We start from the raw sequence: 54,150 nt of genomic DNA, 5'->3' as shown, positions 1-54,150 counted from the left end.
TCAGGAGCGCCGACTCGGCGTCACCGTCACTTCTTGTGGCGGGGCTTCTTGGTGCGGGAGTCGCTGTCGCCGTACGTCGACGAGCCGCCGTCCGAGGAGGCGGAGTCGGCGCCGGAGCGGGCCTGCGCGCGGCGAGCCGGAGGGCCGCCGTCCTGGCGGATCTCGATCAGCTTGCCGGAGATCCGGGTGCTCGCGAGGCGGTCGAGGGTGCCCGGGGGCAGGGTGCGCGGCAGCTCGACGAGGGAGAAGTCGGGCCGGATGTCGATGTGTCCGAAGTCCCCACGCGAGAGACCGCCCTCGTTGGCGAGCGCGCCGACGATCTGACGCGGCTCCACCTTGTGGCGCTTCCCGACGGAGATCCGGTAGGACGCCATGTCGACGTCGGTGCGGCCGCGGGGACGACGCTCGGGCTTGCGCCCGCCGCCACGCTCGGGGCGCTGCTCGCGGTTGTCGAACTCGCGGCGGACCGGAGCCGGCTCCGGCTCCATCAGGAGCGGGTTGTCGCCATACATCACGGCGGCGAGCGCTGCGGCGACGTCGACCTCGGGCACGTCGTGCTCGGAGATGTAGTGGGTCACCACGTCGCGGAAGAAGTCGAGCTTGTCGCCGGCGAGCGCCTCGGTGATCGCGTCGTCGAAGCGGGACAGCCGCGTGGAGTTGATGTCCTCGATCGTCGGGATCTGCATCTGGGTCAGCGGCTGGCGGGTCGCCTTCTCGATCGCCCGCAGCAGGTGCTTCTCGCGTGGGGTGACGAAGGCGATCGAGTCGCCCTTGCGACCGGCACGGCCGGTGCGGCCGATGCGGTGGACGTAGGACTCGGTGTCGGTGGGGATGTCGTAGTTGACGACGTGGCTGATCCGCTCGACGTCGAGCCCGCGGGCCGCGACGTCCGTGGCGACCAGGATGTCGAGCTTGCCCGACTTGAGCTGGTTGACGGTCCGCTCGCGCTGGACCTGCGGGACGTCACCGTTGATGGCCATCGCGGAGAAGCCGCGCGCCCGCAGCTTCTCGGCCAGCAGCTCGGTCTCGTTCTTGGTCCGGACGAAGACGATCATCCCCTCGAAGTTCTCGACCTCGAGGATGCGGGTGAGGGCGTCGACCTTCTGCGGGTAGGAGCAGATGAGGTAGCGCTGGGTGATGTTGGCGGCCGTGGTCGTCTTGTTCTTGACGGTGATCTCGACCGGGTCGTGGAGATACTTCTTGGAGATCCGGCGGATCTGGCTGGGCATCGTGGCCGAGAAGAGCGCGACGTGCTTGTCCTCGGGGGTGTCGGACAGGATCGTCTCGACGTCCTCGGCGAAGCCCATCTTGAGCATCTCGTCGGCCTCGTCGAGCACGAGGAAGCGCAGCTGCGAGAGGTCGAGGGTGCCCTTCTCGAGGTGGTCCATGATCCGGCCCGGCGTGCCGACCACGACGTGGACGCCGCGGCGCAGCGCCGAGAGCTGGACGCCGTAGCCCTGGCCGCCATAGATCGGCAGGACGTGGACGCCCTTCATGTGGGCGCCGTACTTCTCGAACGCCTCGGAGACCTGGAGGGCGAGCTCACGCGTGGGCGCCAGCACGAGCGCCTGGGGCGCCTTCTGCGACAGGTCGAGCTGGGACAGGATGGGCAGCGCGAAGGCGGCCGTCTTGCCGGTGCCCGTCTGCGCGAGCCCCACGACGTGGCGCCCCTCGAGAAGCGGTGGGATGGTCTGCGCCTGGATCATCGACGGCGACTCGTAGCCGACGTCGGCGAGCGCCTTCAGCACCGCCGGCGACAGGCCGAGGTCGGCGAAGGTCTGCTCGGGCGCGGCTCCGGAGTCGGCTGGGGAGTCGGTGCGGTCGTTCGGGGAAGGTCACTCACCCTGCAACGGTAGTGCTTCTCGCGCCCGGTGGCTGCTTCGAGGCTCGCGCGATCCGCGTCACCCCGGCTCCTGGAACATGCCCCATCCCCGCTGTTTAGCGCGTATTCTGCCGCCATGCCGATCAGGGTTGCCATCGTCAACGACGACGAGCTCGTCGTTCGTGGGCTCGACACGATGTTGCGCAACTACGCCGATCGCATCCAGATCGTCGAGCTCAACGCCTCCAGGCCGGTCTCGGTCGACGTCGACATCGCCCTCTATGACACGTTCGGGATGGGCCAGGGCAACGGGCCGAGCGTCGCTCGCCTGCTGACCAACCCGCGCGTCGACAAGGTGGTCGTCTACACCTGGAACTTCCAGCCGTGGCTGGCGCGCGAGACGATCGAGCAGGGCGTGTCCGGCTATCTCTCCAAGAGCCTCACCGCCGGTCAGCTCGTCGAGGCGCTGCAGATGATCCACGCCGGTCGCATCGTCCTCTCGCCCTCACCCGGGCGCAAGGCGCTCATCGGTGGCGACTGGCCCGGCCGCGAGGAGGGCCTGACGGCCCGCGAGGCAGAGGTCCTGTCGTTGATCACCATGGGGTTGAGCAACCTCGAGATCGCCGAGCGCACCTCGCTGTCGGTCAACTCCATCAAGTCCTACATCCGCTCCTGCTATCGCAAGATCGACGTCGACAGCCGGTCCAAGGCGGTCCTGTGGGGCATCTCCCACGGGCTCCGCCCCGATCGCGTCCGGGTCAACGGCTCGCCGGCGCAGCGGGCCGAACCCGGTGATCGGACCGCCTACCCGGCGTGACCCGCCGGTGACCTGACTCGTTGCGCCCTCGTCCACCGAGGGAGAAGTCATGCAGCGTCACCGGTCCGTCGCCCCATCGATCGTGCTCGCGCTGGCCGCCAGCGCCCTGGCCGTGGTCGGGCCGGCGCCCGGCGGCCAAGCCCTCGGACCTGCCACGCCCGCGGCCGCTCCCACCGCCGCAATCGCCGCCCCAGCGACGTCGGCGCGCGCGTCGACCCGGGCGGTCAGGCCAGGGCCGCGCCGCACACCCCGCCTTCGGGTGCAGGTGCTTTCCAACCGCGCCGACCTGATCTCGGGGGGCGACGCACTGGTGGCGATCCGGGTCCCCCAGCGGGTCCGGCCCCGCCAGGTCAAGGTCATGGCGGGCAAGCGCGTGGTCACCAAGCGGTTCCGCACCCGACCGGACGGTCGCTTCGTCGGGCTGGTCAACAAGCTGCGCGTGGGCCGGACGACGATCAAGGCCACCGCCCCCGGCGCCCGACGCGGGCGGACGGTCATCGTCAACCACCCCGCCGGCGGGCCGGTCTTCACCGGGCCGCAGCCGGCGCACTACCGCTGCCAGGACACCGCCCGCGACGCCGCCTGCAACGAGCCGGCCCGCTACTCCTGGCTCTACAAGTCGACCGGCTCACCGGGCCTCAAGCCCTACGACCGGGCCAACCCTCCCTCCGACGTCGCCACGACCACGACCGACCAGGGCGTCGAGGTGCCGTTCATCGTCCGGCGCGAGGACGGCTATTCCGACCGTGACCGCTACGCCATCCTCACGCTGTTCCGCCCGGGGAAGGGCTGGAAGGCGTGGCGCCCGCAGGAGCAGTGGAACCACAAGCTGCTGATCACCCACGGCGGGGGGTGCGGCGCGTCGTACACCCCCGGGACCCCACGCCTCGACGACTTCTCCGGGACCCTGCCCGAGGGCTCCCCGGTCGAGAACAGCTATGTCGCGGCGCTCGGGCGCGGGTTCGCCGTCGCGTCGACCGCGCTGTCCAACACCGGCCACAACTGCAACCTCGCAGTCAACGCCGAGTCGCTGATGATGACCAAGGAGCGCCTCGTCGAGCGGTACGGCGCCCTGCGCTACACCATCGGCACGGGCTGCTCGGGCGGCTCGATCGCCCAGCACACGCTCGCCAACTCCTATCCCGGGATCTACCAGGGCCTGGTCACCAGCTGCTCCTACCCCGACGTCCTCACCGCGGGCGCGCAGTTCGCCGACTACCACCTGATGCGCCGCTACTTCGAGCAGCCGCAGCGATGGGCTCCGGGCGTGGTGTGGAGCCCGACCCAGGTCGCCGACGTCGAGGGGCACGTCACCCCCGTCAACGCGGTGGCCGCCGACGAGGGGCTCTTCAAGGAGGCGATCAACCCCGAGCACGCGTGTGACGGGACGGCCACGCCGGTCGCCGGTGACCGCTCCACCCGCTTCGACTCCGAGATCAACCCCGGCGGTGTGCGCTGCTCGATCCTCGACATCTCGGTCAACCTGCTCGGCCGTCGGCCTGCCTCCGCCTGGAGCCCGCAGGAGCAGGCCGCGGGTCACGGGTTCGCGGGGATCCCGTTCGCCAACTCCGGTGTGCAGTACGGGCTCGAGGCACTCCGCGCCGGACGGATCACCCCCGCTCAGTTCGTCGACCTCAACGCCAAGCTCGGCGGTCTCGACGTCAATGCCGACCCCGTCGCGCAGCGCATCCCCGGCGACGCGGGTGCCATCACCAGCGCCTACCGCACGGGCATGGTCAACAACTTCACCCACACCGACGAGGTCGCGATCATCAACCACGGCGGACCGGACCCGGGGGCCGCTCACGACTACGCCCACGCCGTGTGGACCGAGCTGCGCATGCAGCGCTCCCAGGGACACACCGACAACCGGGTCACCTGGTTCGGTCCGACTCCCCTGATCGGCGACGCCTCGTGGGCGATCGAGGGTCTCATCGCGATGGACAAGTGGCTCAGCGCGGTGGAGAAGGACCGGCGCCGGGTCCCCCTGGCGCAGAAGATCGTCGAGGACCGCCCCGCCGGCGTCGCCGACCGCTGTGTCGGGGTCTGCGACGGCGGGGTGCTGCAGACCAACCTCTCCACGCCGCGCCAGGCGGCGGGCGGTCCGGCGGCCAACGACGTGCTGGCCTGCCAGCGGGTGCCGATCGACCGATCGGCATACAAGACCCTCGGGCTGCCTGTGCTCTTCACCGAGGCCGAGTGGGCGACGCTCCAGCGGGTCTTCCCCGACGGCGTCTGCGACTGGTCCCAGCCCGGTCGCGGGCAGGCGCCGACGCAGACCTGGTTGAAGTACGGCGACGCCACGACCCCGCGCTTCGGCGGGGTGAACCTGCCTCGCGCTCCCAAGCGGTCGGGGCGCGACTGGTTCGGCCCGGTGTTCCAGGAGTTCTGGCGCAAGTAGGGGCAGCCGTACGATCCTTCGGTGACTGACCAGCCCGGCATCGACCCCGCCGACTCCGCAGGGATAGATCCTGAGGATCTGGCCACCACGATCCGGGTGCTCCGGCAGACCCACCTGCTCCCCGGCGACCACCCCGACCACGTCGCGGTCAAGCGGGCGGCGTCTCACATGTACAAGGCGATCAAGGCCGAGCGGAAGCTGGCCAAGCGCGCCGAGGAGCTGGCCCACGACCGCGCGATCACCGAGCTCACCGCGACCGGGTCGCCGGTCCGGATCGACGACGAGACGTCCGGCATCCCGCTGGTCTCCAACGCGCCGGGTGCCTTCGCCGGCGAGCTGCTCAACCCGCGCGGCTGCTACATCTGCAAGGAGGACTACACCCTCGTCGACGCGTTCTACCACTGGCTGTGCCCGCGCTGCGCGGCCTTCAGCCACACCAAGCGCGACCAGCGCACCGACCTGACGGGCAAGCGCGCGCTGCTCACGGGCGGGCGGGCCAAGATCGGGATGTACATCGCGCTGCGGCTCCTGCGCGACGGCGCGCACACCACGATCACGACGCGCTTCCCCAAGGACGCCGTGCGCAGGTTCTCCTCCCTCGAGGACAGCGGCGACTGGCTCCACCGGCTCAAGATCGTCGGCATCGACCTGCGCGACCCGACCCAGGTGATCTCGCTGGCCGACGACGTGGCCGCGACCGGCCCGCTCGACATCCTGATCAACAACGCCTGCCAGACCGTACGGCGCTCGCCTGGCGCCTACGCTCCGCTGGTCGAGGCCGAGGCCGCCCCGCTGCCGACCGACCGGGAGCTCCCCGAGATGGTCACCTTCGACGAGATCTCGGCCGCGCACCCGGCCTCCATCGCCGGCGCGCTGGCCGACACGGCGGTGGCCCACCACCTCGGCGAGAGCCCCGAGCACGCGCTGGCCGCCCACAACGCCGCGACGATGACGGCGCTCGCCCTCTCGGCCGGGCACGCCTCGCTCGACGCACACCTCGCGGGCACCGCCGTCGACGCCGGTGGGCTGCTCCCCGACGTACAAGCCAACAACTCCTGGACCCAGACCGTCGGGGAGGTCAACCCGCTGGAGCTGCTCGAGGTCCAGCTGTGCAACTCGATCGCGCCGTTCCTGCTGGTCTCGCGCCTGCGGCCGGCCATGGCGACCGCGGCCGGCGCGGCTTCGTCGGGCCGGGCCTATGTCGTCAACGTCTCGGCGATGGAGGGTCAGTTCTCGCGTCGCTACAAGGGCGCCGGACACCCGCACACCAACATGGCGAAGGCCGCGCTCAACATGCTGACCCGCACCTCGTCCGGGGAGATGTTCGAGACCGACAAGATCCTGATGACGGCCGTCGACACCGGCTGGATCACCGACGAGCGCCCGCACGAGGACAAGCTGCGGATCGCCGCCGAGGGCTGGCACGCGCCGCTCGACCTGGTCGACGGGGCCGCCCGCGTCTATGACCCGATCGTGCTCGGCGAGCGCGGCGAGGACCTCTATGGCTGCTTCGTGAAGGACTTCAAGCCGTCCCCCTGGTGACCTGCAAGACTCCCGGCGTGACCGATCTCGAGACCGCCGAAGAGTTCCACGCCCGAGTCGCCGCGGCGACCGACGAGCAGGGCCGCCTGCCTGTCGCGATCGAGCTGATGCCGGGCTGGGACATCTTCCCCTTCGAGCTCGACGGCCTCCGGGTCAAGCCGCTGGAGCCGTTGGCCGACAGCGACCCGCCGCGCCAAGGGGAGGACCCGGCCGACTGCGGCTGTCGACAGCCGGACAAGCAGGCCCGCCAGGTGGTCTGGAGCAACGAGCGGTGGATCCTGAAGCTCCTCGACATGCGACTGCCGGTCGCGTTGATCCTGATGCCGCGCGAGCACTACGACCTCGCCGACCTGCCCGACGACCTGGCTGCTGAGCTGGGGCGGCTGACGGTTGCCATCACCGCGGCTGTCGAGGAGCTGCCCAGCGTCGGACGCTGCCACGGCGCCCGGATCGGCGACGGCAGCGCCCACCTGCACCCGTTCTTCTTCGGCCGGCCGGCCCGGATGCTGCAGCTGCGCGGCTCCACCCTCCTGGACTGGGAGGAGAACCTGCCGCCGGTGCCCGAGGAGGTGCGCCGCGCCAACGCCGCACACGTCGCGGCCCGGCTCGTCGACAGGCTCGGCGGCGATGGTCCGGCCTGGCAGGACTGACCTCGCCGGCAGCTGTGGGGGATCAGCCCTGCTTGGTCTCCCCGAGGATGTTGACCATCCACAGCACCCCGAACTTGTCGACGAGGTGGCCGTAGTCGTCGCCCCAGGGCTGGCGGGCGAGGGGAACCTCGACGTTGGCTCCCTCGCGAAGCGCAGTCCAGTAGCCGCGGAGCTGTTCGTCGTCGTCGCCGCTGATGCTGATCTGACCGTTGGGGCGGGCCTCCATCCCGGGCGGGGCGTCGGAGGCGAAGATCGTGTAGCCGGCGTCGGTGATCAGCGAGGAGTGCATGATCTGGTCCTTGATGTCGTCGGACCCACCCATGTCGCCGAACGTCGAGAACTCCGGTGTGCCCCGAACACGGCGGCATAGAAGGTCATCGCCTCACGGCAGTGTCCCTTGAAGCTGAGATAGGGATTGAGCTTGGAAGCCATCGGTCCTCCCAGAGAGCAGACCGGCGGGCCGTCCGCCGTCCTTCGAACCTAGCGACCACTCGGCGTACGGCGATAGCCCCGACCGGCGCTCAGCGCGCGATCACGTTCAGCAGGACCGTCAGCAGCACCGAGGCGGCGATCGAGATGGCGATCATGGCGAGGCAACCGGGGGCGCCGCCGAGGGGACGAATTCGCACAGGACTCATGGGGCTCACCGTCGCACGTCTGGACCAGGTCCGGTTCACCCGCAGGGAGCGCGGCGCCGCCGGGGCGTCCTAGCCCTGGGGGCAGGAGCTGTCGATGCGCGGGCGCGAGGCCGCAGTCTCGGGGCCGTCGCCGACGATGAGCTCGAGCTCGGCGAGCCAGCGCTCGAACGAGTCGTGGGCCTCAGGGGTGTCGGGTCGACGGCACCGCACGAAGACGCCCCTCCTGGTCCGGGTGAACGCGAGCTGGACCTCGTCGGTCGTCGCCTGCTGCTCCAGCAGCACGGCCGAGGTCAGGTCGACGAGGTCGTTGCCCGGACGGGCGCGCAGGTCGTGCCAGGCGACGGTGTTGAGGTCGCCCGAGGGCCAGCGCACCGGGAGCGGCACGGCGGACAGCACCCTGGCCACCGACACCCAGCTCATCGACTCGGCGAGCATCCACGCCAGGTCTGCGCGAGGCAGGGTCTCGCGCAGGGTCGCGGCGGCCTCGATCTCCAGCGGCACGACGGTGTCGAACCAGCCCATCGCCTGCTCCCACTCGGGCAGCCGCCGGGTGTCGACCTGGAGCATGGTGGTCAGTCCGGAGGCTGTCCCGGCCCGGCGGTGGGCCATCGCCGCAGCGGCCAGCATGACCGTGGGGGCGGAGGCCCGTCGTCCCAGGCTCGCGGTCAGCCACGAGAGCTGCCCGGGAGTGACCAGCAGGTGCTCGGAGGTGGCGAGGGTCGCCTCCTGCCCGGGGCGCAGACCGGTCTCGAAGCCCGAGCGGGGCACTGTCGCGTCGAAGCGCTCGAGGAAGTCGTGCCAATAGCAGGCTTCCATCGAGTCCGGGTCGAAAGGCGCGGCCTGCTCCTCGACGGCGGCATCGAGGAATGACCCGACCTCCGGAAGCGGGGCCCGGCCCGATGACGGGCGGACGTGGACGAGATAGAGCGCATGCAGGTCACGCAGGGCCGTCAGCAACGACACCTCGTCCACCAGCGATCGATCGAACGCTGCGATGAAGGTGGACGAGCCGCCGCGGTCGATCACGCCGAACCACGACGCCGGCCACGACGTGGGGCGACACGCGTAGCCGATGATCGCCTCCAGCCGGTCGCGCCAGGCCCCGGTGTCGCCGGTCAGGTCGTGCTCCTCCGTGCGGATCCGCACGTCGGGGTCGTAGTCGAGCCGCGAGCTGACCTGGGAGTGGCCACCGATCAGGAGCTCGCTGCGCAGCCCTTCGTGGCGGGCCATGAACTCGGCGACCGCCCGCGACCAGGCCGCGACGTCGGCGTGCCCGAACTGCTCGAACGCCACCGCCCGCCACGACCCCGCGACGCGGTGGATGCGATGTGGAGCCGCTGGTTGAACGTCGACGGGGCGTCGGAGAAGGAGGGCCTGGACGGGGAGTACGGGGTCAGGGCGACGAGCCGACCACCGCGCAGGTCGTGCTCCCGCAACGTCATGACACGCACAGCCGCGGACCCCCTCCGGTCGTCACGCCGACCTCCCGAGCCGTGCGCAGCGGGCTGAGACTAGGGCGAAACGAGGCGAAAGGCAATGCTCCGCCGCGGGTCTGCGCTAGGAGCCCGAGTGCCCCTGGAGCAGGGTCGCGAAGTCGGTGACGGGCGCGAGGTCGTTGCCCGACGTACGCCGACGCGCAGTCGGGTCGGGCGCGAACCCGGCGACGTGGTCGGCGCCGGCGACGACGACGGCGTTGGCCAGCTCGGCCGCAGCACGCGCGACCCGGTCGGAGAGCCCGGTGGAACCGAAGTCCTCGGTCGCGGCGAAGACCCCGGTCGGGAGCACCACGGCCCGCAGATAGCTGAACAGCGGGCGCATGGCGTGGTCGAGCACGAGCGAGTGGCGGGCCGAGCCGGCGGTCGCGGCGATCAGCACCGGCATCGCGTTGAGGGCGTCGGTGTCGAGGGCGTCGACCAACATCTTGAACAGCCCGCTGTAGCTCGCGCTGAAGACCGGCGTGACGGCGATCAGGCCGTCGGCGGCCGACACCTGCTCGCGGACGGCGGCCAGGCGTGCGGTCGTCACTCCCCCGCTGGTCATGAAGGAGGCGAGGTCCTGGGCGAGGTCGCGCACCTCGACATGCTCGAAGCTGACTGCCTCGCCCCGGGCGCCCACGGCGGCCGCAACCGCGTCGGCGAGCTGGTCGCCGAGCATCCGGGTCGAGGACGGGACGGTCAGGCCGGCGGTGAGGACCACGACGGTGCGGCTCATGCGGTCACGCCTTCCTTGGCCTCGGCCGTGGCCCGGGCGGGCTCGACGAGGTGGTGAGCCGCGTCCGGGCCGGCGGCCACCAGCGAGGCGTGGGTGGGCGGGTCGCTCGGCACGTGGGCGGGGCGACGGCGGTCGAACTCGGCGCGCAGCACCGGCACGACCTCGCGCCCGAGGATCTCGAGCTGCTCCAGCACCACGTCGATCGGCAGGCCCGCGTGGTCGATCAGGAACAGCTGGCGCTGGTAGTCGCCGGCGTAGTCGGCGAAGCCGAGGGTGCGCTCGATGACCTGCTCGGGGTGCCGACCGTCAGCGGCGTGGCGGCGGTGAAGTCCTCGAGGGAGGGGCCGTGGCCATAGACCGGTGCGTTGTCGAAGTAGGGCCGGAACTGCTTCTTGGCCTCCGCCTCGCTCGCGCCCAGGAACACCTGGCCGCCGAGGCCGACGATCGCCTCCTCGGCCGCACCGTGGCCGTAGTGCTCGAAGCGCTGCCGATAGAGCCGCACCATCTGCGCGGTGTGCTCGGGGCCCCAGAAGATGTGGTTGTGGAAGAACCCGTCGCCGTAGTAGGCCGCCTGCTCGGCGATCTCGGGGCTGCGGATGGAGCCGTGCCACACGAAGGGCGGGGTGTCGTCGAGCGGGGCCGGCGTCGAGGTGTAGCCCTGCAGCGGGGTGCGGAACTGGCCCTGCCAGTTGACGACCGGCTCGCGCCAGAGCTTGCGCAGGAGATGGTAGTTCTCGATCGCGAGCTTGATCCCGTCGCGGATGTCCTTGCCGAACCATGGATAGACCGGGCCGGTGTTGCCGCGGCCCATCATCAGGTCGACGCGGCCACCGGAGAGGTGCTGGAGGAAGGCGTAGTCCTCGGCGATCTTCACCGGGTCGTTGGTGGTGATCAAGGTGGTGGAGGTGCTCAGGAGCAGCTTCTGGGTCTTGGCCGCTATCCACGCCAGGTGGGTCGTCGGTGAGGAGACGGTGAAGGGCGGGTTGTGGTGCTCCCCGGTCGCGAAGACGTCGAGCCCGACCTCTTCCGCCTTCAGCGCGATCCGGGTCATCGACTCGATGCGCTCGCCCTCGGACGGCGCGACGCCGGTGGTCGGGTCGGGGGTGATGTCGCCGACGCTGAAGATGCCGAACTGCATGGTGCGCCTCCTTGGTTGAAGATTGTACTACTTCTAACGAGGCACCTCGGCGCCCTATTCCCCGCGTCCCGCAGGACCCGGTGTCAGGCGCTGGTGATCGCCGAGGCCTCGTCGTAGCCACCCAGCAGGCTCGCCAACCGCAGGTGCGGGGCAGCCTCGTCGTGCTTGCTCTGGCGCTGGAGCGAACGACCGATGAGCAGGTGGGCATAGGCCTCGCCCGGGTCGCTCGCCAGCACCTCGCGAGCGGCGGCGATGGCTGGGTCGAGCAGCGCGGCGTGGAAATAGGCCCGCGCCAGCAACAGGCGCGCATCGGTCAGGGCGTGGACCTCCGCGCCCTCGGAGAGGTCGATCAGCTCGCGCAGCAGCAGGGCTGCCTCCCGGTAGGCCCGGTCCTCGAACAGCGCCTGCGCGCGCACCCAGCGGTCGTGGACGGAGTCCTCGAGAAGACCCGCGTGGCCGGCCAACAGCTGCTCGAAGGGGGTGAAGTCGCTCATGCCTGCCCAACAGCAGGGCGGCGGGTCCGATTCCCGTGGGCGAGCAGGAGGAGCGTCGTCGACGAAGCCTGGGTGAACAGTGGCCGATCCGGGCCGCGACTCCTGTTCCGGAGCAGCTCTCGGCACCCATGCTGGCTGCCATGAGGTATGGCGAGGACGACGGCCCGCTCGCGATCGCCCACCGCGGCGGCGTCGGGCTCGGCCCGGAGAACACGCTGGCGACCTTCGCGCGGGCCACCGCGCTGGGGCTGCGCTATCTGGAGACCGACGTCCAGACGACCCGCGACGGCGACCTCGTGTGCTTCCACGACGTTGCCCTGCGACGCGTCACCGGGGTCGAGGGCACCGTCGCCGACCACTCGACCCGCTCGCTCCGGCGACTGCGCGTCGACGGCAGCGAACCGATCCCGACGCTCGCCGAGGCGATGGGCTCGTTCCCTGCGACCCGCTTCGCGATCGACCTGAAGGACGAGGCGTCCGGGCGGGCCCTGGTCTCGCTGCTGGTCCAGAACCCGTCGTGGGCCGAGCGGGTCTGCATCGCCGGGGCGTGGTCCAACCGGCTGCTGCGGGTGCAGCGCGCCGTACCGGACGTGACGACCGCTCTCGGGTGGCGAGCCCTGACGACGCTGATCGCCGCCTCGCGCTCCTACGCCCGCCCGCCGGCGCGGGTGGCCTCGGGCACCTTCGCGCACGTGCCGCTGCGCCTGGGCCGGGTGCCGATCTATGCCGAGCGCATCGTCCGCCGCGCCCACGCCCTCGACATCCGCGTCGCGGTGTGGACCGTCAACGACCAGCCCACGATGCACCAGCTCCTCGACGCCGGGGTGGACGCGATCATCACCGACCACCCCGACCTGCTGCGCGAGGTGCTGATCGCCCGCGGACAGTGGGCTCCGCTCGCCGGTCGGCGCACCGCCCCCGCGTGACCCGGTCGGAGTCACCGCCCGAGCGGGGACTTCGCCGCAGGGACGGCCAGCTCAGGCGCCGCGCACGGCCGGCCGCGTGCGGACGAGCCAAGCGACGCCGAGGAAGGGCAGCAGGAGCGGGAGATAGCCATAGCCCTCGCCGTACGTCGACCAGACGGTCGGCTCGGTGAAGAGCTCGGGCTCCAGCACGGTCAGCGTCCCGACCGCCAGGACGCCGACGAGCTCGAACCCGACGGCCGCCCAGGCGAGCCGGCGCGGCGCGGGGCCGACCTCGGCAAGGCCGAGGGTGGCGGCGACGTAGACCAGCGCCGCGACGGCCGAGAGGCCGTAGGCGACCGGCGCAGCGGCGGCGTCCGTGACGAGCTGGAACCCCGACCGCGCGGTCGCGGACAGCGCGAAGACGGCATAGATCGCGACCAGCGCGCGGCCGAGGCCGCTCTTGGTCGACGGCCTGCTGGACGCAGGGGTCGAGGTCCGGGTCGGCTCAGCCATGGAGCTGGATGCTCCGCAGCACGAGGAACGCGGTGGTGAACGCTGCCACGGCGAGCACCGCGGTCGACCCGCGGCTGCGGTCGGCCCACGACCACATCACCCCGAGCGGGAGCACGACCAGCGCGGCCAGCAGGTAGAGCACGAAGGCGGCCGGGCTCACGATCTCGGCATCGCCCACCACCTGGACGATGCCGGTCACGGCCAGGGCGAGCAGTGCCACCTCGAGCACGCCGATCACGCCGAGGAGGAACCTGTCGGGACCGCGGTCGAGGGCGACGTACACCCCGACCACGAGGGTCAGCAGCAGCAGGGCGCCGATCAGGACCGTCTGTAGCTCCAGCACGCAGTGATTCTCGCAACCGTGGGGGTCGTGGCCGGTTGCCGGTGTCGGTGCGTGCTGGCAACGTGTCGCCATGACCGGGACGGCGCGCTGGGTGCTGCACGTCGACATGGACCAGTTCCTGGTCGCCGTCGAGCTGCTCCGCCGCCCCGAGCTCCATGGCCTGCCGGTGATCGTCGGCGGACGCGGCGACCCGACCGAGAGGGCGGTGGTGTCGACGGCGTCCTACGAGGCGCGCGAGCGGGGCGTCCGTTCCGGGCTGGCCCTCAAGCTCGCCGTCCGCCGGTGCCCCGAGGCGGTGCTGCTGCCCGTCGACTTCCCGGTCTACGAGGCCGCCTCGGCGCAGGTGATGGCCACGCTGCGCGCCCACCCCGGCGTCGTGGTCGAGGTCCTCGGCTGGGACGAGGCCTTCGTCGGCGTGGAGACCGACGACCCGCTGACGACCGCGCTCGAGATCCAGGCCGAGGTGCTGGCAGCGACCCGGCTGCACTGCTCGATCGGCATCGGCGACACCCTCGTCCGGGCCAAGGTCGCCACCGACTTCGGCAAGCCGCAGGGCACCTTCTTCCTCCACCGCGACAACTGGCTCGACGTGATGGGGCACCGCCCGACGACCGCGCTGTGGGGAGTCGGCCCCAGGATCGGACAGCGGCTCGCGGCGATCGGGATCGAGACCGTCGCCCAGCTCGCGGCCAGCCCCGACGACCCGTTGGTCGCCGCGTTCGGGCCCAGCACCGGCCCCCACATCGGCCGGCTGGGTCGCGGCGGCGGACGCGCCTGGCCCGACGACACCCCTTGGGTCGCCCGGGCCCACGGCCGCGAGACGACCTACCAGGCCGACCTCCTCACCCGCGACGAGGTCGCCGCCGCCCTGGGCGAGCTCGCCGGCCGGGTGGTCGACGACCTGGCCAGGGAGGGGCGCGCGGCGACCCGGGTCCACCTGAAGGTCCGGTTCGCGCCGTTCTTCACGCACACGAAGGTGCGCAAGCTGGGCGCGCCCACGATGGATCCCGCGGTGCTGGCGGAGACGGCGCTCGCGCTCTTTGACGCGCTCGGTGACGACCGACCCGTCCGGCTGCTGGGGGTGCGCGCAGAGATGCAGCCGCCCGCGGGCGGCTATTGAGCAGTCCCCTCGTCCCACCACCCGAGCACCCGCAACGCGCGCATGGTCGCCCAGCGGCTGGGTCCGGGCTCCTCCATCCTGAACCACTCCCGACCGGGGTGGCCGCGGTGCCTCGGCCAGCGACCGTCCGCCATCCGGGCCCGGCGGACGACAGCCACCGCAGGCTCCAGCCGGACATCGACCGACGCACCCACTCGGGCGAAGTGCTCGAGCCCACGCATCACGTCGAAGTGCCACTGCGGCGGGAAGGGGAACCGCGCGAACGCCGGGTCGACCAGCTCGCCGGTGCGGTGCGAGCGGTAGAGGTGGTGCTCCAGGAAGAACTCACGTCCCCGGCCCGAGGCTCCCCTGACGTCGATGCTCCCGCCGGCCACGGCATATGCCTCCAGAGCTTCCAGTGCGGTGATCGAGGTGTGGAAGGAGCCGTGACTCGAGCCGCTGCGCAGTGACTCGCAGTTCCATCCGCCGTCGTCGAGCTGCTGGTCCAGGAGGAAGCCCACGGCCGCGTCGACTCGTTCGTCGAGCTGGCCGAAGCGGGCCGCAAGGAGCACCAGCATCCCGGTGATGCACGTCTCCGCCATCCAGATCGAACGCGCGAGGTTGAGGCCGCCGTCGAAGGTGTGGGCGCCTTCCCAGACGACGCTGCACCCGCGTCGCGCCTGGCGATTGTCGCCCGGAAGACCCAGTCGCTCGAGCAGGAGAAGCGTGTAGGTCGTCGACGTCCACTTGGGGCTGTACAACGCCCCCGCCCAGCGCCCGTCCTCGTCCTGCGCGGCCAGCAGCCGGGCTCCCCAGCCCTGTGACTCGACCCTGCGACGCAGGGCATCTACCTCGTCCACCCCCGCCGCTGTCAGGGCGTCGAGCGTCTGCCAGGCCACGGCGGGATCCCCGGCCAGCAACCACTCGATGACGTCGTCGGGCGCAGTCCCCATGGGTCGACGATGACATCCAGGGCCGGGCACCGACAGGGGCCGAGGTCCCTCGCCCCTGACCGAGCAATGACTCCGCGACCTCCGGGCTCAGACGTCCGACCATCTCGAACGAGTCGCCCGGATGCAGGTGGGCTTGTCGAGGCGTATGGCGAGGCGCACGCCGCCGGTCGACCCATCGCCGTACGCGAGGAGCCGGCCGCCCTACGGTCACCCGGAGCGGTGAGGCTCAGGCCTGTTCCTGGATCGGGTGCTTGGGCAGCCGCTTGACCTTGCGGCTGCGCTTGCGGCGGGCCGGGATCATCGAGCGCATCTCCTCGAGCTTGCCGAAGCACAGCAGCCGGTCCTCCGACTCGAGCACGACGGTGCCGCCCGGGTTGGGGATGACGTGCGTGCCACGGTGCAGCGTGAGCACCGAGATGTCCTTCTCTCGCAGGCCCGAGTCGCCGAGGTTCTTGCCGACGATGTCGGCGTCACCGTGGACGACGAGCTCCGCGACGCCATACCCCGTCGAGACGCTGAGCCGCTGCCGCACGTCGATCTGCGGGAAGGCCACCTGGTTGTCGATGTAGTCGATGATCTCGCCCGCGATGTCGAGCTTGGTGGCAGCCTCGATGCCCTCCAGGCCGGGCGAGGAGTTGACCTCCATCACCAGCGGACCCGAGCTGCCCTCGAGCATGTCGACACCGGCGACCCGCAGGCCCATGATCTGCGCGGAGCGCACCGCCGCCTCCTCGAACGCCGGCTCGAGCTCGACCGCCTCCACGGAGCCGCCCCGGTGCACGTTGGAGCGGAACTCGTCGCCCTTGGCCACGCGCCGCATCGCCGCCACGACGCGGTCGCCGACGACGAGGGCGCGGATGTCACGGCCGCGGCTCTCCTTGACGAACCGCTGGATCAGGACGTTCTGTCGCGTGCTCTGCAAGGTCTCGATGATGCCCTCGGCGACCTTGATGTCGGGGGCCAGGATCACCCCGATGCCCTGGGTGCCCTCGAGCAGCTTGATCACGACGGGCGCGCCGCCGACGCGCTCGATCGCCGGGATCACGTCGGCCCGGTCGCGGACGAACGTCGTGGCCGGCATCTCGATCGCGTGCTTGGACAGGATCTGGCTGGCCCGCAGCTTGTCGCGGGAGTTGGAGATCCCGTAGGCGGTGTTGGGCGTGTAGACGTCCATCTGCTCGAACTGCCGCACCACGGCGGTGCCGAAGTAGGTGATCGAGTTGCCGATCCGCGGCAGGATCGCGTCGTAGTCGGAGAGCTGCTTGCCGCGGAACTGCAGGTCGGGCTCGTCGCCCGACAGGTCGATCGCGAAGCGGAGGGTGTTGAGCACCTTGACCTGGTGGCCCCGCTGGAGGGCCGCAGTGCGCAGTCGCTGGGTGCTGTAGGAGCGGGGGGCCCGGGACAGGATGGCAAGCTTCACAGAACACACCTGATTGGATAGGGGGGTGGCAGCCACCCATCCAACCAGCCCCGGTCCGGTGACCGCCGGTTGGCGCGAGTGGGTGCAGCTGCCCGGGCACGAGATCGACTGGCTCAAGGCCAAGCTCGACACCGGCGCGCGTTCCAGCGCCCTGCATGCCTTCGACGTCCACGAGTTCGATCGCGAGGGTCATCCGTGGGTTCGGTTCTCGGTCCACCCCTGGCAGCGATCCGACGAGGACGCCGTGGTGGTCGAGCGCCCGGTCCATGACACCCGCGGCGTGCGTTCCTCCACCGGGCACGTGCAGCAGCGCTACGTCGTGCTGCTCGACATCACCCTGGTCGGGCGCATCGTGACGGCCGAGGTGACGTTGGCCAGCCGCGACCAGATGGGCTTCCGGATGCTGGTCGGGCGCGAGGCCCTGCGGCAGGGCTACCTCGTCGACGCCAGGCGCTCCTATCTCGGCGGCCGGCCGCGGCGAGCCGTGCGCCGCCGCAACCGCGGGATTGCCTCCTAGTGGCCCGCGAGTCCTTCGCCATCGGCACCGTTCGCATCCGGCCCGGCACGATCCGCAACCTCGAGCTGCCGATCACCCGGCTGGTGACCGGCGCCGACGTGAGCCTGCCGGTCCGGGTCGTGCACGGGCGCGAGGACGGGCCGACGATCTGGGTGAGCGCCGCGATCCACGGCGACGAGGTCGTCGGCGTCGAGGTGATCCGGCAGGTGCTGGCGACGCTCGACCCCAAGACGTTCCGCGGGACGCTGGTCGCCGTACCCATCGTCAACGTCCTCGGCTTCATGACCGGCGACCGCTATCTCCCCGACCGCCGCGACCTCAACCGCTCGTTCCCAGGCTCCGCGCGCGGATCGCTCGCCGCCAGGATCGCCCACCTCTTCATGGTCGAGGTCGTCGCGAAGTGCGAGGTCGGCCTCGACCTGCACACCGGATCGGACCGGCGCTCCAACCTGCCGCAGATCCGCGCCGACCTCGACGACCCGCTGACCCGAGAGCTCGCGGAGGCTTTCGCCGCGCCGGTGATGCTGCACGCGAAGATCCGCGACGGGTCGCTGCGGCACGCAGCCCGGGAGCGGGGGGCGAAGGTGCTGCTCTATGAGGCTGGAGAGGCGCTGCGCCTCGACAACTACGCCATCGACGCAGGCGTCGCGGGCGTACGCCGGGTGCTGGCCGCGCTGGGGATGACGGACCCGGTCGACGAACCGGCGCCCGGCCCCTCGGTCGAGTCGCGAACCAGCGGCTGGGTGCGGGCCCGGAGCACCGGCATCTTCCACCTCGAGGTCGGGCTCGGCCAGCGGGTCAACGAGGGGGAGCGGCTGGGCGCGCTGCTCGACTCCTTCGGCAAGACGCTGCGGATCGTCCGCGCCAGCTGGACCGGCATCGTGGTCGGCCGGACCGAGCAGCCGCTGGTCAACTCCGGAGACGCGCTGGTCCACATCGCCGAGGTCAACCAGGACTGAGCGCCCGCCGGTCCCCCGGGCCCGGTTCGGCGAGGCCCTCCTGCTCCGCCCTGATCGCGACCAGCTGGAGGGTCGGGCGTCTGACGTCGGCGTCCAGCGGCGTGACGACCTTGACCGCCGCCCGTTCCGCCGCCCGGGCCAGCTGCTTCCTGCCCCGGCCCAGGGACTTGACCCAGGACTGGTAGGCGTCCAGCAACCGCTCGATCCGACGGAGCTCGACGGCGAGGTGCTGCAGGCGGGCGGCGATCCGAGCTCCCACGACCCCCGCCTTCGCTGCGGCGGCAGCGGCCCCCGCCGCCGCCGAGGCGCCGAGCGTCACCAGCCCGGTCACCGCGCTGACCGCGAGGGACACTGCGGCCCACTCGACGAGCTCGCGGACGAGGTCGGCGACGACGAGCTCGGCCTCTCGCACCGCCACGGCGGCCCGGTCGAGCAGGTCCGCGACCTCCCCGGTGCGCTCTGCGAGCTCGTCCAGGTCCTCGACCACCTCGCTGACCGTCCGGTCGAACGCGTCGTGGGCCACGCCCTCCCACTCCCCCACGACGAGCGCCGCCGACACGCGCCCGTCGCGCGCGACCTCGGACACGGCCCGCGACATCGCCCGCCAACGCAACGCAGTGTCGTGGACCTGTTCGTGGTCGCCGGTGACGTCTTCCCACTTCTCCACCAGGGGCGCGAGCAGCGGGCGCATGAGAGCGGCGACCTCCTGGCCGAGCGCTCCGAGCTGGCCCTCGATCCCAGCCGCCGCGCGGCCGCTCATCGACCGACCTCGGACACTGCTGTGCCGAGCGCCTCGAAGCGCCGCGCAGCGTCCTCGTCGACGACTCGGAACGTGTTGCGGACCTCGCGGACGGCATCGCTGAGGTCCTCGCAGCGGTGGGCGAGGTCCCACAGCCCCGCCCGGGTTGCGCGGTCGGCTTCCGCGAAGGTCGCCACGATGTCGCGGGCCGGCAGGATCCGTCCGAGCGAACCGGGAGCGAGGCCGGCGTCGCGGCGCGCCTGCTGGATCCTGATCAGGTCGTTGCGCGACCCGCGCTGGGCTGCGGCGGCCCGGGTCATGGCGGGAAAGATCGCTAGTAGTCGATCGGTCATCGGGTTCCTCCACTGGTCGGCGATCGGTGGAGGAACGCTTCCGCCGTCCCGGCCCGGCGAAACGCCCTCAGCCGTCGACTGTGGACAACCGGCTCGTCAGCGCCAGCGGTGTCGGGCGCTCGGGGCCGAGCCGCTCGGAGGGTCGCCGACCTGGATCTCGCGGCCATAGCCCCAGCCGTCGACCAGTGGGAGGTAGTCGCCGCTCCAGAACGTGCCCGGGTCGAACCACTGGGCTCGCCGGTCGTCGGCCAGCACCCCCATGTCCTGGAGGGTGGTGGCCACGACCTCCGCGCAGTAGGCCTCCTCCGGGCGGACCCGCTGCCCGCGCTTGCGCCGCGCGAGGTAGGCGTCGCGTCCGCGGAACCAGCGGGCAGCGAGCCGGGCGGTGCTCGGGAACGAGACCCCGTCGAGGCGCGCGATCGACCTGAGCAGCGCATCCTCCTCGCGGCGGCCCACCTCCGGCGAGATCTGGCGCAGCCAGGCCTGCTGGCCGTAGGTGTGCGCCCAGCGGTCCACTGCCTGGCGCAGGTCGTGCAGCTGCACCCCGCGGTGGTTGCCGCCCGTCCAGACGTCGGTCAGGACCTTGGACAGCTCGGCATGCCAGATCAGCGGCGGAAGGTCGTCGATCACCACCGCCATACCCACGTGGTTGACCGGCGAGTTGGTCAGGGTCTGGATGGCGCGGTCGGCCGCCGTGCGGCCGCGGAAGAGCCACAGGTCGCCGGTGCGCGTCAGCTCGACCGCCTGGTCGAGGGTCAGTTCCGACCGGGGGGCGTCGCGCATGGCGGTCAGTCTGCCCGAAGCGCCGGTCCTGCGGACTAGGCTCCGGACATGGCAACGAAGTTCGGGTGGTGGAAGTGGCTCGGACTCGCCGGCATCGCCGGTGTCGCTGCGACCAGCGTCGCGATCACGCGCCAGGAACGACGACGCCAGGCCTATTCACCTGACGAGATCCGCGAGCGACTGCACCGACGGCTCGCCGAAGTTGAGGAGCATTCGTGAAGGTCACCGTCCTGGGCACCGGCATGGTCGGGCGCGCGATCGCGCTGGGGTTGGCCGGGCTCGGCCACGACGTCGTGGTCGGCACGCGCGACGCGGCCGCCAGTCTCGCCCGCACCGAGACCGACGACTTCGGCACCTGGGCCTCGATGCACAGCGAGATCGAGGTGGCGCCGTATGCCGAGGCGAGCCGTGGCGCCGAGCTGGTGGTCAACGCCCTCAACGGCCAGGCGGCCATCGCCGGCCTGGAGGCGGCCAGGATCGCCGACGGCACCGTGCTTCTCGACATCTCCAACCCGCTGGACTTCTCGGGCGACCACCTGCGGCTGTTCATGGGCAACGACGACTCGTTGGGCGAGCTCATCCAGCGGGAGTTCGAGACGCTGCGGGTGGTCAAGTCGCTCAACACGATGACCGCGGACGTCATGGTCGACCCGAGCCGGATCGCCGACGGCGACTTCACCACGTTCGTCTCCGGCAACGACGACGCGGCCAAGGCACAGGTCATCTCGCTGCTGACGGCGCTCGGCCACCGTGACGTCATCGACCTCGGCGACATCAGCACCGCGCGCGGGACCGAGGCGCTGATGCTGATCTGGGTCAGGCTGATGGGACCGATCGGCACGCCCTACTTCAGCTTCAAGATCGCGCGCTAGCCCTCTACTCCAGGTGCATGGCCCCGGCCTCGGGGCCGGACTCGGCGTCGGGGTTGGCTGACTCCTGGGCCGTCCGGACCCGGTCCACCTCGGCCACGTCGGGCTCCTCCTGGGCCAGCCGCTGGCTCAGCGTCTCGTCCTCGACCTCGGCCATCTCGGCGCCCCGCGGCTGGCGGTCCGGCGGGGACCACGGCTCGTCGTCGGTCGCGCTGGGCTCGTCGAGGTTGATCTGCGCCCGCGCCTGCTCGTCAGGGTCGAGGTCGGTCTCGCCGAAGTCACTGCCGTGTTGGTTGCTCATGCCTCCACCATGTCCGTCGGACCCGCCCCGGGCAAGGGCGGGTCACCTCTGCGGGCGCCTGCACGTCCTCCGACCCAGGCCTTGACAACCTACAACCAGTTGGTTGTAGGTTAGTCCCGTGAGCAAGCGCATCGACCAGCAGGAGGACGCGGCAGACGCCATGTTCCACGCGCTGGCCGACCGCACCCGGCGCGACATCCTGCGGCGCGTGCTGGCCGGTGAACACTCGGTCTCCGCGCTCGCGGCGTCCTACGACATGAGCTTCGCCGCGGTGCAGAAGCACGTCGCCGTGCTGGAGAAGGCCGGCCTGGTCACCAAGCGGCGCAGCGGCCGGGAGGCGCTGGCCAGTGGCGACGTGGAGGCCGTGCGGTCCGTGCGCTCGATGCTCCTCGAGCTCGAGGCCGTCTGGCGCGGTCGCATCGCCCGGATCGACGAACTGATCGCAGAACCCAACCCACACGAGAGGAACGAGTGACATGCCCGTCACCGACGTCAAGCACGACATGGACAACCTGACCCTGACCATCGTGGCCGACTTCGCGGCCCCGCCGACGCGGATCTGGGAGGTGTATGCCGACCCACGCCAGCTCGAGCGGGTGTGGGGTCCGCCCACCTACCCGGCCACGTTCGTCGACCACTCGCTGACCCCCGGGTCGCGGTGCACCTACTACATGACCTCACCCGAGGGCGAGAAGTACGCCGGCTACTGGGACGTCACCGAGACCAACGAGCCCTCGGACTTCAGCTTCGACGACGGCTTCGCCGACGCGGATCTCAACCCCGACCCGAGCATGCCGGTCGGCAGGAACGTCTACACCTTCACCGAGCACGCGGGCGGCACCCGCGCGACCTACGTCGCCACCTACGCCTCCGCCGAGGCACTGCAGAAGGTGCTCGACATGGGCATGGTCGAGGGCGCCACGTCGGCGATCAACCAGATCGACGACCTCGTCGCGAGCTGAGCCGGCCGCCGCGGACGCGCCCCTAGACCACCCGGGTCCTGGGCGCGTTCTCGGCCGTCTTGCCCGGGTCGCGCTCGACAGTCTCACCGAGCACGTCGTCGATCGCGGCCATGGCGTCGGCATCGAGCTTCACCCCGGCGGCCTTGACGTTCTCACTGACCTGCTCGGGCCGCGAGGCGCCGACCAGCGCGGAGGCGACGTTGTCGTTCTGCAGGACCCAGGCGACCGCGAGCTGGGCCAGGGTCAGGCCGGCGTCGTCGGCGATCGGCTTGAGCTGCTGGACCCGGGTCAGCACGTCGTCGCGCAGGAAGCGCTTGATGAAGTCGGCGCCACCCTTCTCGTCGGTGGCGCGCGAGCCCTCGGGGAGCGGCTGCCCGGGGAGATACTTCCCCGTCAGCACACCCTGGGCGATGGGGCTCCACACGATCTGCGAGACCCCGAGCTCGGAGCACGTCGGGACGACCTCGTCCTCGATCACCCGCCAGAGCATCGAATACTGCGGCTGGCTCGAGATGAGCTGGACGTTGAGGTCGCGGGCCAGCTCGACGCCGGCGCGGATCTGGTCGGCCGTCCACTCCGAGACCCCGATGTAGAGCGCCTTGCCCTGGCGCACGACGTCGGCGAAGGCCTGCATCGTCTCCTCGAGCGGCGTCTCGGTGTCGAACCGGTGGGCCTGGTAGAGGTCGACGTAGTCGGTCTGCAACCGGGTCAGGGAGCCGTTGATCGACTCCATGATGTGCTTGCGGGAGAGACCGGTGTCGTTCTTGCCGCCGGGTCCGGTGGGCCAGTAGACCTTGGTGAAGATCTCCAGCGACTCGCGGCGCTCACCCTTGAGCGCCTCACCGAGCACGGTCTCCGCCGCCGTGTTGGCATAGACGTCGGCGGTGTCGAACGTCGAGATCCCCTCGTCGAGGGCTGCCTGCACGCACTGGGCAGCGACCTCGTTCTCCACCTGAGACCCGTGGGTCAACCAGTTGCCATAGGTGATCTCCGAGATCTTGAGCCCGCTGTTGCCGAGGTATCGAAACTCCATGCCTGCCAACATACGGGCACACTGAGAAGACCCGACCGCCGAGAGAGTCACGACCATGAGCAAGCACGAGCATCGCGCCGACCTGCCCGGCCACCAGCACCAGTCGCCCGTCGAGGCGGACGAGTGGGACGAGCGCTACGGCGAGGACCAGATGTGGAGCGGGATGCCCAACGAGCAGCTGGTGGTCGAGGTCAGTGAGCTGGCGCCCGGCACCGCCCTCGACGTCGGCTGCGGCGAGGGCGCCGACGCGATCTGGCTCGCCGAGCGCGGCTGGCGGGTGACCGCGATCGACGTGTCCGCCAAGGCCCTGGGCCGCGCCACCCGCGCCGCTGCGGCTGCCGGCACGGAGGTCGAGTGGCGACAGGTCGGGCTCGAGGGGGCCGGCGCATCGACGTACGACCTGGTGAGCGTGTTCTATCCCGCACTGCTGCGCGGCGACGGCGCGATCATCACCACGCTGCTCGACGCGGTCGCGCCCGGCGGGACGCTGCTGGTCGTCCACCACGCCCACGTCGACCGGGAGCGGGCCCGCGAGCACGGCTTCGACCCCGACGACTACGTCAGGCACGAGGACCTCGTGGCCGCCCTGACGGATCGGCCCGGCTGGGTGGTGGAGATCGCCGAGCAGCGTGCGCGTACGGCGCCCGACGGCCCTGGCGCGCACCACCACACCGACAGCGTGCTGAGGGCTCGCCGAGCCTGACTCGTCCAAGGGCGAGGACGGCGCCGAGGGGGCCGAGGGGGCCGAGCCTGACTCAGTCGTCGTGCGCCCGCGAGTCGAGGGTGGGCGTGTCGACGGCGTCGCCCTCCTCGGCGTTGCCCTCCGGCATCGCGTCGAGTGCCTCCTGGCGCTCCTCGTCGTCGACGCGCCGGCCCGCGCCGGGGAAGGAGGAGGCCGGGCTGGTGTCGTCGCTGGCGTCCGGGTCGGGGAAGTCGTTGCCGGTCGTGGTGTCCATGACGGCGACCCTACGCCGGGGTCTCGTCGAGCCCGGCCGACTCCTTGAGCCATGCCCAGGCGCGGGCCCGGTCGGGCTCGGAGGCGCGGGTGGTGGGCAGCAGGTGGACCGGTCGAGCACGCCGGTCGTGCCAGAACCGCCCGCTGGCCGGGGCCGGCTCGGCGCCGACGAGCCAGACGCTGGTGTCGGCGCCCTCCTCGTTGTCGCGCAGCAGCGGCCGGGTCAGCGACCGGAAGCGCGGCAGTGACTCCTGCACACCCGGGGTGTCGGCCCAGCCGGGGTGCATGGCGGAGGTGGTGATCGAGTCGAGCGACCAGCGGTCGGCCAGCAGCGGCAGCATCTCCACCTGCATCCGCTTGGACCGCGCATAGGCGGCCGTGGGTGAGTAGTCGCCGCGGCGGAACTCGGGGTCGTCCGCCTCGAGCCGCTGCGAATACATCCCGCCGCTGCTCACCAGCACCACGCGCCCACCGCCGAGGACCGGCAGCAGCTCCTCGGTCATCACCACCGGGCCCAGGACGTGCACGGCCATGCTCAGCTCGTGGCCCTGCGCCGAGTCGCTGCGGGTCGGCGGCATCACACCGGCGTTGTGCACGACGGCGTGCACGGCCGGGAGCTCGGCTGCGACCTCGGCGGCGAATCGGCGTACGTCGACGAGGTCGCCGACGTCGCAGCGCCACACGCGCAGGTCGGCGGTGGGCTGCCGGGCGACGATCTCGTCGCGGACCCGCGCGCCCTTCTCCTCGTCCCGGACGACGAGGTGGACCTGCGCCCCCAGCGCGGCCAGGCCCTCGGCCGTGGCGATCCCCAGGCCGGAGCTCGCTCCCGTCACCAGGCAGTGGCGACCGGTCAGGGCTCCGGGGCGCGGATCGTCCGGCCAGCCGGGGAGCGACCGGCGGACGCCCAGGCCGATCCGGGTGTAGCCGAGGACCAGCGTGCGGTCCATGGCCGTGTCGAGGGCCCGGACAGGGAGGGACCGGCTCATGGGGCTGTCCGGGGCAGGCGGTCCAGGCACTCGCGGAGCTGGTCGATGGTCTTGGTGGCGAGGTGGGGGAGATAGGCAGCGACCAGCGGCGCTGCGAACCGGGCGACGCCGGAGAAGCCGAACTGCGCGGTGTAGGAGATCTCGGCACCGTCGGGGTGTGCCCGGACCCCCAGGACGTCGTGGCCGTCGAACTGCTCGTTCTTGCCGTGCATGTGGATGCGCGTCGGCTCCTCGACCTCCACGGCGGTGTAGTCGACCTCGACCTCGCGGCCCAGGAACGAGGAGACGTTGTGATAGACGGTCCCGACGCCGCCGTCGCCCGAGACCCGGGTGCAGGTCTTGGTCCCCGGGTCCCACTCCTCTGCGTTGCTGAAGTCGGCAAGATAGGCGAAGGCGGCCTCCGGTGAGGCCTTGGTGGTGAACGTGCGCGACACGGTTGGCTTCATGGCTGGCTCCTTGGGGTCCACCGCCACGCTACGCAGCCGTTCAAGGCGTCAGCCCCAGGCAGCCGCGACCTCGTCGAGCACGGCCGCCGCCTGCCGGAGCCCCTCCCGGGCGGCGCCGGGGCGCTTGCTCGCGTCGAGGACGTTGTTGCCGAAGGCCGCGAGCGCCTGCTTGTCGGGCGTGATCACGACCTTGCGCGTGGCGCGGCACTTCCCGAGCTGGGTGGAGATCCGGGTGGCGCGGCTGAAGGCCTGGGCGAGCGGTGCGATGACCACCACGACGTCCTCGGCGTCCCGGGCGACGTCGGCGTTGGTCACCGAGCGCATCCCCCCGTCGATGTAGGGGGTGTCGTCGATCGACACCGGCGGCCACACGATCGGGACGGCGCAGCTCGCGGCCACGGCGTGCACGATGTCGACACCGTCGCCGGGTCCGAAGACGCGGAACTCACCCGTGTCGGCGTTGACGGCCGTGATCCGCAGGTCGCGCTCGGGCCACTGGTCGATCTCGATCCGAGACCGGATGACCTCGACCCGCTCATGACCACCGGCCGGGTGTGCCCTCAGGGCGGCGGCGCCGATCCGCTTGCCCTTCTTGGTGATCGAGCCGGGGAGCACCATCGGCAGCACCAGGCGCAGCATCATGCTGCGGCGGTAGTCGGCACCGAGCTCGCCGGTCGGTTCCTCGACCTGTCTCTCATAGACCTCGTCGAGCGGGTCGGTCGTGACCAGCGCGCCGATGACCGAGCCGGCCGACGTGCCGACGACGGTGTCGGCGGCCGTCAGGTCGACCCCGCGGTCGGCCAGGCCCTTGAGGATCCCGGCCTCCCAGCCGATCCCGGTCAGGCCGCCACCACCGAGGACGAGTGCAGAACGAGGCATGCGCAGACCCTAGGCGGTCAGCCCAGGTCGTCAGCCCAAGTCATCAGCGCAGGCAGCCCGGCCGCTTGGCCACCAGGGTGCGGTCGCGGGTGACGTGGCCGTCGCGGACCACGACGCGGGCGCGGATGCGACCGTCGAGGTGGTCGATCGCGCGCACCCGACGCTTCAGGACGTATGGCGCTGCGCTGTCCCGGCCGACGCGCTTGCCCCCGATACGGACGGTCACCCGCTCGACCAGATCGTCGCCCCGCCGGACAGCGAACCTCACGACGCGCTCGCCCGAGTTGTCGCTCGTGCGGCACCGGGCGGTGAACCGGACCCGGTCGAGCGCCGCGTCGAGCTTCGCCTCGACCACACCGTCGCTCCCCATGGTGGTCATGACGTCGCTCGGGGTGGCTGACGGAGTCGCGGTCGCCGTCGGGGACGGCGTGGTCGTGGTCTCCGAGGGGGCCGGGGTCCGCGGGCCGGACGGGATCGGGTGCTCCGGGTCGGAGTCCCAGGCCTGCTCGACGACCGACCGGACGTGGGCGGCCATCGCCGCCATGCCCGCCGAGGAGGGGTGCAGGGGCGAGCCGTCGTTGTAGGTGTTGATCGCCCGGACCCACTGCTCGGCGGGTGCTGCGCAGGCGGTGTGGTCGAGCGCGCCCGGGAGGTCGCGCATGTCGACGAACAGGGTGCCTTCGTCCGCGGCCACGTCCTCGAGCACGTCGGAGAGGTGGTCGATCACGCCCTGGAGGTAGTCGCTCTCGGCGGCGGTCATCGGCAGCGTCGCGGGACAGCCGCCGGGCGGGAGATAGGTGCCATAGCCGATCACGGCGATCACGGCGTCCGGGGAGCGGAGCTTGGTCTCACGGATGCCGGCGACCAGCGCGTCACGGGTCGCCTCGACCTTGACGTGGTTGGCATCGCCGGGGGTGCCGGCACAGTCGGACGTGATGCAGGAGGTGGCCAGCGAGACCAGGCCGACGTCGTTGCCACCGAGCGTGCCGAAGGTGACCAACGACGTGTCGGCCGCGAGCGCGTCGAGCTGGGGCGGGTTGTCCTTCTGGGGCCTGGACAGGTCGGCGAGGACTGCGCCGCCGCAGCTGGCGTCGGTGAAGGCCTGCACGTCGAGGCCGATCGCCACCAGGGTCGGGAAGTTGCGCTCGCTCCGCGTGCACTGACCCGGGCGCTGGGGAGTGATGCCGGGTCCGGAGACGAAGGAGTCACCCAACGCGACATAGCGCTCACCGCTCGTGCCCTTGTCCCACACCGGCGTGTGCCCGCCCTCCGCTGCTGCGCCTGCGGTGGCGCCCAGGGTCAGCACGGCCGAGAGTGGCACCGCCATCGCCGAGACGGCAGCGACCAGGGACTTCGAACGGCGCATCAGCGCACTCCTCGCACTCGCCGCGTCGGCCCTCCCGGCGACGCGTGATCCGCGCGGACGCTAGCACCGCCCCGGCACGCTTGTCGCGCGTTCGGCTCACAGCTCCTGGAGGTAGCAGAGCATGCGGTAGTCCGCACCCGGCTCGATGTTGACGAACCCGTGGCGCTCATAGAAGCGCCTGGTGTCGACGTCCACCTCGTCGACGTTGATGTGCATCTCCCCGGCACCCCGCTCGCGGGTGAGGCGGACGACGTCGGTGAGCAGCGCCGTACCGATGCCCTGGTCGCGCAGCGACGGCACGACGTAGAGCTCCTCGAGCTGGGCGAGCGGGCCGTCGTAGTAGGGCGTCGGGCGCAGGGTGAGGTAGGCGAACCCGGACCAGTCGTCGCCGGTGCGGGCCAGGATGACGAGCACGTCGTCGCGTCCGAGCAGGCTGCGGAACCGGTCGGTGAAGGTGTCCGCGGTCGGCCCGGGGGTCTCGAACTCGTCGTTGAAGTCGCGCAGGAGCCGGCCCACGACGTCGGCATGCTCCACGCCGGCTGCCAGGACCTGCATCGCTCAGGCGTCGAGCCGGGTGAGCTCGTCGACGCTCAGCTCGAGGTCGGCGGCCGCTGCCGAGTCGCTGATCGACTCGGGCCGCTTGGCGCCGGGGATCGGGATCACGCACGGCGACTGGGCCAGCTCCCAGGCGAGCGCGACCTGCTGGGCGCTGACCCCGCGCGCCTCGGCGACCTCGGCGAAGGCGGGGTGCTTGGTCGCCAGCTCCTTGGCGTCGCCGAGCCCACCCAGGGGGCTCCAGGCCAGGAACGCGAGGCCGAGCTCCTCGCAGACGTCGATCTCGGGGCGGCTGCTGCGGAAGGCGGGGCTGAACTGGTTCTGCACGCTGACCAGCGCGTCCCCGAGCACGGCGTGGGCGGCCCGGATCTGGTCGGGGTCGGCGTTGGAGAGACCGACCTTGGCGACCTTGCCGCTGTCGGCGATCTCCTTGACCGTCGCGATGACCTCGTCATAGGGCACCTGCGAGGAGGGACGGTGGTGCTGCCAGAGCGCGATCTGCTCGACCCCGAGGCGGCGCAGGCTCTCGTCGACGGCGCTGCGGAGGTGGTCGGCGGTGCTGTCGGTCGCCCAGCCCCCGCCCTCGGTGCGGACATGGCCGCCCTTGGTCGCGAGCACGACACGGTCGCGCACGCCGAGCTCGTCGAGGAGCGAGGCGATCAGGCGCTCGTTGGCCCCCTGGGCCTCGGCGCCCAGCTCGTCGCCGGGGCCGTAGGCGTCCGCGGTGTCGAAGAGCGTGACCCCCGCATCGAGGGCCGCCGTGATCGTGTCGAGCAGCTGTTCGCGAGGCTGCTCCCCGCTCTGGTCGAAGGTCATCAGGCCGAGGCCGATCGCGCCGACCAGGTGGTTGCCGAGAACACGTGTCTGCATGGCTTCGACCATAGCCCCGACCCCGGACAGTCCGTATCGATCGGCACCCTGGGGGGTACGCCAAGCAGCCATTTTTGATACGGACCATCGCCCGGCCTCAGTCCTCGGGCAGCTCCGCGAAGGCCTGCTTGGCGTCGCGATACCAACCCAGCGACTTCTTCGGGTGCTTCCAGCGGCCCCTCATGTCCTCGCGCGCCGGCTCATGGGCCGTGTCGCCCGCCTTGACCGCTTCCTTGAGGTGGCGGTCCTGGGCGTTGATCACGTCGTCGGCGCTCTCGCCGCGGTGCTCGAGGTCGCACGGGCCGCCCAGCTGGCGGCAGGTCATGGTCTTCATCTCGGGTGCTCCTTGTCATCCGGTCACACGAGGGCTCTCGTGCTCGTCACAGGAGATGACGGCCCCCGAGATGGAAGTGTGACCGACATGGACCAGACGCAGGTGTTCGAGGCCGAGCGAGCGCGGCTGCTGCGCATCGCCACCAACGTCCTCGGCGACCGCGGTGAGGCCGAGGACGTCGTGCAGACGGCCTGGCTCCGGCTCGACCGCAACGAGGCCGAGATCGACAACCTCCCGGGCTGGCTGACCACCGTCACGACCCGGCTGTGCCTCGACCGGCTGCGCCTGCGGGTGCCGCTGCCGGTCGAGGACGAGGAGGTCGAGCGGGTCAGCGCGGCCGCGAGCCCACCGGTCGATCCCGCGGACCACGTCGTCCTCGCCGACACGGTCGGCGTCGCCCTCCAGGTCGTGCTCGACCGCCTCTCCCCGAGCGAACGGGTCGCCTTCGTCCTGCACGACAGCTTCGGGGTCGACTTCACGACGATCGCCGCGGTCCTGGACACCACCCCCTCCGCCGCCCGCAAGCTCGCGTCCCGCGCGCGCGGCAAGGTCGCCCAGCCCCAGGAGCCCGACCACCGGGCCGACTGGGTGGTCGTCGACGCCTTCCTCGCCGCCGCACGGGAGGGCGACTTCGCCCGCCTGCTGACACTGCTCGCGCCCGACGCCGTCGTCGCCGGCGACCAGGCGGCCGTCGCCCTCGGCACCCCCGCAGCGATCGACGGCCAGCGTGCCGTCGCCGAGTTCTTCAACGGCGCCGCGTCGGCTGCGCTGCCGGTCTTCGTGGCCGACAGACCGGGCGCCGCGTGGTTCGACCGCGGGCAGGCGCGGGTGGTCTTCGACTTCAGCGTCGAGGACGGGGTCGTGCGGCGCATCGACTTCCGCGCCGAGCCCGGGGTGCTTGTCGACGTACGCCGACGCAGGGACGACACGGCAGGCTGAGCCCCGTCGCCTCCAGGCACTCCCATCGTTGAAGAAGCATCCTGTAGTGGGTCTGTGGACCTACAGTGGAATTCGCAGGGGGCAATAGTGAGCGAGGTGGACGGATGCAGCTACAAGCCGTGATCGTCCCGCCGTCGTCGGTGTTGGACGACGCGTTCACGGCCGCGCAGACGATCCACCTGAAGCCCGGCGCCCCCGACGTGGGTGTGGAGAGGGGCAGCGTCCTCCAGCGACTGCGCAAGCGCCAGGTCGATCCGGAGCCCACCGTGACCCCCCTGACCCTCGTCGGGTCAGGCACGGCCTTCGTCCGTCTGGGCCGTTTCGGCAACGTGACGATCGCCGACTCGCTGCACCTGGCGCAGGCCCTGATGGCGGCTGCCGCGACGTGGCCCTCACCCGTGGTCCATGTCAACGAGCTCGACATCGAGCTCACCGACACAAAGCTCTTCGTCAAGGCCAAGCTCGGCGGGGAGACCGACGGTCTGCGATCGATCTTCGGCCAGTTCCACGAGGCGGCCAAGCGGGAGCGTTTCTTCCTCGACCGGCGCAGCTTCCGGCCGGAGTTCGACCTCGCCTCCCTCGACCTGCCCGACGACCCGACGTTCCTCGAGCGCCTCGAGTGGGACGCCGACGACCACCAGGGCCCCGAGTGGCGAGCGACGCACATCTCGCTGTTGAAGGTGCTGTTCGGTGACGACGGGCAGACCTACGAGGAGATCGCCCAGGTTCCGCTGGGTGCGCCCAGCTGACGTCATCGCTAGGTTCTGGGCCATGACTCCCACCGTGCAGCGCGTCGTCGGCGCGCTGGTGCTCCTCGCTGCGGGCATGCTGAGCCTGCCGCTGGCCGCGACGTTCCTCGACGACCCCGGTTCGGAGAACTGGATCATCGTCGCCCAGCTCCTGGTCATGGCCGCCATCGGTGCCGGCGTCGCTGTCGCGCTCCCGGACCTGGCCCGCGCCGGCTCGTCCACGGGTCGACGAGCCCTGACCGGGGTGTGGTGGGGACTGCTCGCAGCGGCCGTGGGCGTGCTGGTCTTCTGGCTGCTGCTCAACGGCTTCCGCGGCGCCTGAGCGCAACCTCTGCCACACTCCGACCGCCCGGGCGCGCTGCCCGCCCATCTGACACACGGAGACAACGTGATCCGCAGCCGAGCCAGTCTCGTCCTCACCCTCGCGGCCGTGGCCGCCACCTCGCTGGTCTCCGCGTCGCCGGTGGCTGCCGCGCCCTCAGACCCTCGCGACCTCGTCGTCGGCCGCGACATCATGCCGGGCTGGGTATGGGCCTCGGGCGGCCCCGACGGGTGCACCTTCTCCACGATGAGCCCGTCGAGCGCCACCTCCCACTTCACCACGGCGTCGACTCCCGAGCTGCTCAACGTGCCCGCCGGCGCCAAGGACGTCCACATCGAGGGGTGCGGCACCGTCACCCACGTCGACGAGCTGCCGAAGAGGCCCCGCAAGAGGATCGTGGGTGAGGGCGAGTTCGTCGTGGGCGCTCACCTCGCGAAGCACGCGACCTACAAGGCGGTGCGCCTCGACACCTTCGGCTGCGAGTGGGAGACCTTCAGGTCCTTCGCCGCCGCCGACAGGTTCAACGGACTCGCGGACAACGAGGGTCTGTTGAAGGTCCCGGCCACCGCGAAGGTCGTGCTGCTGGACGGCGACTGCACGTGGAAGCGGGTTCGCTGAGCGGCGACCAGCCGAGGCTGCGAGCCGATTGGTGTTTGCCGGAGCGCAGGGCGGGTAGATGAAGCCTCGACCACACAACCACGTTCGGGAACCCCGAGCAGGACACAGAAGCGAGCCACCCCTTGAACAAGACCACCCGCATCCTCCTGGGCGCTCTGACCAGCATCGCTCTCGTCTCGCCCACGGTCGGTCTGGCCGGCACAGCCCAGGCCACCGGCGAGACGACCCAGGTGAGGCAGCTGCTCAAGGTCAAGGCCAACAAGAAGCTCGCCATCTCGGCCCGGAAGGGTTATGTCCACCACAACCTGACCACCGACACCGTCACCGTCAAGGCCAAGGGCTTCCGCAAGGGCAAGGTCAAGTTCGCCATCGACGGGGTCTCCGCCGGCACGGTGAAGCTGAAGAAGCGCAAGGCGACGCTGTCGATCCCCTCGTCCCTCGCGGTCGGCGAGCACGTCGTGACGGCCAAGGTGAAGAAGGTGAAGAAGGCGAAGGTCAAGATCGTCTCCTTCAACTCGACGATGACCCTCGCCACCACCTCGGTGACGGTCAACCGAGCCGAGTACGAGGCGCCGTCGATCACCGGCCAGGTGGTCTACAAGGGCAGCGTCGCCACCAAGGGCTGGGTCGACACCTACAACGACGACGGCGACCTGACGCTCGGCTCCGCCTCGCCCGACCTGCTCGGTGTGTCGAGCGTGAAGGCCGACGGGACGTTCCAGATCTACACCCACGACTACCTGGACTTCGCCCCCGGCACCTACACGATGAAGGCGTTCTTCGAGTACGACGCCGGCTATGACGAATACCTGTTCGGCACCCCGATCACGGTGACCGTGGTCTGATCTCCGCGCCTACCTGCCTCGACGGCCCCGTCTGCGACTGCAGACGGGGCCGTCGTGCGTCAGTGCGCCATGTCCACGAACCGCGAGTAGTGACCCTGGAAGGCCACGGTGAGGTCGCGGGTCGGGCCGTTGCGGTGCTTGGCCACGATCAGGTCGGCCTCGCCGGGGCGGGCCGACTCCTTCTCATACACGTCCTCGCGGTGCAGCAGGATGACCATGTCGGCGTCCTGCTCGAGCGACCCCGACTCTCGCAGGTCACTCATCATCGGCTTCTTGTCGGCTCGCTGCTCAGGACCACGGTTGAGCTGGGAGAGCGCGATGATCGGGACCTCGAGCTCCTTGGCGAGCAGCTTGATCTGCCGGGAGAACTCGGAGACCTCGAGCTGGCGGGACTCGACCTTCTTGCCCGACGTCATCAGCTGCATGTAGTCGATGACGATGATCTTGAGGTCGTGTCGCTGCTTGAGCCGCCTGGCCTTGGCCCGGATCTCCATCATCGTCATGTTGGGCGAGTCGTCGATGAACATCGGCGCCCCCGAGACCTGGCCCATCTTGCGCGCCAGCATGTCCCAGTCCTGCTCGGTCATGTGACCGTTGCGGATGTTGTTGAGGGGCACCTTCGCCTCGGCCGACAGCAGCCGCATCATGATCTCGGTGCGCGTCATCTCGAGGCTGAAGAAGACGCTGGTCAGGTTGTTGTGGATCGAGGCTGCCCGGCAGAAGTCGAGAGCCAGTGTTGACTTGCCCATGGCGGGACGCGCCGCGACGATGATCATCTGACCGGCATGCAGGCCGTTGGTCAGCTCGTCGAGGTCGGCGAAGCCGGTGGGAACGCCATAGAGCCCGTCCTCACGGTTGCCGATGGCCTCGATCTCGTCGAGGACCGGGTTCATGATGTCGCTCAGCGGGGCATAGTCCTCGGCGGCACGGCGGTCGGTGATCTTGTAGACCTCGGCCTGCGCCTGGTCGACGACGTCGTCGACCTGGCCCTCGCCGGCATAACCGATCTGCACGATCTTGGTGCCGGCGTCGACGAGGCGCCGCAGGATCGACTTCTCCCGGACGATCTCGGCGTAGTAGCCGGCGTTGGCCGCGATCGGCACGTTGGCCGAGAGCGTGTGGAGGTATGGCGCTCCGCCGGCCCGTTCCAGCTCGCCCTTGCGGAACAGCTCGGCCGCGACCGTCACCGGGTCGGCCGGCTCGCCCCGGCTGAAGAGGTCGACGATGGTGTCGTGGATGACCTCGTGGGCGGGGCGATAGAAGTCGGTGCCGCGCAGCGTCTCGATCACGTTGGCGATCTCGTCCTTGGAGATCAGCATGGCGCCGAGCACGCTCTGCTCGGCCGCGTTGTCCTGAGGGGGCGTGCGGTCGCCGGGCCGGCGTGGGGCCTGGCCGGGCTCGTAGGCAGCCGGGCCGTCGCCCCAGTCGATGCCTGACTCGCTGCGACCCTGGTCGGTGATGCTCACCGGTGCCCCCTTCTCGCCGTACGACGACCGTGTTGTTGCCCTGTGCTGCTCGAGTGTGGCTCGCGGAGCTCACCACCCCCTGGCCTGCTCCACGGACCCGTTCCGGACGGTAGGCAGACCCACCGACAACGTCGTGCATCGGCTCCCCCCGAACGGAAGCCGACCCGGGGACTTCGCGCGACGCTACGTCCTGACAAGGGGGTCCGGCCACTCCTCGTTTGACAGTTATCCACAGGCCGTGTGGATAACTCAGGGTCAGGGGTGGACGACGCGCCATGCAGTGTGCAGCAACTGTGGAGGCAACTGTGGACAGAATCCGGATCATCCAGCCGGACAGCGCGCTGACCTGCGGTTTTGCCCCGTCTTGCCTGTGGAGAGAAAAGAATTTGCAGCAACTTTCCATGTGAATCCCACGCCTCGGTTGCCTCCGGTCGGTTTGTCGACAAGCCGTTTGGGACGCAAATGCGGTGGAGTTGTTCACCGGCTATGCACAGGTAGTCAAATCGGGCCATGCGAACCACCCGAACGTGGGATCGACGGGGTCGGTCGCGCGACCTGGCGCCGCTAGGATCCGCGGGTGGACGCCACCGACCGGGAGATCGTTCGCCTGGCCGTGCCGGCGTTCCTCGCCCTCGTCGCCGAGCCGCTCTTCCTCCTCTCGGACGCCGCGATCATCGGCCACCTCGGCACCACCGAGCTCGCAGGGCTGGGCATCGCCGGGGCGGTGCTCTCGACCCTCGTCGGCCTCTGCATCTTCCTGGCCTACGGCACCACCGCCACCGTCGCGCGCCAGCTCGGCGCCGGCGACCTGCGCGGTGCCCTCACCCAGGGCATCGACGGCTGCTGGCTCGCCGTGCTGATCGGCAGCTTCGTCACCGTGCTCGGCGCGACCCTCGCCCGCCCCCTCGTCGACCTCTTCGGTGCTCCCGCCGACGTCAGTGAGCAGGCCGCGACCTACCTCGAGATCGCTGTCCTCGGCACGATCCCGCTGCTGCTGATGCTGGCGGCGACCGGCGTGCTGCGCGGCCTGCAGGACACGCGCACCCCGCTGTGGGTCGCGATCGGCGGCAACGTCGCCAACATCGTCCTCAACGTCGTCCTGGTCTATGGCCTCGACCTCGGGATCGGTGGATCGGCGCTGGGCTCGGTGCTCGCCCAGGTCGGCAGCGCCGCCGTGCTGGTCGCCGTGGTCGCCAGGGCTGCACGGCGCGAGGGTGCAGCCCTGCGTCCCGATCGGCGCGGCGTCATCCTCGCCGCGCGCGCCGGGGTCCCGCTCGTGCTGCGGACGCTCACGCTCCGCGCGTGCCTGCTGATCGGCACATACGCAGCGACGATCGCAGCGACTGGCTCCGACCCCGGAACGACCGTCAACCTGGCAGTCCACCAGATCGCCCTCGCCGTGTGGACCTTCCTGGCGTTCGCCCTCGATGCGCTGGCGATCGCCGCCCAGGCCATCACCGGCCGGGCGCTCGGCGCCGGCGACGCGGCCCGCACGCGCCACCTCACCCGCCGGATGGTGCAGTGGGGCTGGGGTGCGGGGATCGCCAGTGGCATCCTCCTGGCCGCCGTGTCGCCCTTCCTCGGCGCCCTGTTCTCCTCCGACCCGCAGGTGCAACGACTCCTGGTCCCGGTGCTTCTGGTGGCCGCAGCCGGGCAGCCGATCGCGGGAGTGGTCTTCGTCCTGGACGGAGTGCTCATCGGCGCCGGTGACGGCGCCTACCTCGCCTGGGCCGGCCTCGGCGTGCTCGCCCTCTATGCGCCCCTCGCCCTGCTCGCCGCGAGTGGACCCGGCGGCCTCGTGCCGGTGTGGGTGACGCTGGTCGTCGTCTTCATGGGCGCACGCTTCGTGCTGCTGACCAGACGGGCGCGCAGTGACCGGTGGCTGGTCCTCGGGGCACTAGCCTCTCGGCCATGATGCCGCTCCAGTCGATCGCGATGGGGCTCGTGATCGTGGTGCTGGTCGCGCGGTTCGACAGCGGTCACGACGCCCTGGCCGACCCCGTCGGCTGGCTGCTGGTCGTGTGGGGCGTACGCCGACTTCACGACCGCACCCTGGTGCTGGCGCTCGCCGTGGTGGCCCTGCTCTTCTCGTGCGTGCTGTGGCTGCCCTGGACCCTGGAGGCGCTCGAGCGCAACGACCCGTCCCTGCGTTGGGCGGTGAACCTGCCGCAGGTGATCTTCTGCATCGCGTTGTGCCACCACCTCGCCGGCCTGGCCAGCGCGAGTGGTGACCGGTCGGCGAGCGCCTGGCTGCGGACCACGATGGTGCTCAACGTCGTCCTCGCGGTGGCGCCGGTGCTGGTGTTCGCCGCCGGGGCCGACGAGGCCATGACCCAGGTCTATGCCGGGGCCGGCGGGGTGCTGCTGCTGCTCATCGTCCTGCTCTTCGGCTACGCCCGGCGTCCCTGGGTCGACGTCTCGTAGCCGCCGGGACCAACCTCCCCGCCGCTGGGCCCGCTGCCGTTCGTCCACAAAATGCCGCTCGGCCCGCCTGCTCGACAAGAGCGGGCGGGCCGAGCGGTGTGCGTCAGCGTCAGGCGGAGACCACGTTGAGGGCCACCGATGCGGAGACCTCGTCGTGGAGCTTGACCGACACCTCGTGGGCGCCGAGCGACTTGATCGGGTTGGTGACCACGATGGTGCGACGGTCGACCTTCTCGCCCGAGACCTCGGTGATCGCGTCGGCGATCTCCGTGGTGGTGACGGCTCCGAAGAGACGACCACCCTCGCCGGCGCGAACCTTGACGTTGACCGGACCCTGCTCGAGCTTGGTCTTGATCTCGGTCGCGTGGTCGGCATCACGAGCGGCCCGCGCGTTGCGCGCCGTCTTGATCGACTCGATGGTCTTCTCGCCACCACGGGTCCAGCGGATGCCGAAGCCACGCGGGATGAGGTAGTTGCGGCCGTAGCCGTCCTTGACCTCGACCACGTCGCCGGGAGCACCGAGGCCGTCAACTTCCTGGGTCAGGATGAGCTTCATGTCGGACTCCTTCCTCAGCGACCGGTGGACGTGTAGGGCAGCAGCGCGAGCTCGCGCGCGTTCTTGACCGCGATCGCCACGTCCCGCTGGTGCTGGACGCAGTTGCCGGTCACGCGACGGGCGCGGATCTTGCCGCGGTCGGAGATGAACTTCCGGAGCAGGGTGGTGTCCTTGTAGTCGACACCGGTCGCCTTCTCCTTGCAGAACTGGCAAACCTTCTTCTTGGGCTTGCGAATCACTGCCTTGGCCATTGTGGTGCTCCCTTTCTAGAAGCCCGGCTTGCGCCGGAATGGTTGTGGTGTGTTTCTCGGATGTTGTGGAGCCTGATCAGTGGCTCAGAACGGAGGCTCGTCGGAGCCGCCGCCGACGCCGGGGGCGCCCCACGGGTCTGCTGCGGGAGCGGAGCCACCGCCATAGGAGCCGCCCTGCTGGCCGCCGCCCTGCTGGCCGCCGTAGCCGCCACCCTGGGCGGGCGCGGGCGTGGCCCACGGGTCGTCGGCCGGAGCCTGGCCACCGGCAGATCCGCCCTGGCCGCCCTGGCCGCCGCCACCGAAGCCCCCGCCGCCGCCGGAGCGGTTGGCACGGGTGACCTTGGCGGTTGCGTACTTGAGCGACGGACCGACCTCTTCGACATCGATCTCGAAGACGGTGCGCTTCTCACCCTCGCGGGTCTCGTACTGCCGCGACTTCAGACGGCCCTGCACCACGACACGCATGCCGCGCTGGAGGGACTCGGCGACGTTCTCCGCCGCCTGCCGCCACACCGAGCAGGAGAGGAACAGCGCATCGCCGTCCTTCCACTCGTTGGACTGCTTGTCGAAGGTGCGCGGCGTCGATGCGATCCGGAAGTTGGCCACGGCCGCCCCTGAGGGGGTGAAGCGCAGCTCCGGGTCGTCGACGAGGTTGCCGACGACGGTGATGACGGTTTCGCCTGCCATGTCAGGTCTCCTGGAGAGGTCAGCTGATCAGTGATGTCGAGGGGCACGATGGCACAGCCCACCGACACAGCGGTGTGGGTCGAAGGACCCGATGCCTCAGTGGGCGTCGGGACGCATGACCTTGGTGCGCAGGATGGACTCGTTGAGCGTCAGCTGACGCTCGAACTCCTTGACCGTCGCCGGCTCTGCCTGCAGCGTGATGACGGCATAGATGCCCTCGGCGTTCTTCTTGACCTCGTAGGCCAGGCGACGGCGACCCCACACGTCGACGTTGTCGACAGTGCCGCCGTCCTTGCGGATGACGTTGAGGTACTTGTCCAGGGACGGTTCGATGGTGCGCTCCTCGAGACTGGGGTCGAGGATCACCATCACTTCGTAGGCACGCGTCATGCGTGTCTACCTCCTTCGGACTCATGCGGCCACGGACGTTCCGTGGCAGGAGGATGCCCTCTTCGGTCGAGGGCGACAGGCAAGGTTAACAGCGGCCCGGCCCGGTCGGGCAATCCTGCCCGCCCGCTGGCCTGTGGACGAGCGCGCGCAGCACGGACGTCTCGCGGCTAGCGTCGTCGGCATGCGTACGGCGCCTCTCCACCGCACGGTCATCGCTGGTCGCTACGCCATGCTCGACCAGATCGGCGCCGGCGGGATGGGCACGGTGTGGCGGGCCCGCGACGAGCGCACCGGCCGGGTGGTCGCCGTCAAGGTGCTCGGGCAGCACAACGCCGCCCTGCTGATCAGGTTCGTCCGGGAGCAGGCGGTGCGCGTGCGCCACCCCCACGTGGTCGCGCCCATCAGCTGGGCCGCAGACGACGACCTCGTCGTCCTGGCCATGGACCTCGTCGCCGGCGGTTCGGTGCAGGACCTCCTCGACGAGCACGGTCCTCTGCCGGTCGGACATGCCGCCGTCCTGCTCGAGCAGCTCCTCGGCGCGCTCGCCGCGGTGCACGCGGCCGGCCTGGTCCACCGCGACGTCAAGCCGGCCAACCTGCTGCTCGAGCCCACCGGCGACGGCGCCCCGCACCTGCGGCTCGGTGACTTCGGTGTCGCGGCCCCGATCGCCGACTCCCGCTACACCACGGTCCCGGGAGCGATCGGCACCGACGGCTACATGGCGCCCGAGCAGGCTCGCGGCGCGCTGCCCGACCCCTCTCAGGATCTCTACGCGGTGGGTCGCGTCGGCCTGCAGCTGATCACCGGGCTGCCGCCCGACCGTCAGGGTGCCATCGGCTCGGGTCCACTGCGCCCGCTGCTCGACAGGCTGCTGGTCGTCGACCCGGAGCAGCGTCTCGCGTCCGCGGAGGCCGCGCTGCGCCTGCTGAGACGGCTCGACATCCCCGCGAACCCGGTCCGCCTGTGCCTGATCGATGCCCGTCGCCCGGACGGCCCCGACGTCCCCACGCCGACGCGGCTGCATGGACGGTCGTCGGGGCCTGCGGAGCGTTGATCGCGCTCTGCGTCGCGGTGGCTGTCGGCATACTCCTCTAACGTCTGCGTCATGACGATCCAGATCGGCGCCCACGTCGACCAGACCGACCCGATCGGGGAGGCGCAGGCGCGCCAGGCGCCCCTCGTGCAGTTCTTCCTCGGCGACCCGCAGAGCTACAAGGGCCCCGAGGTCCGTCATGCCGACGGCCCGGCCGCGCTCCGGTCGGCCGCCGAGGCCGCGGGCGTCGACCTCTATGTCCACGCCCCCTACATCGTCAACGTCGCCACCACCAACAACCGCATCCGGATCCCCAGCCGCAAGCTGCTCCAGCAACACGTCGACGCAGCCGCGGAGATCGGCGCCAAGGGGCTGATCGTCCACGGCGGACACGTCAACGCCGCCGACGACCCGAGCGTCGGTTTCGACAACTGGCGCAAGGCCGTGGACGCCACCGACCTCAAGGTGCCGCTGCTGATCGAGAACACCGCTGGCGGCGACAACGCGATGACCCGCTACCTCGACCGGATCGCCGGGGTGTGGGACGCGATCGCTGCGTGCGAGCAGGCCGACATGGTCGGCTTCTGCCTCGACACCTGCCACGCGCACGCCGGCGGCAACCCGCTCGAGACGGTGGTCGCCGACGTGGTGGCGATCACCGGACGCATCGACCTCGTGCACTGCAACGACAGCCGTGACGACTTCGACTCCGGTGCCGACCGGCATGCCAACCTCGGGGCGGGTCGCATCGACCCCGATCTCCTCGCGGCGGTGATCCGCGACGCGGGGGCGCCGGTCCTGCTCGAGACCCCGGGCCCCGCTGCAGCCCACCTCGACGACATCGCCTGGTTGCGCGAGCGGGTCTGAGGCGAGCCGGCTCAGCCAGCGGAGGTGGGAGAGGCGGTCACCACGACGCTGCTCTGGTATGCCTCGCCGTCCCAGTCCTCGCAGGTGACCAGCACGAGGCGAGGGGCTCCGCCCTGGTCGAACAGCTCTCGATGGCGGGCGGCGACCTCGCTCGTCGAGATGATCTCGACCGACGCCACGGTGTAGTCGATGCTGCCGCGGCTGCTCGACACCTCGAGCCGGTCGCCGGCGACGAGGTCCTCGAGGTCGTCGAGGGCACCGCCCCCCGTGCTCACGGTGTGCCCCGTGAGCAGCGCCGTCCCGCGCCGGTCACCGGGTCGGGCACCGTCCGCCCACCAGCCGATCCGCTGCGGGTCGGCCGGCGGTGTCAAGGTCCGGTCGGTGGCGAGGATCGGGTCGACAGGCGCGTCCACGGACAGCGCAGGGACGACGATGCGGCGCGGTGAACCCGGGCTCGCCGGCGCGCTCGCGGCTGTCGGGAGGTCGGCGAGGGCACCGCTGGACGAACGGTCTGCGGTCGGACCGTCCGACGCGGGCCTGTTCCACAGGGTCCACCCGGTGATGATGAGCAGCAAAGCGGCCAGCGCCCCGCCCACAGGGGCGAGGCGCTGGCCGAGGTTCGAGCGATCAGGCACGTGCCCGGCGGGTCCAGGCGAACCTGGCGAAGGCCGCACCGAGCAGCATCAGCAGCAGACCGAACACGGAGCGCTCGGCGGGGCTCTGGATGCCGAGCGCGTTGGCACCGGCGTCGATGGCCGTGGGCAGCTGGACACCGGGGGCGTCGTTCGTCGCCTGGGCACCGAGCACCTCGGCGTCAGCGGCAGCGGCGGCCTCGGCGGCAGCGGACTCCGAGGTCGACGACGTGTCGACGGTGGTCACCTCGGCGCCGGTGGCAGCCTCCTCACCGAGGACCTGCGGAGCGGCGGAGGTGGTGGTGCTGCCCGGGACCACCGCGGTGGTGCCGGCGACAACCGGGGCGACCGGACCGGCCAGCGGTGCCTCGGGGGCCTCGACGACCACCGGCGTGCCGGGGTTCGAGACGATCGGGCTGCCGGGGTTCTCCGCAGGCGGGGTGGTCGGGGCGACGGGGCCACAGCCCTCGACCCAGAAGACCTTGTGCTTGACGTCAGCACCCTGGCTGCCGGTGGTGTTGATCGTGAGCTTCACGTGGTAGCCCTGCTTGGCGTGACCCGGCTCGGTGAAGGACAGCGAGTAGCGGGCGACCTGGTCGAAGCCGGTGCTCGTGCCGGCGCCGCTCGCCGCGTCGTGGCCGACGTCGACCGTCAGCGAGTCACCCGACACGGTCATGCCGACACCAGTGGTGGGGGCGTGCTCGGCGAAGGTGACCTGCGAGACCGCGCCCTGGTCGAATCCGAACCACTCGACCTGGAAGGTGCAGCCGACGTGCGGGGTGTTGTTGGGGATGCGGTCGACGTCGCCGTACGGCGCGATCTTGACCGTGCCGTTGTTGCCGGCCGGGTCGCCCTTGGCGGGCGCGGGCTTGGCAGGCTTGGCCGGAGCAGGCGCGGGCTTGGCCGGCGCGGGCTTGGCAGGCTTGGCCGGAGCAGGCGCGGGCTTGGCCGGCGCGGGCTTGGCAGGCTTGGCCGGAGCAGGCTTGGCGGGCTCGGGCTTGGCGGACTCGCCCTTGCCGTTGTCGTTGCCCTGGTTGCCGTTGCCGCTGTCGGCAGCCGGGGCGGCCGGGGCAGGAGCCGGGGCGGCGGGGGCCGTCTCGGGTGCGGACTGTCCGGGTGCGGACTGCTCGGCCGAGTGTCCGTTGGCGTTGCCGTGACCGTTGCCGTTGCCGGGGTCAGCCATCACCGGGCTGGCGGTGGCCAGGCCCAGGGCAAGGACGGCTGCGGCGGCGAGTCGGGTGTGACTGCGAGTCTTGACGACGTTCATTGACTTACTCCCTCGGATGGCCCGGCCCCTGATGGTTCGGGCGTGCTTGTAACGGGTGGCGACCAGCCGTTCCCTCCCAGGACCAACAGGTACTTGCCCGTGTGCAGTGTGAACGAGCAGTTGCAAAAAGGGTTACTGGTCCATGAGTGATTCGGGCCACACCGCGTCTAGTCACAAATGACTAGACCTCTCACCCGAACGGCCCATGCCGGTCTCTCGGCTAACCTCGCCACCGTGACAAGCCCCCGTCCCAGCGACCGTCCCACCCCCCTGACGGTGCGCCCGATCACCTCGGCCGAGCACCGTGACTTCATTGCCGCCCGGCCCAGCGCCAGCTTCCTCCAGACGCCCGCCTGGGCCCGGGTGAAGCCGGAGTGGCGCGCCGAGAGCCTGGGGTGGCTCCGTGACGGCGAGCTGGTGGGGGTCGCCCTCGTCCTCTATCGCCAGCTGCCCAAGGTCAAGCGCTTCCTCGCCTACCTGCCCGAGGGACCCGTCATCGACTGGTCCGACGAGGACCTCGCCGGGTGGCTCGAGCCGCTGAGCCGCCACGTGAAGCAGCAGGGCGCCTTCGGCATCCGCATCGGACCTCCCGTGATCACCCGCAGGTGGACCGCGGCCCAGGTCAAGGAGGGCATCGCCGACGAGGGCGTGCGCCGGCTCGGCGACGTGGCCCCGTCGGAGCGTTCGCGCGTCGGGGCGAGTGTCGTCGCCCAGCTCGAGGAGCTCGGCTGGCGGCCGCAGTCCGTCGAGGGCGGCTTCGCAGCGGGCCAGCCGCAGTTCAACTTCGTCATCCCGCTCGTCACCGAGGACGGGGCGGCCCGCACCGAGGACGACGTCCTCAAGGGCATGAACCAGCAGTGGCGTCGCAACATCAAGAAGGCCGCCAAGGCGGGCGTCGTGGTCGAGCAGGGGACCCGCGAGGACCTCAAGGCCTTCCACGACCTCTATGTCCACACTGCCGGGCGCGACGGGTTCACCCCGCGCGGCATCGGCTACTTCGAGACGATGTACGACGCCCTCTCGGCCGAGGCTCCCGAGCGGATCAGCCTCTGGCTGGCCCGCCACGAGGACGACCTGGTCGCCAGCACCATCAGCATCAGGGTCGGGACGCACGCGTGGTACTCCTACGGCGCGAGCTCCACCGAGAAGCGCGACGTCCGCGGCTCCAACGCCGTGCAGTGGGAGATGATCCGCCACGCCCTGGCCAGTGGCGCGTCCGTCTACGACCTGCGCGGCATCACCGACACGCTGGACTCCGACGACTCCCACGTCGGACTCATCCAGTTCAAGGTCGGGACCGGTGGCGAGGCCGTCGAACATGTCGGCGAGTGGGACCTGCCCCTCAACAAGGCGCTCTACGCGGCCTTCGACCTCTACATGTCCAGGCGCAAGTGATGGGCCTCGAGCTGACGGTGGACGGCGAGCGCTGGCGGCGTCACCTGGTCGAGGCGACGCGTGCCCGGCCGGGCATCGTGCCGGTCGCGAAGGGCAACGGCTACGGCTTCGGCCTCGGTCGCCTGGCCCGCCGCTGCGCCTGGCTGGCCGAGCGGGCCGCCGACACCGGCTCAGCCCTCGACCTGATGGCGGTCGGCACCTATCCGGAGGTGTCGCAGGTCGTCGACCGGTTCGCCGGGGACGTCATGGTGCTGACGCCGTGGCGGCCCTCGGGTGCGACCGGAGCCGACCCGGAGCCGCACGGCCGGCGCGTGATCCACACCGTCAGTCGACCGACCGACCTCGAGGACCTCACCACCCGCGAGCCGGGGGCGCGCTTCGTGCTCGAGCAGCTGACCTCGATGCGGCGCCATGGCATGACGCGCCACGAGCTCATCGAGGTCGCGCGGGTGATCGAGGACCGGAAGCTGCCCGGCCTGTGCGGCATCGCGGTGCACCTGCCCCTCAACGTCTCGTCCCACCTGGCTGAGGTGCGCCGTCTCCTCAACGACGTGGTCGCGACCGGTCTGCGGACCCGCACCGTCTTCGTGAGCCACCTGAGCCCGGCCGAGCTCACCGCGCTGCGCTCGGAGTTCGGGGACTTCACTATCCGTCCCCGGGTCGGCACCGACCTGTGGCTCGGTGACCGCACTGCCCTCAAGGCCACCGCGACCGTTCTCGACGTGCATCCCCTCGAACGCGGCGAGACCTTCGGCTATCGCGGTCGTTCGCTGCCCAGGAGCGGACACCTGGTCATCGTCAGCGGAGGGACGGCCCACGGCATCGGCCTCGAGGCCCCCCTCGGCGACCAGTCGCTGCGCAACCGGGCCGCGACGATCGCCCGCAGCGGCCTCGACGCCGTCGGCCTGGTCCGGTCACCCTTCGCGATCGACGGCAAGCAGCGGCTCTTCGCCGAGCCGCCCCACATGCAGGCCTCGATGCTGTTCGTGCCGTCAGGCGGACGGGTGCCTGACGTCGGCGAGGACCTCGAGGTCAGGGTCCGCTTCACCGCGACCAGCTTCGACCGCGTCGTCGTCGTCTGAGCCGGGACCCGCGTCACCCGCGACGAGGGCCGTGGCGCCGATCAGCCACACCAGACCACCCAGGCGCATCGCGATGCCCCACCAGTAGGCGCGGGCATCACCGCCGGCTGCGGGCGCCAGCGCACCGCCGAGATAGAACCCGAGCATCGCCCAGTGGATGATCTCGCACCCCTGCCACACCAGCAGATGGGTCCAGGAGCGGACCGCCACCACCGCCAGGGGGAGGAGCACCAGCGCCAGGCCGGGCGAGGACGTGGGGCTCACGAACAGGGCGACCGCGATCGTCAGCGTGCCGAGACTGGCGAACGACCAGCGCGCCCGCCAGGCCAGGTGGCCGACGACGGCGGCCAGGCAGACCAGGGCCAGGGCGAGGGCGAGCAGCAGGACCCTGGTCGACGGCACGCGGCCGGTGACCTCGCTGGCCAGCTGCCACAGCGAGCCGATGTCTGCTCCGTCGACATGGCCCCGCCAGGACGCCCGCCACGCCGCGGGCGAGCTCGCCCAGGCCGGCAGGGTGAGCAGCAACCATGTCGCGCACGCCGCGAGCGCCACCGTCCCTGCCTGTGGCCAGCGGCGGTCCCTGCCCAGCACCGCCACGGCCGGGACGAGCAGCAGCGCCACGAGTGGAGAGGCTGCCGCCCCCACTCCGATGGCCACCCCGGCGAGGACGCGGCGTTCGCGTGCCCACGCCCACAGCGTGGCGGCCACCGCGGCAGCAGCCAACAGGTCCCAGGCGATCGGGAAGAACGCGATGAGCACGGGAGCCATCGCGAAGGCGGCAGCGTCCCAGGGTCGCTGTCGCCGTACGCCGCTGAGCAGTGCGGCGGCGAACAGTCCTGCCGCGGCGAGGAGGACCGCGGTCACGAGGGAGAAGATCGCGGCCTCCCGCTGGACCTCGGGCTGCTCGGCGACCTCCGCGACCGAGACCTGGCCCCGGGCGTCGAGGTCGGGCGAACCGCTCAGCAGGCCGGTGATCCGCTGGGAGACGAAGGCGACATAGCCGGGGAGCGGTGGCAGGCCTGAGGGGGCATAGCGGGCCCGCGCCTGCGCGTCGTCGGTGAAGGGCCAGAGTCCTTCGGCGAAGCCGGAGGCGACATAGGTCGTCGACGTGTCGGTCCAGCACAGCGCCGCATAGCGCCCGGTGGTGGTCTCGCCCGCCACGTCGAGGCATGGCGCCTTGGCCATGATCCCCAGCGACATCGCGAGCGCGCCCAGGACCAGCACCACCCGCAGCGGGGTCCACCACGGGTGTCGGCCCGCATGGTCACCGAGCGGCCCGCCCACGACCTCGCTGACCGAACGCACCAGGTCGTCGTCGCGCGTCGGCGCGACCTGTCGCATCCCGACGCCCCCGCGCTCGTCTGCTCCCCCGCTCATGGGGAGATCATGGCGGATCGACCGACCACGTCCGTCGGGTCGCTCAGGACCGGCGACGGGGCGACGTCGTCGTGGTGGTCCCGGACCCCGGCGTGGCCGCCTGTCCGGGTGGAGTCTCCGACGGAGGAGGCGTCTCGGACGGTGGGGGCGTGGACGACGGGGGCGGTTCCGGGATCAACGTCTCGGTCGGCGTCGGCGTCACCGTCTCGGTCGGCACCGGGGTCGGCGTCTCGGTCTCCGTCGGCTCGGGCTTCGGAGACTTCTTCGTCGGCTTCTTGGTGGGCTTGCGCGTCGGTGACGGGGACGGCGTGAAGGTGGTCGTCTCCGTCGGCTCGACGTATTCGTGGCTCTCGTCAGGCGCGTCCCCGTCGACGTAGGCAGGCTCGGGGAAGTCCTCGACCTCCATGTCCGCCATCAGCGTCTGCATGATCGCGGTCCAGGTGTCGGCCGGGTAGGCGCCACCGAAGTAGGAGGGCAGCCAGCCCTCCAGCTGCTCGTTGCCCTTCCCGCGGACATACATGACGGCTGTCGCGAGCTGCGGGGTGTAGCCGGCGAACCACGCCGAGGACACCTCGCCGTCGCCGTTGGTGGCCGTGCCCGTCTTGCCGGCCGCCGGCCGCCCCAGGGCCAGGGCGGACGTGCCCGAACCCGACTGGACGACCTGCTGCAGGGCGTAGGAGACGTCGGCGGCGATGTCCTCGTCGATCGTGCGCTTGCTGTCGTTCTTCCAGGCGTAGCGCTCCTCGCCGGAGGCGTCGACCACGCGCTCGACCACGTGCACGGTCGACCGCTCACCACCGGCAGCGATGGTCGCGTAGGCGTTGGCCATGTTGATCGGGCTCACCGTCGCGTTGCCCAGGGCGACCCCCGTGATGGGCTCGAGGCCCGGGGAGGAGTTGGGGATGCCGGTGGTCTTGCGGCTCGCCTTGCCCGGCGGGATCCCCAGGTCGTTCGCGGCACTGATGATCTTCTCCGGCCCGTCGTCCATGCCCAGGGTCATGTCGATGAAGGCGGTGTTGACCGAGTTCTCGGCCGCCGAGACCATCGAGATCGCCGACCCGTAGTCGGTGTCGCCCTGGTTCTCGACGTCGGTGCCGTCGGGGAGGATGTAGGGCGAGTTGCCCTCGAAGGTGTCCCGGAGCGAATAGCCGTCCTTGATGGCGGCCACGAGTGCCGCGATCTTCATCGTCGACCCGCCCTGGCCGCCGGAGACCGCCCAGTTGAACTGCGAGTCGAGGTAGTCCTGCCCGCCGTAGAACCCGCGGAGCGCGCCGTTGCCGACCTCGACAGTCGCCGCGCCGACGTGCAGCTGCTTGTCGCTGAAGCCGTCGGGGCGCTGCTCGAGCACGCCCTCCTGGGCGGCCGCCATCGCCTCGCGGGTGAAGGTGGTGGTCACCCGCAGGCCGCCGCCGTCGATCTCCTGCTGGTCGAAGCCGAGCCGCAGCAGCTCGGACTTGACCAGCTTGAGGGCGTGGCCGCGCTGGCCGCCGTACTGGCTCTGGGCTGCGACCTCGGGGAACTTCGGCAGCCGCTTCTGCGCCCGCTCAGCCTCCTCGGCCGAGATGGTCCCCATCTCCGCCATGCCGTCCAGGACGTAGGCGTAGCGGTCCTTGAGCTCACGCTTGGCCTCGCGGCCCTCCGCTGGGTCGTAGCGCGACGGGTTGTTGAGGGTGGTGGCAAGAACGGCGCTCTCGCGCAGGCTCAGGTCCTTGGCCTCCTTGCCGAAGAAGGCATCGGCCGCCGCCTGGATGCCGTAGGCGCCGCGGCCGAAGTAGATGGTGTTGAGGTAGCCCTCGAGGATCTCGTTCTTGCTCAGCTGGTTGCGGATCTTGAGCGAGACGATGGCCTCCTTGAGCTTGCGCGTGTAGCTGCGCTCGCTCGTGAGGTAGAGGATCTTGACGTACTGCTGGGTGATGGTCGAGGCGCCCTGACGGGCGTTGCCCTGCGCGTTGGAGAAGGCCGCACGCAGGATGCCCTTGAAGTCGAGGCCCGGGTCGGTCCAGAACGTCCGGTTCTCGGCAGCGACCACGGCGTCCTGCATCGTCTGCGGCATCTCGCGAAGCGGGATGGAGACCCGGTTCTGGTCGTCGTAGTAGGTGCCGAGCTCGTCCTTGCCGCCGCTGTAGTAGACGAACGTCGTCTGCGCCTTGAAGGCCTCGTTCTCGTCGGGGATCTCGATGGTCTGGTAGAGGACGACCAGCACACCCGTGGCGACCAGCAGGCCCACGACGCCGAGGACGAGCAGCTTCTTGAGGATCCCACGGGTCCGCTCACCGCGCGTCCGGGTGGGCTTGGTCGGACGACGTTTGACGGGAGGACCGTCGGCTCTGCGCTTGGTCACGCGCGCAAGGGTACGACGCTGGCCCCTGCGACCCACGAATTCGCCCGTCTGGCAGCGGGTGTTCAGACACGACGGATATATCGCTACGATAGGTCGTATGTCACGCCGCGCAGAGACCATCGAGCTGGCAGTCCTCGGGCTGCTGCACGAGGGGCCGATGCACGGCTACGAGCTGCGCAAGCGGCTCAACCTGATGCTGGGATGGGGCCGGGTGCTGTCCTACGGCTCGCTCTACCCGGCTCTGAAGAAGATGCTCAGGGCCAACCTCATCGAGGAGGCCACGACCACCACCCAGGTGACGCGGCGACCGCGGATCGTCTACCAGGTGACCGAGGCCGGCCATGCCGAGTTCGAGCGCCTCATGTCGGAGGTGGGTCCTGCCGCCTGGGAGGACGACAACTTCGGCATCCGGTTCGCGTTCTTCTCCTCCACCGACATGGAGATCAGGCTGCGGGTGCTCGAGGGTCGCCGGACGCGGCTGCAGGAACGACTGGAACGCGTCCAGCAGGACCTCGAACGCACGCAGGCCGAAGTCAACAGGTATGCCGCAGAACTGCAGCGCCACGGGGTCGAGTCGGTCGAGAGAGAAGTCCGCTGGCTCTCCGACCTGATCTCTGCCGAACGCGGCGAGGCAACCCAGACCACAGACAAGTGAACGTCCAGCTCAGCAAAGGAGTACCCCATGGGGTCCGTACGAGTAGCAATCGTGGGAGTCGGCAACTGCGCGACGTCCCTCGTCCAGGGTGTCGAGTACTACAAGGACGCTGACCCCACGGGGAGCGTCCCCGGCCTGATGCACGTCAAGTTCGGTGACTACCACGTCAACGACGTGAAGTTCGTCGCCGCCTTCGACGTCGACGACAAGAAGGTCGGCAAGGACCTCTCGGAGGCCATCAACGCCTCGGAGAACAACACGATCAAGATCTGCGACGTCCCCACCGTGGGCGTCGAGGTCCAGCGTGGGCCGACCATGGACGGTCTCGGCAAGTACTACCGCATGACCATCGACGAGTCGCCGGCCGAGCCGGTCGACGTCGTGGCTGCCCTCAAGGCCGCCCAGGTCGACGTGGTCGTCTCCTACCTCCCCGTCGGCTCGGAGGAGGCGGACAAGTTCTATGCCCAGTGCGCCATCGACGCCGGTTGTGGCTTCGTCAACGCGCTTCCCGTCTTCATCGCCTCCGACCCCGAGTGGGCCAAGAAGTTCGAGGACGCGGGCGTGCCGATCGTCGGCGACGACATCAAGTCCCAGGTCGGCGCGACCATCACCCACCGGGTGATGGCCAAGCTGTTCGAGGACCGCGGAGTGGCGCTCGACCGCACCTACCAGCTCAACGTCGGCGGCAACATGGACTTCAAGAACATGCTCGAGCGCGAGCGCCTGGAGTCGAAGAAGGTCTCCAAGACCCAGGCCGTCACGTCCAACCTCAAGGGCGAGCTCGCGGACAAGGTCAGCGACCGCAACGTCCACATCGGCCCGTCCGACTACGTCGCGTGGCTCGACGACCGCAAGTGGGCCTACGTCCGCCTCGAGGGCCGCGCGTTCGGTGACGCCCCGATCAACCTCGAGTACAAGCTCGAGGTCTGGGACTCCCCCAACTCGGCCGGCATCATCATCGACGCCGTGCGCGCCGCGAAGATCGCCATGGACCGCGGTGTCGGTGGTCCGATCATCCCCGCGTCGACATACCTGATGAAGAGCCCGCCGGTGCAGATGCCCGACGACCTCGGCCGCGCCGAGCTGGAGAAGTTCATCGCCGGGGAGTGACTTCCCCCGCGTCATCACCGGCCCGTCAGCCTCGCGCTGGCGGGCCGTTGGCGTCTCCGGGACCCACGCGCCTGCTACCCGCGCGTAACCAGACTGTCCTCCCCGTCGTTTCGCAGGCATCGACGCACCACCGATGCGTCTCGAGCCCCGAGGAACGCCATGTCTCGTCTCCGCCGGCCACATCTGGCCGCCCTCTCCACCGTGCTCGTCACCGTGCTGACCGCCACCGCGCTCAGCACGACGGGCAGCGCGCTGGCCGCCCCGGCCGGCAGCAGTCCGGCCGCTGCCGCAGCTCCCGCAGCTCCCGCAGCTGCTGAGCCCGCCCCTCCACCGCATCGGTGGGGGGCCTGGAGGTCGAGAACTCGTTCGTCTCGGCGGTCGGCTGGGTCAAGCCCGGCGACACCTACCCGTCGCGGATCATCGCGACCAACACGACCGCCGTGCCCATCGCGGGCGCCAGCATCACCGTGACTGCGCCCACCGGCAGCACGTTCGAGCAGACGTCCGCCGGCGCAATCACCACGCCGACGACCGTCACGTGGTCCCCTGACCCGATCCCGGCCGGCGCCACCCGCACCCTCGTCCTGGAGAGCCGCGCCGCTTCGGTGTCCACCCTGCCCACGATCGTGTGGCGGGACCTGTCGACCACGGCGACGATCACCGTTCCGGGCGCACTGCCCACCGACGTCGACAGCCACGGCCCGAAGGTCATTCCCCCGGGCGAGGAGTACGACACCGCCCGCTACGGAGACCGCCCGTTCCCCGTGGTCCCCGTGGCCTACACCGACCGCGACTACGTCGCGCACGACAACAGCCTCGACAAGGTCATCAACGACCCCGACTACGAGGGCTCGACCTACAACCTGTTCCAGGAGATGAGCCTGGGCCAGCTCCACCCCGAGGGCACCGTGCCCTCCACCGGGGTCGACGCCAAGGACTTCACCTACACCGGAAACCCGCAGACCGGCGGCTCAGGTGCCTTCCCCTTCACCAAGACGCAGCCCCAGACCTGCACCGGCGCGACCTTCGCGGACACCCCGGTCTCCGAGGAGGGGACGCCCCTCTACCCCGACCGGATCCGCGACGGCGTCTACCAGCTGCCCGGAACCACGCAGTACTACGGCGCCGACTCGAACGGTTCGGCCCTGACCGGTGCCGTCGCCGGGGTCGGCGCGCTGCAGGCCATCGACTCCGGGTGTGGTCCCACCGGCAAGCTCGTCCTGGACGCGGCCGCGATCGCCGACCCCGAGATCGACTACTCCGACTACGACACCGACAAGGACGGCGTGGTCGACTTCTTCATGGCCGTCTTCGCCGGCTGCGGCGGCAACGGCTCCTCCCAGCTCTCGGTGGCCGGGTGCCCGGAGAAGTACGGCGTCGTGCCCAACGACAACGTGTGGCCGCACTCCTCGAGCCTGGAGTTCTACTACTCGGACCCGGTCACCAAGCTGCCGGGCTTCACGACCGACGACCAGCTCAAGGACCTCGAGGGTCGGCCGTTGTTCTACACCGACGACACCTACAGCAAGTTCAGCCACGAGGGTGACCCGGACGTCGTCGTCGACCCCGACCTGCCGGTCTTCGTCCGCGTCGGGCCCTACAACGTCAACCCCGAGACGGCCATCGACGCCGCGAGCGTGATCTCCCACGAATACGGCCACTCCCTCGGGCTGCCCGACTTCTACTCCACCGGCGGCCGCGAGACCTACGGCGACTGGAACCTGATGGCGACGGACAAGTCGCACCACATCGACGCCTATGGTCGCCAGGAGCTCGGCTGGGTGGTGCCCGAGGTCCTCGACTCCTCGCGCACCGAGACCGCCGTCCCCGACTCCAAGCAGGACATCGACTCGATCACCTGGCAGCAGCCGGACGGCACGCCCTACACCCTGCGTGAGGGCGAGGACGGCGTCGGCCGGGTGCAGAACTCCCAGATGTATGTCGCCAAGCTGCCCGGACGGATCCTGCTCGACCCGGCGAAGTTCGACACCGGCGACACCGCGACCCCGGTCCACACGTGGTGGTCGCGCTCCGGCAACGACTTCGGTTGTGCCAAGGACCCCGGCAAGGGGCACAACATCGACCTGATGATCCCCGGTCTCGAAGACCTGCCGGCGGGCACGGAGCTCAGCCTCGACTTCAAGTCGATGTGGGACATCGAGTGGGACTACGACTACGGCTTCGTCCTGACGTCCACCGACGGCGGCAAGAGCTTCCGGTCGCACCCGTCGGCCAACGGCTACACGACCTCCAACACCGACCCGCTGGCCGGCAACCCCAACCAGAACGCCTGTCAGCAGCACTACGACAACGGCATCACCGGGACGTCCGGCTCCTACGACGAGCAGACCGAGGCCGTCGACCGCAAGGTCGGCGAGACGCCGGAGATGGTCTACCTCGCCGACAGCTACGACATCTCCGCACTGGCCGGGGCCGCCTCCCCCGTGCTGCGATTCAGCTATTCCACCGACCCGGGCCTGGCTCGACCGGGCTGGTTCATCGACGACGTGGTGGTCACGGCCACCAAGCCGGACGGCACCACCGAGGTCCTCTTCGACACCGACTTCGAGTCGAGCGGGTCCCCCGAGGACCTGCGGATCTTCAACGGCGGTTGCCGGGCGGACGGGCCGGGCGGTCAGTGCACGCAAGGGTGGCAATACGTCGCTGCCGGCGCGGAGGGTCCCTCCGACCACGCCTACTACATGGAGATGCGCGACCGATCCGGTTTCGACCTCGACGGCAACGGTCAGATCGACCGTGACCCGATCGGGTTCGCGCCGGGCTTCTACACCGCCTACACCGACGAGGCGCACGGCTACGGCAACGCCGGCACCGACGACCCGCCGGCCCAGTCACCGCTCGACAGCCAGCCCGAGCCGGGCAGCAACACGCCCGACCTCAACGACGCAGCCTGGACGGCCGCGGCCGGCGACACCCGCTTCTCCGACGGGGGTGAGGGCTGGACCGACAACTACGCCGACCCGAGCAGCCCCTCGGGCAACTGGGAGTTCGACCACGACTGCCTGACCTTCGACGTCCTGGGCATGAGCGGCGAGGGAGAAGGGCCCGCCGAGGCCGACGGCGACCTGACCGGTGACGTCCGATTCATCCTCAGCGGCGGGTGCGGAGAGTTCGACTACGGGTATGGCGACGAGCCCGACCCGGCGGCCAACACCGCGCCGGCGGCGGCGGTGACCGCCAGCCCGGCGACGGTCCCTGCCGGCACCCGGGTCGACCTGGATGCGTCCGGCAGCACCGACGAGGAGACTCCGGGCGAGCTCACCTATTCGT

Annotated in this window: 60 protein-coding genes (1 of these 60 running past the window's edge); 27 read left to right on the top strand and 33 right to left on the bottom strand. The window is 70.6% G+C overall.

Annotation, left to right across the window (positions count from 1 at the left end):
• Window positions 1-26: 26 nt before the first annotated feature.
• A complete protein-coding gene (locus G7071_RS05605; RefSeq protein WP_246210492.1) occupies window positions 27-1,748 on the bottom strand; it encodes a DEAD/DEAH box helicase in 1,722 nt (573 codons plus the stop codon).
• Between the two features lie 210 nt (window positions 1,749-1,958).
• Here G7071_RS05605 and G7071_RS05600 point away from each other — a divergent pair, with 210 nt between their 5' ends.
• Genes G7071_RS05600 through G7071_RS05585 form a run of 4 tightly spaced genes read left to right on the top strand, consistent with a single transcriptional unit; the run spans window position 1,959 to window position 7,232 of the window.
• On the top strand, window positions 1,959-2,639 hold the full coding sequence (locus G7071_RS05600) for a response regulator transcription factor (protein ID WP_166315961.1): 681 nt from the start codon (window positions 1,959-1,961) through the stop codon (window positions 2,637-2,639).
• 49 nt (window positions 2,640-2,688) lie between these two features.
• Entirely contained in the window at window positions 2,689-5,040 is a 2,352-nt protein-coding gene (locus tag G7071_RS05595) for a DUF6351 family protein (protein ID WP_206062913.1), read from the top strand.
• A 21-nt stretch (window positions 5,041-5,061) separates the two neighbouring features.
• Window positions 5,062-6,582: an SDR family NAD(P)-dependent oxidoreductase gene (locus G7071_RS05590; RefSeq protein ID WP_246210490.1), complete on the top strand. Its 1,521-nt coding sequence runs from the start codon at window positions 5,062-5,064 to the stop codon at window positions 6,580-6,582.
• 17 nt (window positions 6,583-6,599) lie between these two features.
• Window positions 6,600-7,232: a hypothetical protein gene (locus G7071_RS05585; protein ID WP_166315958.1), complete on the top strand. Its 633-nt coding sequence runs from the start codon at window positions 6,600-6,602 to the stop codon at window positions 7,230-7,232.
• Window positions 7,233-7,254: 22 nt separating this feature from the next.
• Here G7071_RS05585 and G7071_RS05580 read toward each other — a convergent pair whose 3' ends face one another.
• The 6 genes from G7071_RS05580 to G7071_RS05560 all read right to left on the bottom strand — a co-directional run bounded on the left by G7071_RS05580 (window position 7,255) and on the right by G7071_RS05560 (window position 11,713).
• Complete coding sequence (locus tag G7071_RS05580) at window positions 7,255-7,554, bottom strand: VOC family protein (protein ID WP_246210484.1); 300 nt, start codon at window positions 7,552-7,554, stop codon at window positions 7,255-7,257.
• Window positions 7,555-7,939: 385 nt separating this feature from the next.
• The gene (locus tag G7071_RS05575; protein ID WP_166315955.1) at window positions 7,940-9,163 is read right to left on the bottom strand and encodes a condensation domain-containing protein; all 1,224 of its coding nucleotides are present in this window, start codon (window positions 9,161-9,163) and stop codon (window positions 7,940-7,942) included.
• A gap of 264 nt (window positions 9,164-9,427) precedes the next feature.
• Window positions 9,428-10,081, bottom strand: a complete 654-nt coding sequence (locus G7071_RS05570; protein WP_166315952.1) for a CE1759 family FMN reductase — start codon at window positions 10,079-10,081, stop codon at window positions 9,428-9,430.
• Window positions 10,078-10,275, bottom strand: a complete 198-nt coding sequence (locus tag G7071_RS19820) for a hypothetical protein (protein ID WP_343043544.1) — start codon at window positions 10,273-10,275, stop codon at window positions 10,078-10,080. Before G7071_RS19820 ends, G7071_RS05570 begins: the two co-directional genes overlap by 4 nt.
• 29 nt (window positions 10,276-10,304) lie before the next feature.
• A complete protein-coding gene (locus G7071_RS05565) occupies window positions 10,305-11,219 on the bottom strand; it encodes a CE1758 family FMN-dependent luciferase-like monooxygenase (protein ID WP_343043543.1) in 915 nt (304 codons plus the stop codon).
• 83 nt (window positions 11,220-11,302) lie between these two features.
• The gene (locus G7071_RS05560; RefSeq protein ID WP_206062912.1) at window positions 11,303-11,713 is read right to left on the bottom strand and encodes a hypothetical protein; all 411 of its coding nucleotides are present in this window, start codon (window positions 11,711-11,713) and stop codon (window positions 11,303-11,305) included.
• Window positions 11,714-11,748: 35 nt separating this feature from the next.
• Here G7071_RS05560 and G7071_RS05555 point away from each other — a divergent pair, with 35 nt between their 5' ends.
• Window positions 11,749-12,639 carry a glycerophosphodiester phosphodiesterase family protein gene (locus G7071_RS05555; RefSeq protein ID WP_206062911.1) on the top strand — a complete coding sequence of 297 codons (891 nt, stop codon included), beginning with the start codon at window positions 11,749-11,751 and terminating at the stop codon, window positions 12,637-12,639.
• 51 nt (window positions 12,640-12,690) lie between these two features.
• Here G7071_RS05555 and G7071_RS05550 read toward each other — a convergent pair whose 3' ends face one another.
• Both G7071_RS05550 and G7071_RS05545 read right to left on the bottom strand, forming a co-directional pair.
• Window positions 12,691-13,131, bottom strand: coding sequence for a hypothetical protein (locus G7071_RS05550; RefSeq protein ID WP_166315949.1), 441 nt, complete (start codon window positions 13,129-13,131; stop codon window positions 12,691-12,693).
• Window positions 13,124-13,474 (bottom strand): hypothetical protein, encoded by a 351-nt coding sequence (locus G7071_RS05545; protein ID WP_166315946.1) that lies wholly within the window; start codon window positions 13,472-13,474, stop codon window positions 13,124-13,126. Before G7071_RS05545 ends, G7071_RS05550 begins: the two co-directional genes overlap by 8 nt.
• A gap of 70 nt (window positions 13,475-13,544) precedes the next feature.
• Between G7071_RS05545 and G7071_RS05540 the strand changes: the two genes are divergently transcribed.
• Window positions 13,545-14,594: a DNA polymerase IV gene (locus tag G7071_RS05540; protein ID WP_166315943.1), complete on the top strand. Its 1,050-nt coding sequence runs from the start codon at window positions 13,545-13,547 to the stop codon at window positions 14,592-14,594.
• On the opposite strand, the gene G7071_RS05535 is transcribed toward G7071_RS05540, so the two are convergent.
• Both G7071_RS05535 and G7071_RS05530 read right to left on the bottom strand, forming a co-directional pair.
• A complete protein-coding gene (locus G7071_RS05535) occupies window positions 14,588-15,526 on the bottom strand; it encodes a prenyltransferase/squalene oxidase repeat-containing protein (protein WP_166315940.1) in 939 nt (312 codons plus the stop codon). The two genes, G7071_RS05540 and G7071_RS05535, sit on opposite strands and share 7 nt — an antisense overlap.
• A gap of 226 nt (window positions 15,527-15,752) precedes the next feature.
• Window positions 15,753-16,946 carry a RimK family alpha-L-glutamate ligase gene (locus G7071_RS05530; protein ID WP_166315937.1) on the bottom strand — a complete coding sequence of 398 codons (1,194 nt, stop codon included), beginning with the start codon at window positions 16,944-16,946 and terminating at the stop codon, window positions 15,753-15,755.
• A 25-nt stretch (window positions 16,947-16,971) separates the two neighbouring features.
• On the opposite strand from G7071_RS05530, the gene G7071_RS05525 reads away from it, so the two are divergent.
• Window positions 16,972-17,463 (top strand): ATP-dependent zinc protease family protein, encoded by a 492-nt coding sequence (locus G7071_RS05525; protein WP_166315934.1) that lies wholly within the window; start codon window positions 16,972-16,974, stop codon window positions 17,461-17,463.
• On the top strand, window positions 17,463-18,422 hold the full coding sequence (locus G7071_RS05520) for a succinylglutamate desuccinylase/aspartoacylase family protein (RefSeq protein ID WP_166315931.1): 960 nt from the start codon (window positions 17,463-17,465) through the stop codon (window positions 18,420-18,422). The genes G7071_RS05525 and G7071_RS05520 overlap by 1 nt, the downstream gene beginning before the upstream one ends.
• Here G7071_RS05520 and G7071_RS05515 read toward each other — a convergent pair.
• The 3 genes from G7071_RS05515 to G7071_RS05505 form a co-directional block, all read right to left on the bottom strand.
• Window positions 18,409-19,182, bottom strand: a complete 774-nt coding sequence (locus G7071_RS05515) for a WXG100 family type VII secretion target (protein ID WP_166315928.1) — start codon at window positions 19,180-19,182, stop codon at window positions 18,409-18,411. The genes G7071_RS05520 and G7071_RS05515 overlap by 14 nt on opposite strands.
• A complete protein-coding gene (locus G7071_RS05510) occupies window positions 19,179-19,481 on the bottom strand; it encodes a hypothetical protein (protein ID WP_166315925.1) in 303 nt (100 codons plus the stop codon). Before G7071_RS05510 ends, G7071_RS05515 begins: the two co-directional genes overlap by 4 nt.
• Window positions 19,482-19,610: 129 nt before the next feature.
• Complete coding sequence (locus tag G7071_RS05505) at window positions 19,611-20,297, bottom strand: hypothetical protein (protein WP_166315922.1); 687 nt, start codon at window positions 20,295-20,297, stop codon at window positions 19,611-19,613.
• A 48-nt stretch (window positions 20,298-20,345) separates the two neighbouring features.
• Here G7071_RS05505 and G7071_RS05500 point away from each other — a divergent pair, with 48 nt between their 5' ends.
• Window positions 20,346-20,516, top strand: a complete 171-nt coding sequence (locus tag G7071_RS05500) for a hypothetical protein (protein WP_166315919.1) — start codon at window positions 20,346-20,348, stop codon at window positions 20,514-20,516.
• Entirely contained in the window at window positions 20,513-21,169 is a 657-nt protein-coding gene (locus tag G7071_RS05495; protein WP_166315916.1) for an NADPH-dependent F420 reductase, read from the top strand. The genes G7071_RS05500 and G7071_RS05495 overlap by 4 nt, the downstream gene beginning before the upstream one ends.
• A 4-nt stretch (window positions 21,170-21,173) precedes the next feature.
• Here the strand turns inward: G7071_RS05495 and G7071_RS05490 are convergent, their stop codons facing one another.
• Window positions 21,174-21,467, bottom strand: a complete 294-nt coding sequence (locus tag G7071_RS05490) for a hypothetical protein (protein WP_166315913.1) — start codon at window positions 21,465-21,467, stop codon at window positions 21,174-21,176.
• Between the two features lie 118 nt (window positions 21,468-21,585).
• Between G7071_RS05490 and G7071_RS05485 the strand changes: the two genes are divergently transcribed.
• Together G7071_RS05485 and G7071_RS05480 are read left to right on the top strand one after the other, a co-directional pair.
• The gene (locus G7071_RS05485; protein ID WP_246210482.1) at window positions 21,586-21,942 is read left to right on the top strand and encodes an ArsR/SmtB family transcription factor; all 357 of its coding nucleotides are present in this window, start codon (window positions 21,586-21,588) and stop codon (window positions 21,940-21,942) included.
• A gap of 1 nt (window position 21,943) precedes the next feature.
• On the top strand, window positions 21,944-22,429 hold the full coding sequence (locus G7071_RS05480) for an SRPBCC family protein (protein ID WP_166315910.1): 486 nt from the start codon (window positions 21,944-21,946) through the stop codon (window positions 22,427-22,429).
• Between the two features lie 22 nt (window positions 22,430-22,451).
• On the opposite strand, the gene G7071_RS05475 is transcribed toward G7071_RS05480, so the two are convergent.
• Window positions 22,452-23,462: an aldo/keto reductase family protein gene (locus G7071_RS05475; protein WP_166315907.1), complete on the bottom strand. Its 1,011-nt coding sequence runs from the start codon at window positions 23,460-23,462 to the stop codon at window positions 22,452-22,454.
• Window positions 23,463-23,517: 55 nt separating this feature from the next.
• Between G7071_RS05475 and G7071_RS05470 the strand changes: the two genes are divergently transcribed.
• Window positions 23,518-24,165 (top strand): class I SAM-dependent methyltransferase, encoded by a 648-nt coding sequence (locus G7071_RS05470; protein ID WP_166315904.1) that lies wholly within the window; start codon window positions 23,518-23,520, stop codon window positions 24,163-24,165.
• A 52-nt stretch (window positions 24,166-24,217) separates the two neighbouring features.
• Here G7071_RS05470 and G7071_RS05465 read toward each other — a convergent pair whose 3' ends face one another.
• The 8 genes from G7071_RS05465 to G7071_RS05430 form a co-directional block, all read right to left on the bottom strand.
• Window positions 24,218-24,418, bottom strand: a complete 201-nt coding sequence (locus G7071_RS05465; RefSeq protein WP_166315901.1) for a hypothetical protein — start codon at window positions 24,416-24,418, stop codon at window positions 24,218-24,220.
• 10 nt (window positions 24,419-24,428) lie between these two features.
• Window positions 24,429-25,403, bottom strand: coding sequence for an SDR family NAD(P)-dependent oxidoreductase (locus tag G7071_RS05460; RefSeq protein ID WP_166315898.1), 975 nt, complete (start codon window positions 25,401-25,403; stop codon window positions 24,429-24,431).
• Window positions 25,400-25,849 (bottom strand): SRPBCC family protein, encoded by a 450-nt coding sequence (locus G7071_RS05455; RefSeq protein WP_166315895.1) that lies wholly within the window; start codon window positions 25,847-25,849, stop codon window positions 25,400-25,402. Before G7071_RS05455 ends, G7071_RS05460 begins: the two co-directional genes overlap by 4 nt.
• 48 nt (window positions 25,850-25,897) lie before the next feature.
• Window positions 25,898-26,728 (bottom strand): patatin-like phospholipase family protein, encoded by an 831-nt coding sequence (locus G7071_RS05450; RefSeq protein WP_206062910.1) that lies wholly within the window; start codon window positions 26,726-26,728, stop codon window positions 25,898-25,900.
• 43 nt (window positions 26,729-26,771) lie between these two features.
• Window positions 26,772-28,094 (bottom strand): SGNH/GDSL hydrolase family protein, encoded by a 1,323-nt coding sequence (locus G7071_RS05445; protein WP_166315892.1) that lies wholly within the window; start codon window positions 28,092-28,094, stop codon window positions 26,772-26,774.
• 96 nt (window positions 28,095-28,190) lie between these two features.
• Complete coding sequence (locus G7071_RS05440; protein ID WP_166315889.1) at window positions 28,191-28,649, bottom strand: GNAT family N-acetyltransferase; 459 nt, start codon at window positions 28,647-28,649, stop codon at window positions 28,191-28,193.
• Window positions 28,650-28,652: 3 nt separating this feature from the next.
• Complete coding sequence (locus G7071_RS05435) at window positions 28,653-29,519, bottom strand: aldo/keto reductase (RefSeq protein ID WP_166315886.1); 867 nt, start codon at window positions 29,517-29,519, stop codon at window positions 28,653-28,655.
• A 97-nt stretch (window positions 29,520-29,616) separates the two neighbouring features.
• Complete coding sequence (locus G7071_RS05430; RefSeq protein WP_166315883.1) at window positions 29,617-29,853, bottom strand: DUF1059 domain-containing protein; 237 nt, start codon at window positions 29,851-29,853, stop codon at window positions 29,617-29,619.
• 87 nt (window positions 29,854-29,940) lie between these two features.
• Here G7071_RS05430 and G7071_RS05425 point away from each other — a divergent pair, with 87 nt between their 5' ends.
• The 5 genes from G7071_RS05425 to G7071_RS05405 all read left to right on the top strand — a co-directional run bounded on the left by G7071_RS05425 (window position 29,941) and on the right by G7071_RS05405 (window position 33,326).
• Entirely contained in the window at window positions 29,941-30,792 is an 852-nt protein-coding gene (locus tag G7071_RS05425) for a sigma-70 family RNA polymerase sigma factor (protein ID WP_166315880.1), read from the top strand.
• Between the two features lie 104 nt (window positions 30,793-30,896).
• Entirely contained in the window at window positions 30,897-31,541 is a 645-nt protein-coding gene (locus G7071_RS05420; protein ID WP_166315877.1) for a 2'-5' RNA ligase family protein, read from the top strand.
• A 22-nt stretch (window positions 31,542-31,563) separates the two neighbouring features.
• Window positions 31,564-31,863 carry a hypothetical protein gene (locus G7071_RS05415; protein ID WP_166315874.1) on the top strand — a complete coding sequence of 100 codons (300 nt, stop codon included), beginning with the start codon at window positions 31,564-31,566 and terminating at the stop codon, window positions 31,861-31,863.
• A gap of 66 nt (window positions 31,864-31,929) precedes the next feature.
• The gene (locus G7071_RS05410; protein ID WP_166315871.1) at window positions 31,930-32,481 is read left to right on the top strand and encodes a hypothetical protein; all 552 of its coding nucleotides are present in this window, start codon (window positions 31,930-31,932) and stop codon (window positions 32,479-32,481) included.
• A 122-nt stretch (window positions 32,482-32,603) separates the two neighbouring features.
• Complete coding sequence (locus G7071_RS05405) at window positions 32,604-33,326, top strand: hypothetical protein (protein WP_166315868.1); 723 nt, start codon at window positions 32,604-32,606, stop codon at window positions 33,324-33,326.
• Window positions 33,327-33,385: 59 nt separating this feature from the next.
• Here the strand turns inward: G7071_RS05405 and dnaB are convergent, their stop codons facing one another.
• Entirely contained in the window at window positions 33,386-34,756 is a 1,371-nt protein-coding gene (gene dnaB / locus G7071_RS05400) for a replicative DNA helicase (RefSeq protein WP_246210618.1), read from the bottom strand.
• Window positions 34,757-35,369: 613 nt separating this feature from the next.
• Between dnaB and G7071_RS05395 the strand changes: the two genes are divergently transcribed.
• Both G7071_RS05395 and G7071_RS05390 read left to right on the top strand, forming a co-directional pair.
• Window positions 35,370-36,707: an MATE family efflux transporter gene (locus G7071_RS05395; RefSeq protein WP_166315862.1), complete on the top strand. Its 1,338-nt coding sequence runs from the start codon at window positions 35,370-35,372 to the stop codon at window positions 36,705-36,707.
• Complete coding sequence (locus G7071_RS05390; protein ID WP_166315859.1) at window positions 36,704-37,216, top strand: hypothetical protein; 513 nt, start codon at window positions 36,704-36,706, stop codon at window positions 37,214-37,216. The genes G7071_RS05395 and G7071_RS05390 overlap by 4 nt, the downstream gene beginning before the upstream one ends.
• 109 nt (window positions 37,217-37,325) lie before the next feature.
• On the opposite strand, the gene rplI is transcribed toward G7071_RS05390, so the two are convergent.
• The 4 genes from rplI to rpsF form a co-directional block, all read right to left on the bottom strand.
• Window positions 37,326-37,772 carry a 50S ribosomal protein L9 gene (gene rplI, locus G7071_RS05385; protein WP_166315856.1) on the bottom strand — a complete coding sequence of 149 codons (447 nt, stop codon included), beginning with the start codon at window positions 37,770-37,772 and terminating at the stop codon, window positions 37,326-37,328.
• A 14-nt stretch (window positions 37,773-37,786) separates the two neighbouring features.
• Complete coding sequence (rpsR, locus tag G7071_RS05380; RefSeq protein ID WP_057322350.1) at window positions 37,787-38,023, bottom strand: 30S ribosomal protein S18; 237 nt, start codon at window positions 38,021-38,023, stop codon at window positions 37,787-37,789.
• 84 nt (window positions 38,024-38,107) lie between these two features.
• The gene (locus G7071_RS05375) at window positions 38,108-38,710 is read right to left on the bottom strand and encodes a single-stranded DNA-binding protein (RefSeq protein WP_166315853.1); all 603 of its coding nucleotides are present in this window, start codon (window positions 38,708-38,710) and stop codon (window positions 38,108-38,110) included.
• 96 nt (window positions 38,711-38,806) lie between these two features.
• Window positions 38,807-39,100: a 30S ribosomal protein S6 gene (gene rpsF / locus G7071_RS05370; protein ID WP_166315850.1), complete on the bottom strand. Its 294-nt coding sequence runs from the start codon at window positions 39,098-39,100 to the stop codon at window positions 38,807-38,809.
• 181 nt (window positions 39,101-39,281) lie between these two features.
• On the opposite strand from rpsF, the gene G7071_RS05365 reads away from it, so the two are divergent.
• Window positions 39,282-40,154 (top strand): serine/threonine-protein kinase, encoded by an 873-nt coding sequence (locus tag G7071_RS05365; RefSeq protein ID WP_246210476.1) that lies wholly within the window; start codon window positions 39,282-39,284, stop codon window positions 40,152-40,154.
• Window positions 40,155-40,205: 51 nt separating this feature from the next.
• Window positions 40,206-41,000, top strand: coding sequence for a deoxyribonuclease IV (locus G7071_RS05360; RefSeq protein WP_166315847.1), 795 nt, complete (start codon window positions 40,206-40,208; stop codon window positions 40,998-41,000).
• A gap of 11 nt (window positions 41,001-41,011) precedes the next feature.
• On the opposite strand, the gene G7071_RS05355 is transcribed toward G7071_RS05360, so the two are convergent.
• Complete coding sequence (locus tag G7071_RS05355; RefSeq protein WP_246210475.1) at window positions 41,012-41,635, bottom strand: class F sortase; 624 nt, start codon at window positions 41,633-41,635, stop codon at window positions 41,012-41,014.
• Complete coding sequence (locus G7071_RS05350) at window positions 41,628-42,899, bottom strand: hypothetical protein (RefSeq protein WP_166313517.1); 1,272 nt, start codon at window positions 42,897-42,899, stop codon at window positions 41,628-41,630. The genes G7071_RS05355 and G7071_RS05350 overlap by 8 nt, the downstream gene beginning before the upstream one ends.
• Window positions 42,900-43,133: 234 nt before the next feature.
• Here G7071_RS05350 and G7071_RS05345 point away from each other — a divergent pair, with 234 nt between their 5' ends.
• Together G7071_RS05345 and G7071_RS05340 are read left to right on the top strand one after the other, a co-directional pair.
• Complete coding sequence (locus tag G7071_RS05345; protein ID WP_281351740.1) at window positions 43,134-44,294, top strand: lipid II:glycine glycyltransferase FemX; 1,161 nt, start codon at window positions 43,134-43,136, stop codon at window positions 44,292-44,294.
• Complete coding sequence (locus tag G7071_RS05340; protein WP_166315842.1) at window positions 44,294-45,376, top strand: alanine racemase; 1,083 nt, start codon at window positions 44,294-44,296, stop codon at window positions 45,374-45,376. The genes G7071_RS05345 and G7071_RS05340 overlap by 1 nt, the downstream gene beginning before the upstream one ends.
• Here the strand turns inward: G7071_RS05340 and G7071_RS05335 are convergent.
• Window positions 45,287-46,753 (bottom strand): glycosyltransferase 87 family protein, encoded by a 1,467-nt coding sequence (locus G7071_RS05335; protein WP_166315839.1) that lies wholly within the window; start codon window positions 46,751-46,753, stop codon window positions 45,287-45,289. The two genes, G7071_RS05340 and G7071_RS05335, sit on opposite strands and share 90 nt — an antisense overlap.
• Window positions 46,754-46,796: 43 nt before the next feature.
• Window positions 46,797-49,094, bottom strand: a complete 2,298-nt coding sequence (locus tag G7071_RS05330; protein ID WP_246210473.1) for a transglycosylase domain-containing protein — start codon at window positions 49,092-49,094, stop codon at window positions 46,797-46,799.
• Window positions 49,095-49,191: 97 nt separating this feature from the next.
• Here G7071_RS05330 and G7071_RS05325 point away from each other — a divergent pair, with 97 nt between their 5' ends.
• From G7071_RS05325 to G7071_RS05315, 3 genes are all read left to right on the top strand, one after another.
• The gene (locus G7071_RS05325) at window positions 49,192-49,749 is read left to right on the top strand and encodes a PadR family transcriptional regulator (RefSeq protein ID WP_166315833.1); all 558 of its coding nucleotides are present in this window, start codon (window positions 49,192-49,194) and stop codon (window positions 49,747-49,749) included.
• Between the two features lie 27 nt (window positions 49,750-49,776).
• The gene (locus G7071_RS05320; protein WP_166315830.1) at window positions 49,777-50,859 is read left to right on the top strand and encodes an inositol-3-phosphate synthase; all 1,083 of its coding nucleotides are present in this window, start codon (window positions 49,777-49,779) and stop codon (window positions 50,857-50,859) included.
• A 338-nt stretch (window positions 50,860-51,197) separates the two neighbouring features.
• Window positions 51,198-54,150, top strand: partial view of a PKD domain-containing protein gene (locus tag G7071_RS05315; RefSeq protein ID WP_166315827.1) — the 5' portion only. It continues 659 nt past the right edge of the window; the window shows 2,953 of its 3,612 coding nt (coding positions 1-2,953); the start codon lies at window positions 51,198-51,200; its stop codon lies off the right edge, out of view.

It is taken from the genome of Nocardioides piscis, from assembly GCF_011300215.1.
GTDB classification, from domain to species: Bacteria; Actinomycetota; Actinomycetes; order Propionibacteriales; family Nocardioidaceae; genus Nocardioides; species Nocardioides piscis.
Note: the sequence above shows the minus strand (reverse complement) of the source record. Positions and strands in the feature narration are given on the sequence as shown.

Coding starts and splice junctions, on each gene's coding strand:
- G7071_RS05480 (WP_166315910.1), top strand. CDS start 21,944: ATGCCCGTCACCGACGTCAAGCACGACATGGACAACCTGACCCTGACC.
- G7071_RS05350 (WP_166313517.1), bottom strand. CDS start 42,899: ATGAACGTCGTCAAGACTCGCAGTCACACCCGACTCGCCGCCGCAGCC.
- rpsF (WP_166315850.1), bottom strand. CDS start 39,100: ATGACGCGTGCCTACGAAGTGATGGTGATCCTCGACCCCAGTCTCGAG.
- G7071_RS05430 (WP_166315883.1), bottom strand. CDS start 29,853: ATGAAGACCATGACCTGCCGCCAGCTGGGCGGCCCGTGCGACCTCGAG.
- rplI (WP_166315856.1), bottom strand. CDS start 37,772: ATGAAGCTCATCCTGACCCAGGAAGTTGACGGCCTCGGTGCTCCCGGC.
- G7071_RS05465 (WP_166315901.1), bottom strand. CDS start 24,418: ATGGACACCACGACCGGCAACGACTTCCCCGACCCGGACGCCAGCGAC.
- G7071_RS05600 (WP_166315961.1), top strand. CDS start 1,959: ATGCCGATCAGGGTTGCCATCGTCAACGACGACGAGCTCGTCGTTCGT.
- G7071_RS05425 (WP_166315880.1), top strand. CDS start 29,941: ATGGACCAGACGCAGGTGTTCGAGGCCGAGCGAGCGCGGCTGCTGCGC.
- G7071_RS05440 (WP_166315889.1), bottom strand. CDS start 28,649: ATGCAGGTCCTGGCAGCCGGCGTGGAGCATGCCGACGTCGTGGGCCGG.
- G7071_RS05435 (WP_166315886.1), bottom strand. CDS start 29,519: ATGCAGACACGTGTTCTCGGCAACCACCTGGTCGGCGCGATCGGCCTC.
- G7071_RS05595 (WP_206062913.1), top strand. CDS start 2,689: ATGCAGCGTCACCGGTCCGTCGCCCCATCGATCGTGCTCGCGCTGGCC.
- G7071_RS05390 (WP_166315859.1), top strand. CDS start 36,704: ATGATGCCGCTCCAGTCGATCGCGATGGGGCTCGTGATCGTGGTGCTG.
- G7071_RS05420 (WP_166315877.1), top strand. CDS start 30,897: ATGCAGCTACAAGCCGTGATCGTCCCGCCGTCGTCGGTGTTGGACGAC.
- G7071_RS05340 (WP_166315842.1), top strand. CDS start 44,294: ATGGGCCTCGAGCTGACGGTGGACGGCGAGCGCTGGCGGCGTCACCTG.
- G7071_RS05580 (WP_246210484.1), bottom strand. CDS start 7,554: ATGGGTGGGTCCGACGACATCAAGGACCAGATCATGCACTCCTCGCTG.
- G7071_RS05565 (WP_343043543.1), bottom strand. CDS start 11,219: ATGCAGTTCGGCATCTTCAGCGTCGGCGACATCACCCCCGACCCGACC.
- G7071_RS05560 (WP_206062912.1), bottom strand. CDS start 11,713: ATGAGCGACTTCACCCCCTTCGAGCAGCTGTTGGCCGGCCACGCGGGT.
- G7071_RS05500 (WP_166315919.1), top strand. CDS start 20,346: ATGGCAACGAAGTTCGGGTGGTGGAAGTGGCTCGGACTCGCCGGCATC.
- G7071_RS05415 (WP_166315874.1), top strand. CDS start 31,564: ATGACTCCCACCGTGCAGCGCGTCGTCGGCGCGCTGGTGCTCCTCGCT.
- G7071_RS05445 (WP_166315892.1), bottom strand. CDS start 28,094: ATGCGCCGTTCGAAGTCCCTGGTCGCTGCCGTCTCGGCGATGGCGGTG.
- G7071_RS05550 (WP_166315949.1), bottom strand. CDS start 13,131: ATGGCTGAGCCGACCCGGACCTCGACCCCTGCGTCCAGCAGGCCGTCG.
- G7071_RS05570 (WP_166315952.1), bottom strand. CDS start 10,081: ATGAGCCGCACCGTCGTGGTCCTCACCGCCGGCCTGACCGTCCCGTCC.
- G7071_RS05535 (WP_166315940.1), bottom strand. CDS start 15,526: ATGGGGACTGCGCCCGACGACGTCATCGAGTGGTTGCTGGCCGGGGAT.
- G7071_RS05515 (WP_166315928.1), bottom strand. CDS start 19,182: ATGAGCGGCCGCGCGGCGGCTGGGATCGAGGGCCAGCTCGGAGCGCTC.
- G7071_RS05450 (WP_206062910.1), bottom strand. CDS start 26,728: ATGCCTCGTTCTGCACTCGTCCTCGGTGGTGGCGGCCTGACCGGGATC.
- G7071_RS05460 (WP_166315898.1), bottom strand. CDS start 25,403: ATGAGCCGGTCCCTCCCTGTCCGGGCCCTCGACACGGCCATGGACCGC.
- G7071_RS05375 (WP_166315853.1), bottom strand. CDS start 38,710: ATGGCAGGCGAAACCGTCATCACCGTCGTCGGCAACCTCGTCGACGAC.
- G7071_RS05510 (WP_166315925.1), bottom strand. CDS start 19,481: ATGACCCGGGCCGCCGCAGCCCAGCGCGGGTCGCGCAACGACCTGATC.
- G7071_RS05365 (WP_246210476.1), top strand. CDS start 39,282: ATGCGTACGGCGCCTCTCCACCGCACGGTCATCGCTGGTCGCTACGCC.
- G7071_RS05325 (WP_166315833.1), top strand. CDS start 49,192: ATGTCACGCCGCGCAGAGACCATCGAGCTGGCAGTCCTCGGGCTGCTG.
- G7071_RS05475 (WP_166315907.1), bottom strand. CDS start 23,462: ATGGAGTTTCGATACCTCGGCAACAGCGGGCTCAAGATCTCGGAGATC.
- G7071_RS05455 (WP_166315895.1), bottom strand. CDS start 25,849: ATGAAGCCAACCGTGTCGCGCACGTTCACCACCAAGGCCTCACCGGAG.
- G7071_RS05360 (WP_166315847.1), top strand. CDS start 40,206: ATGACGATCCAGATCGGCGCCCACGTCGACCAGACCGACCCGATCGGG.
- G7071_RS05335 (WP_166315839.1), bottom strand. CDS start 46,753: ATGAGCGGGGGAGCAGACGAGCGCGGGGGCGTCGGGATGCGACAGGTC.
- G7071_RS05490 (WP_166315913.1), bottom strand. CDS start 21,467: ATGAGCAACCAACACGGCAGTGACTTCGGCGAGACCGACCTCGACCCT.
- G7071_RS05470 (WP_166315904.1), top strand. CDS start 23,518: ATGAGCAAGCACGAGCATCGCGCCGACCTGCCCGGCCACCAGCACCAG.
- G7071_RS05505 (WP_166315922.1), bottom strand. CDS start 20,297: ATGCGCGACGCCCCCCGGTCGGAACTGACCCTCGACCAGGCGGTCGAG.
- rpsR (WP_057322350.1), bottom strand. CDS start 38,023: ATGGCCAAGGCAGTGATTCGCAAGCCCAAGAAGAAGGTTTGCCAGTTC.
- G7071_RS05320 (WP_166315830.1), top strand. CDS start 49,777: ATGGGGTCCGTACGAGTAGCAATCGTGGGAGTCGGCAACTGCGCGACG.
- G7071_RS05540 (WP_166315943.1), top strand. CDS start 13,545: ATGACCGGGACGGCGCGCTGGGTGCTGCACGTCGACATGGACCAGTTC.